At 72.2% G+C, this 55,511-nt stretch carries 55 protein-coding genes and 1 pseudogene (2 of these 56 running past the window's edge); 34 read left to right on the forward strand and 22 right to left on the reverse strand.

Annotation, left to right across the window (positions count from 1 at the left end):
• Window positions 1-785: the 3' portion of a LysR family transcriptional regulator gene (locus ABT127_RS08370; RefSeq protein ID WP_351445906.1), read on the forward strand. 169 nt of this gene lie to the left of the window's left edge; only the last 785 of its 954 coding nucleotides appear in the window; its start codon lies beyond the left edge, outside the window; it ends in the stop codon at window positions 783-785.
• Window positions 786-811: 26 nt separating this feature from the next.
• On the opposite strand, the gene ABT127_RS08375 is transcribed toward ABT127_RS08370, so the two are convergent.
• Both ABT127_RS08375 and ABT127_RS08380 read right to left on the reverse strand, forming a co-directional pair.
• Entirely contained in the window at window positions 812-1,510 is a 699-nt protein-coding gene (locus ABT127_RS08375) for a gamma-glutamyl-gamma-aminobutyrate hydrolase family protein (RefSeq protein ID WP_351445907.1), read from the reverse strand.
• Between the two features lie 144 nt (window positions 1,511-1,654).
• Window positions 1,655-2,380, reverse strand: a complete 726-nt coding sequence (locus ABT127_RS08380; RefSeq protein WP_351445909.1) for a FadR/GntR family transcriptional regulator — start codon at window positions 2,378-2,380, stop codon at window positions 1,655-1,657.
• Window positions 2,381-2,465: 85 nt separating this feature from the next.
• Here ABT127_RS08380 and ABT127_RS08385 point away from each other — a divergent pair, with 85 nt between their 5' ends.
• Genes ABT127_RS08385 through ABT127_RS08400 form a run of 4 tightly spaced genes read left to right on the forward strand, consistent with a single transcriptional unit; the run spans window position 2,466 to window position 7,295 of the window.
• Window positions 2,466-3,824, forward strand: a complete 1,359-nt coding sequence (locus ABT127_RS08385) for a glutamine synthetase family protein (RefSeq protein WP_351445911.1) — start codon at window positions 2,466-2,468, stop codon at window positions 3,822-3,824.
• A 10-nt stretch (window positions 3,825-3,834) separates the two neighbouring features.
• Window positions 3,835-5,202 (forward strand): aldehyde dehydrogenase family protein, encoded by a 1,368-nt coding sequence (locus ABT127_RS08390; RefSeq protein WP_351445913.1) that lies wholly within the window; start codon window positions 3,835-3,837, stop codon window positions 5,200-5,202.
• Window positions 5,199-5,981 carry a 3-oxoacyl-ACP reductase gene (locus ABT127_RS08395; RefSeq protein ID WP_351445915.1) on the forward strand — a complete coding sequence of 261 codons (783 nt, stop codon included), beginning with the start codon at window positions 5,199-5,201 and terminating at the stop codon, window positions 5,979-5,981. The genes ABT127_RS08390 and ABT127_RS08395 overlap by 4 nt, the downstream gene beginning before the upstream one ends.
• 33 nt (window positions 5,982-6,014) lie before the next feature.
• A complete protein-coding gene (locus tag ABT127_RS08400; RefSeq protein ID WP_351445917.1) occupies window positions 6,015-7,295 on the forward strand; it encodes a haloacid dehalogenase-like hydrolase in 1,281 nt (426 codons plus the stop codon).
• Between the two features lie 48 nt (window positions 7,296-7,343).
• Here ABT127_RS08400 and ABT127_RS08405 read toward each other — a convergent pair whose 3' ends face one another.
• Entirely contained in the window at window positions 7,344-8,546 is a 1,203-nt protein-coding gene (locus ABT127_RS08405; RefSeq protein WP_351445919.1) for an amino acid deaminase/aldolase, read from the reverse strand.
• A 487-nt stretch (window positions 8,547-9,033) separates the two neighbouring features.
• On the opposite strand from ABT127_RS08405, the gene ABT127_RS08410 reads away from it, so the two are divergent.
• Together ABT127_RS08410 and mycP are read left to right on the forward strand one after the other, a co-directional pair.
• Entirely contained in the window at window positions 9,034-9,942 is a 909-nt protein-coding gene (locus ABT127_RS08410) for a hypothetical protein (protein WP_351445921.1), read from the forward strand.
• Window positions 9,939-11,102 carry a type VII secretion-associated serine protease mycosin gene (mycP, locus tag ABT127_RS08415; RefSeq protein ID WP_351445923.1) on the forward strand — a complete coding sequence of 388 codons (1,164 nt, stop codon included), beginning with the start codon at window positions 9,939-9,941 and terminating at the stop codon, window positions 11,100-11,102. Before ABT127_RS08410 ends, mycP begins: the two co-directional genes overlap by 4 nt.
• Here the strand turns inward: mycP and ABT127_RS08420 are convergent.
• Complete coding sequence (locus ABT127_RS08420) at window positions 11,083-12,042, reverse strand: serine hydrolase (RefSeq protein WP_351445925.1); 960 nt, start codon at window positions 12,040-12,042, stop codon at window positions 11,083-11,085. The genes mycP and ABT127_RS08420 overlap by 20 nt on opposite strands.
• Window positions 12,043-12,138: 96 nt before the next feature.
• Here ABT127_RS08420 and ABT127_RS08425 point away from each other — a divergent pair, with 96 nt between their 5' ends.
• Window positions 12,139-12,870, forward strand: coding sequence for an SseB family protein (locus ABT127_RS08425; RefSeq protein ID WP_351445927.1), 732 nt, complete (start codon window positions 12,139-12,141; stop codon window positions 12,868-12,870).
• A 9-nt stretch (window positions 12,871-12,879) separates the two neighbouring features.
• Here the strand turns inward: ABT127_RS08425 and ABT127_RS08430 are convergent, their stop codons facing one another.
• Complete coding sequence (locus tag ABT127_RS08430) at window positions 12,880-13,269, reverse strand: DUF1844 domain-containing protein (protein WP_351445929.1); 390 nt, start codon at window positions 13,267-13,269, stop codon at window positions 12,880-12,882.
• A gap of 338 nt (window positions 13,270-13,607) precedes the next feature.
• Between ABT127_RS08430 and infC the strand changes: the two genes are divergently transcribed.
• The 10 genes from infC to ABT127_RS08480 all read left to right on the forward strand — a co-directional run bounded on the left by infC (window position 13,608) and on the right by ABT127_RS08480 (window position 24,623).
• Window positions 13,608-14,312 (forward strand): translation initiation factor IF-3, encoded by a 705-nt coding sequence (infC, locus tag ABT127_RS08435; RefSeq protein ID WP_351445931.1) that lies wholly within the window; start codon window positions 13,608-13,610, stop codon window positions 14,310-14,312.
• Window positions 14,313-14,436: 124 nt separating this feature from the next.
• On the forward strand, window positions 14,437-14,631 hold the full coding sequence (gene rpmI / locus ABT127_RS08440; RefSeq protein ID WP_003977225.1) for a 50S ribosomal protein L35: 195 nt from the start codon (window positions 14,437-14,439) through the stop codon (window positions 14,629-14,631).
• 96 nt (window positions 14,632-14,727) lie between these two features.
• The gene (gene rplT / locus ABT127_RS08445) at window positions 14,728-15,114 is read left to right on the forward strand and encodes a 50S ribosomal protein L20 (RefSeq protein WP_030493496.1); all 387 of its coding nucleotides are present in this window, start codon (window positions 14,728-14,730) and stop codon (window positions 15,112-15,114) included.
• A 173-nt stretch (window positions 15,115-15,287) separates the two neighbouring features.
• A complete protein-coding gene (locus ABT127_RS08450; protein WP_351445933.1) occupies window positions 15,288-16,130 on the forward strand; it encodes a TrmH family RNA methyltransferase in 843 nt (280 codons plus the stop codon).
• A gap of 57 nt (window positions 16,131-16,187) precedes the next feature.
• Window positions 16,188-17,324 (forward strand): sensor histidine kinase, encoded by a 1,137-nt coding sequence (locus ABT127_RS08455; RefSeq protein ID WP_351445935.1) that lies wholly within the window; start codon window positions 16,188-16,190, stop codon window positions 17,322-17,324.
• Between the two features lie 140 nt (window positions 17,325-17,464).
• Window positions 17,465-18,601 (forward strand): phenylalanine--tRNA ligase subunit alpha, encoded by a 1,137-nt coding sequence (gene pheS / locus ABT127_RS08460; RefSeq protein WP_351445937.1) that lies wholly within the window; start codon window positions 17,465-17,467, stop codon window positions 18,599-18,601.
• Window positions 18,601-21,114: a phenylalanine--tRNA ligase subunit beta gene (gene pheT, locus ABT127_RS08465; RefSeq protein ID WP_351445939.1), complete on the forward strand. Its 2,514-nt coding sequence runs from the start codon at window positions 18,601-18,603 to the stop codon at window positions 21,112-21,114. Before pheS ends, pheT begins: the two co-directional genes overlap by 1 nt.
• Window positions 21,115-21,288: 174 nt before the next feature.
• A complete protein-coding gene (locus tag ABT127_RS08470; RefSeq protein ID WP_351445941.1) occupies window positions 21,289-22,419 on the forward strand; it encodes a PP2C family protein-serine/threonine phosphatase in 1,131 nt (376 codons plus the stop codon).
• A 260-nt stretch (window positions 22,420-22,679) separates the two neighbouring features.
• Entirely contained in the window at window positions 22,680-24,020 is a 1,341-nt protein-coding gene (locus ABT127_RS08475) for an NsdA family TPR-like regulatory protein (protein WP_351445943.1), read from the forward strand.
• Between the two features lie 72 nt (window positions 24,021-24,092).
• Entirely contained in the window at window positions 24,093-24,623 is a 531-nt protein-coding gene (locus ABT127_RS08480; RefSeq protein WP_351445945.1) for an NUDIX hydrolase, read from the forward strand.
• A gap of 31 nt (window positions 24,624-24,654) precedes the next feature.
• On the opposite strand, the gene ABT127_RS08485 is transcribed toward ABT127_RS08480, so the two are convergent.
• A complete protein-coding gene (locus ABT127_RS08485; RefSeq protein WP_351445947.1) occupies window positions 24,655-24,912 on the reverse strand; it encodes a hypothetical protein in 258 nt (85 codons plus the stop codon).
• A 198-nt stretch (window positions 24,913-25,110) separates the two neighbouring features.
• On the reverse strand, window positions 25,111-25,971 hold the full coding sequence (locus ABT127_RS08490; protein ID WP_351445949.1) for a 3-hydroxybutyryl-CoA dehydrogenase: 861 nt from the start codon (window positions 25,969-25,971) through the stop codon (window positions 25,111-25,113).
• 198 nt (window positions 25,972-26,169) lie between these two features.
• Here ABT127_RS08490 and ABT127_RS08495 point away from each other — a divergent pair, with 198 nt between their 5' ends.
• Window positions 26,170-27,399 carry a glycoside hydrolase family 10-like protein gene (locus ABT127_RS08495; RefSeq protein ID WP_351445951.1) on the forward strand — a complete coding sequence of 410 codons (1,230 nt, stop codon included), beginning with the start codon at window positions 26,170-26,172 and terminating at the stop codon, window positions 27,397-27,399.
• Here ABT127_RS08495 and ABT127_RS08500 read toward each other — a convergent pair.
• The gene (locus ABT127_RS08500) at window positions 27,383-27,580 is read right to left on the reverse strand and encodes a DUF1918 domain-containing protein (protein ID WP_351445953.1); all 198 of its coding nucleotides are present in this window, start codon (window positions 27,578-27,580) and stop codon (window positions 27,383-27,385) included. The two genes, ABT127_RS08495 and ABT127_RS08500, sit on opposite strands and share 17 nt — an antisense overlap.
• Window positions 27,581-27,771: 191 nt before the next feature.
• On the opposite strand from ABT127_RS08500, the gene ABT127_RS08505 reads away from it, so the two are divergent.
• Window positions 27,772-28,236 (forward strand): GNAT family N-acetyltransferase, encoded by a 465-nt coding sequence (locus ABT127_RS08505; protein WP_351445955.1) that lies wholly within the window; start codon window positions 27,772-27,774, stop codon window positions 28,234-28,236.
• A gap of 65 nt (window positions 28,237-28,301) precedes the next feature.
• Window positions 28,302-28,883, forward strand: a complete 582-nt coding sequence (locus tag ABT127_RS08510) for a histidine phosphatase family protein (RefSeq protein WP_351445957.1) — start codon at window positions 28,302-28,304, stop codon at window positions 28,881-28,883.
• On the opposite strand, the gene ABT127_RS08515 is transcribed toward ABT127_RS08510, so the two are convergent.
• Together ABT127_RS08515 and ABT127_RS08520 are read right to left on the reverse strand one after the other, a co-directional pair.
• Window positions 28,828-29,367: a DUF6314 family protein gene (locus ABT127_RS08515; RefSeq protein WP_502971659.1), complete on the reverse strand. Its 540-nt coding sequence runs from the start codon at window positions 29,365-29,367 to the stop codon at window positions 28,828-28,830. The genes ABT127_RS08510 and ABT127_RS08515 overlap by 56 nt on opposite strands.
• A complete protein-coding gene (locus ABT127_RS08520) occupies window positions 29,310-30,155 on the reverse strand; it encodes a hypothetical protein (RefSeq protein ID WP_351445961.1) in 846 nt (281 codons plus the stop codon). The genes ABT127_RS08515 and ABT127_RS08520 overlap by 58 nt, the downstream gene beginning before the upstream one ends.
• Before the next feature lie 383 nt (window positions 30,156-30,538).
• Between ABT127_RS08520 and ABT127_RS08525 the strand changes: the two genes are divergently transcribed.
• Entirely contained in the window at window positions 30,539-31,732 is a 1,194-nt protein-coding gene (locus ABT127_RS08525) for an alanine--tRNA ligase-related protein (RefSeq protein ID WP_351445963.1), read from the forward strand.
• Between the two features lie 26 nt (window positions 31,733-31,758).
• Here ABT127_RS08525 and ABT127_RS08530 read toward each other — a convergent pair whose 3' ends face one another.
• A complete protein-coding gene (locus ABT127_RS08530; RefSeq protein WP_351445965.1) occupies window positions 31,759-32,166 on the reverse strand; it encodes a VOC family protein in 408 nt (135 codons plus the stop codon).
• A 54-nt stretch (window positions 32,167-32,220) separates the two neighbouring features.
• Window positions 32,221-33,396: an epoxide hydrolase family protein gene (locus ABT127_RS08535; protein ID WP_351445967.1), complete on the reverse strand. Its 1,176-nt coding sequence runs from the start codon at window positions 33,394-33,396 to the stop codon at window positions 32,221-32,223.
• A gap of 103 nt (window positions 33,397-33,499) precedes the next feature.
• Here ABT127_RS08535 and ABT127_RS08540 point away from each other — a divergent pair, with 103 nt between their 5' ends.
• The 6 genes from ABT127_RS08540 to ABT127_RS08565 all read left to right on the forward strand — a co-directional run bounded on the left by ABT127_RS08540 (window position 33,500) and on the right by ABT127_RS08565 (window position 39,074).
• Window positions 33,500-34,075, forward strand: coding sequence for a CGNR zinc finger domain-containing protein (locus ABT127_RS08540; protein ID WP_351445969.1), 576 nt, complete (start codon window positions 33,500-33,502; stop codon window positions 34,073-34,075).
• 93 nt (window positions 34,076-34,168) lie between these two features.
• Window positions 34,169-35,197 (forward strand): N-acetyl-gamma-glutamyl-phosphate reductase, encoded by a 1,029-nt coding sequence (gene argC / locus ABT127_RS08545; protein WP_351445971.1) that lies wholly within the window; start codon window positions 34,169-34,171, stop codon window positions 35,195-35,197.
• The gene (argJ, locus tag ABT127_RS08550; RefSeq protein WP_351445973.1) at window positions 35,194-36,345 is read left to right on the forward strand and encodes a bifunctional glutamate N-acetyltransferase/amino-acid acetyltransferase ArgJ; all 1,152 of its coding nucleotides are present in this window, start codon (window positions 35,194-35,196) and stop codon (window positions 36,343-36,345) included. The genes argC and argJ overlap by 4 nt, the downstream gene beginning before the upstream one ends.
• Window positions 36,342-37,271: an acetylglutamate kinase gene (gene argB, locus ABT127_RS08555; RefSeq protein WP_351445975.1), complete on the forward strand. Its 930-nt coding sequence runs from the start codon at window positions 36,342-36,344 to the stop codon at window positions 37,269-37,271. Before argJ ends, argB begins: the two co-directional genes overlap by 4 nt.
• Entirely contained in the window at window positions 37,268-38,467 is a 1,200-nt protein-coding gene (locus ABT127_RS08560) for an acetylornithine transaminase (protein ID WP_351445977.1), read from the forward strand. Before argB ends, ABT127_RS08560 begins: the two co-directional genes overlap by 4 nt.
• A 16-nt stretch (window positions 38,468-38,483) precedes the next feature.
• Window positions 38,484-39,074, forward strand: a complete 591-nt coding sequence (locus ABT127_RS08565; protein WP_351445979.1) for an arginine repressor — start codon at window positions 38,484-38,486, stop codon at window positions 39,072-39,074.
• Between the two features lie 30 nt (window positions 39,075-39,104).
• Here ABT127_RS08565 and ABT127_RS08570 read toward each other — a convergent pair whose 3' ends face one another.
• The 6 genes and pseudogenes from ABT127_RS08570 to ABT127_RS08595 form a co-directional block, all read right to left on the reverse strand.
• A complete protein-coding gene (locus tag ABT127_RS08570) occupies window positions 39,105-40,079 on the reverse strand; it encodes a bile acid:sodium symporter family protein (RefSeq protein WP_351445981.1) in 975 nt (324 codons plus the stop codon).
• Between the two features lie 91 nt (window positions 40,080-40,170).
• The gene (locus ABT127_RS08575; protein WP_351445983.1) at window positions 40,171-40,779 is read right to left on the reverse strand and encodes a hypothetical protein; all 609 of its coding nucleotides are present in this window, start codon (window positions 40,777-40,779) and stop codon (window positions 40,171-40,173) included.
• Window positions 40,776-41,147 (reverse strand): hypothetical protein, encoded by a 372-nt coding sequence (locus ABT127_RS08580; RefSeq protein ID WP_351445985.1) that lies wholly within the window; start codon window positions 41,145-41,147, stop codon window positions 40,776-40,778. Before ABT127_RS08580 ends, ABT127_RS08575 begins: the two co-directional genes overlap by 4 nt.
• Entirely contained in the window at window positions 41,140-46,056 is a 4,917-nt protein-coding gene (locus tag ABT127_RS08585) for an HD domain-containing protein (RefSeq protein ID WP_351445986.1), read from the reverse strand. The genes ABT127_RS08580 and ABT127_RS08585 overlap by 8 nt, the downstream gene beginning before the upstream one ends.
• A gap of 48 nt (window positions 46,057-46,104) precedes the next feature.
• On the reverse strand, window positions 46,105-46,815 hold the full coding sequence (locus tag ABT127_RS08590) for a L,D-transpeptidase family protein (RefSeq protein ID WP_351445988.1): 711 nt from the start codon (window positions 46,813-46,815) through the stop codon (window positions 46,105-46,107).
• Between the two features lie 2 nt (window positions 46,816-46,817).
• A pseudogene (locus ABT127_RS08595) lies at window positions 46,818-47,406 on the reverse strand (pyridoxamine 5'-phosphate oxidase family protein).
• A gap of 145 nt (window positions 47,407-47,551) precedes the next feature.
• Between ABT127_RS08595 and argH the strand changes: the two are divergent.
• Window positions 47,552-48,979, forward strand: coding sequence for an argininosuccinate lyase (argH, locus tag ABT127_RS08600; RefSeq protein WP_351445990.1), 1,428 nt, complete (start codon window positions 47,552-47,554; stop codon window positions 48,977-48,979).
• An 84-nt stretch (window positions 48,980-49,063) separates the two neighbouring features.
• Here argH and ABT127_RS08605 read toward each other — a convergent pair whose 3' ends face one another.
• Window positions 49,064-49,333 carry a hypothetical protein gene (locus ABT127_RS08605; RefSeq protein ID WP_351445992.1) on the reverse strand — a complete coding sequence of 90 codons (270 nt, stop codon included), beginning with the start codon at window positions 49,331-49,333 and terminating at the stop codon, window positions 49,064-49,066.
• A gap of 135 nt (window positions 49,334-49,468) precedes the next feature.
• On the opposite strand from ABT127_RS08605, the gene ABT127_RS08610 reads away from it, so the two are divergent.
• Both ABT127_RS08610 and ABT127_RS08615 read left to right on the forward strand, forming a co-directional pair.
• Window positions 49,469-50,020, forward strand: a complete 552-nt coding sequence (locus tag ABT127_RS08610; RefSeq protein ID WP_351445994.1) for a TetR/AcrR family transcriptional regulator — start codon at window positions 49,469-49,471, stop codon at window positions 50,018-50,020.
• Window positions 50,017-51,546, forward strand: coding sequence for an MFS transporter (locus ABT127_RS08615; RefSeq protein ID WP_351445996.1), 1,530 nt, complete (start codon window positions 50,017-50,019; stop codon window positions 51,544-51,546). The genes ABT127_RS08610 and ABT127_RS08615 overlap by 4 nt, the downstream gene beginning before the upstream one ends.
• A 130-nt stretch (window positions 51,547-51,676) precedes the next feature.
• On the opposite strand, the gene ABT127_RS08620 is transcribed toward ABT127_RS08615, so the two are convergent.
• On the reverse strand, window positions 51,677-52,462 hold the full coding sequence (locus ABT127_RS08620) for a lysophospholipid acyltransferase family protein (protein ID WP_351446242.1): 786 nt from the start codon (window positions 52,460-52,462) through the stop codon (window positions 51,677-51,679).
• 187 nt (window positions 52,463-52,649) lie between these two features.
• Here ABT127_RS08620 and ABT127_RS08625 point away from each other — a divergent pair, with 187 nt between their 5' ends.
• From ABT127_RS08625 to ABT127_RS08635, 3 genes are all read left to right on the forward strand, one after another.
• Window positions 52,650-53,843 (forward strand): glycerophosphodiester phosphodiesterase, encoded by a 1,194-nt coding sequence (locus tag ABT127_RS08625; RefSeq protein ID WP_351445998.1) that lies wholly within the window; start codon window positions 52,650-52,652, stop codon window positions 53,841-53,843.
• Window positions 53,844-53,917: 74 nt separating this feature from the next.
• On the forward strand, window positions 53,918-54,445 hold the full coding sequence (locus tag ABT127_RS08630; protein WP_351446000.1) for a sigma-70 family RNA polymerase sigma factor: 528 nt from the start codon (window positions 53,918-53,920) through the stop codon (window positions 54,443-54,445).
• A 39-nt stretch (window positions 54,446-54,484) separates the two neighbouring features.
• Window positions 54,485-54,985, forward strand: coding sequence for a GNAT family N-acetyltransferase (locus tag ABT127_RS08635; RefSeq protein WP_351446002.1), 501 nt, complete (start codon window positions 54,485-54,487; stop codon window positions 54,983-54,985).
• Between the two features lie 43 nt (window positions 54,986-55,028).
• Here ABT127_RS08635 and ABT127_RS08640 read toward each other — a convergent pair whose 3' ends face one another.
• Both ABT127_RS08640 and ABT127_RS08645 read right to left on the reverse strand, forming a co-directional pair.
• Window positions 55,029-55,502 carry a hypothetical protein gene (locus ABT127_RS08640; RefSeq protein WP_351446004.1) on the reverse strand — a complete coding sequence of 158 codons (474 nt, stop codon included), beginning with the start codon at window positions 55,500-55,502 and terminating at the stop codon, window positions 55,029-55,031.
• Window positions 55,483-55,511 carry the 3' end of a hypothetical protein gene (locus ABT127_RS08645; RefSeq protein ID WP_111665730.1) on the reverse strand. Its footprint extends 331 nt past the window's final position, so only the last 29 of its 360 coding nucleotides appear in the window; its start codon lies beyond the right edge, outside the window — the gene reads right to left on this strand; the stop codon is at window positions 55,483-55,485. Before ABT127_RS08645 ends, ABT127_RS08640 begins: the two co-directional genes overlap by 20 nt.

The raw sequence follows: 55,511 nt of genomic DNA on the forward strand, positions 1-55,511 counted from the left end.
CCGCGGCCAGCAGCCGGATCCGCTCCATGGAGCGCCAGCTCGGCCTGGCCCTGGTCGACCGTTCCCCGCGCGGCTCCCGGCTGACCGGCACCGGCGCACTGGTCACGGACTGGGCGCGGCGGATCGTGGCGGCGGCGGAGGAGTTCGACGCGGGCGCGCAGGCGCTGCGGGACCGCCGGGACTCGCGTCTCACCGTGGCGGCGAGCATGACGATCGCCGAGTACCTGCTGCCGCGCTGGCTCCTCGCGCTGCGGGCCGCACGGCCCGACACGGCGGTCTCGCTGCTGGCCGGGAACTCGGCGGTGGTCGCGGAGCGGCTGCTGGCCGGCGAGGCGGACCTGGGGTTCGTCGAGGGCCTCACCGTCCCGGCGGGCCTGGACTCGACGGTGATCGCCCACGACCGGCTGATCGTGGTGACCGCCCCCAGCCATCCCTGGTCGCGTCGCCGCAAGCCGCTGACGCCGAACGAGCTGGCCGCGACCGCGCTCATCCTCCGCGAGGAGGGCTCGGGCACCCGGCAGGTCCTCGACGCCGCCCTGGGCGGCCTGGCCCGCCCGCTGATCGAACTCTCCTCGACGACGGCGGTGAAGGCCGCGGCGGTGAGCGGCGCGGGCCCCTCGGTCCTCAGCGAACTGGCGGTCGGCGAGGAGCTGACCGCCCGCCGCCTGGTCGAGATCCCGCTGGACGCCGCCCCGCTGACCCGTGCCCTGCGCGCCGTCTGGCCCACCGGCCACCGGCCGACGGGACCGGCCCGGGACCTGCTGGGACTGACCCGGACGGGCTGACGGCCTGTCGTCTTCTCCGGCAGGACTCAGAAGCCGTGCGGGGTGCCCGCGGCGCGCACCAGACCCTCCGTGACGCGCTTGTCCTCACCCATCTCGGGGTGCCACTGCACCCCGATCACCCAGGACATGCCGGGCAGCTCGACGGCCTCGACGGTGCCGTCCGCCGCGTGCGCGGAGGCGACGAGGCCCCGGCCCAGACGGTCCACCGCCTGATGGTGATAGGTCGGCACGTCGGACGGCTCCGGCACCAGATCCCCGTACCGCGTGCCCGGCACCGGCGTCACCGTGTGCCGGCCGAAGACACCGGTCTCCTCGACGTGGCCGTCGATGTGCTGGGTGAGCGTGCCTCCGAGCGCGACGTTCAGCAACTGCATCCCGCGGCAGACGCCGAGGAGCGGCGTCCCCGAGGTCAACGCGGCGCGGATCAGGGCGAGTTCCCAGGTGTCGCGCTCCTCGGCGGACGGGCCGGTGCGCGGATCGCGCTCGGCCTTGTACCGCTCCGGGGCCACGTCGGGGCCGCCCGCGATGATCAGCCCGTCCAGCCGGGCCACCACCGAGGGCGCGTGCTTCGCGTCGTCCGGCGGCACCGTCGCGGCGAGCCCGCCGGAGGACTGCACCAGCTGCGGGTAACCGGCGGGCAGGAGGGTCGCGGGCATCTCCCACACCCCCCAACTGGCCTTCTTCTCCAGGTAGGTGCTGATGCCGATCAGCGGCCTGCTCACCATGGTGCTGCGCTCCCGACCTCTGTTGTGCGACAGGGACACCAGAGATTACGAGATCGCCGCGCCGCACACCGGGACGTTCAGTATGCGGTCACCGGGGCCGGTTCCAATGGAATGGATCCGGACCTTTCGGGGTCGCGGGCCCGTTCAGGCCAGGAAGCCGCGCAGCAGCGCCGCCGTGCCCGCGCAGTGCTCGCGCATCGCCGCCCGCGCGCCGTCCGCGTCCCCGTCGAGCACGGCCTCCACGACGGCCGTGTGCTGACGCTGGGAGTGCTCCAGGTTCCGCACCAGCAGCGGGATGCAGTCGAGCAGGTCGTTCACGCTCGCGCGCACCGCCGCGTAACTCCCCGCCAGTGTCGGCGAACCGGACAGCTCGGCGAGGGTGAGATGCAGCAGCGTGTCCTGGCGGCGGTAGTCCGCGAGCGGCGCGTCACGGGTGTGCGCGAGCGCGGCGCGCAGCCGCCGGGCACGGGCGTCGTCGAGTCCGTGGTCCGCGCACAGGCCGGCCGCCCCGACCTCCAGGACCTCGCGGAAGCGCAGCACGTCCTCGATGTCCACGTCCCGGATCCGGCGCCGCAGCTCGTCCTCGCCGCCCGCCTCGGGGCGCGGCAGTACGAACGTGCCGCCGTACCGGCCGCGCCGCGCCGCCACGAGCCCCTGGTCCTGGAGGACCTTCAGCACCTCGCGCAGCGTCACCCGGCTGATCGCGAGACGCTCCGCCAACTCCCGCTCCGACGGCAGCCGTTCACCGGCCGGCACCAGACCGAGCCGGACCACCTGGAGGATCTGCTCCAGGGCCTCCTCGAAGCCGTTGCCCGCCCGCACCGGGCGCAGCACCGTCGCCAGCCCCCCGTCCGTATCCGTGCGCGACATGAGCCCTGGTCCCCTTCCCAACCAATGGTTTCACCCCATACCTTATGGCGCATCGGCTCATGGCGGACCCGAGGAGGCCTTTCCCGTGGCAGACCGCACACCACCGCTCTCCGTCGAGGGACTGCGCGCCCTCGTCGCGAGCGGAGAGATCGACACCGTCGTCCTGGCCTTCCCCGACATGCAGGGACGGCTCCAGGGCAAGCGGTTCGCCGCCCCCTTCTTCCTCGACGAGGTCCTGGAGCACGGCACGGAGGGCTGCAACTACCTCCTCGCGGTCGACGCCGAGATGAACACCGTCGACGGCTACGCGATGTCGTCCTGGGAGCGCGGCTACGGCGACTTCGCCATGCACCCCGACCTCGCCACCCTGCGCCGCGTCCCCTGGAACGCGGGGACGGCGATGCTCGTCGCCGACCTCGCCTGGGACGACGGCACCCCCGTCGTCGCCGCGCCCCGCCAGATCCTGCGCCGCCAGCTGGACCGGCTCGCCGCGCTCGGACTCACCGCCCAGACGGGCACCGAGCTGGAGTTCATCGTCTTCAAGGACACCTACGAGCAGGCCTGGGACGCGAACTACCGGGGCCTGACCCCGGCCAACCAGTACAACATCGACTACTCGGTCCTCGGCACCGGCCGCGTCGAGCCCCTGCTGCGCCGGATCCGCAACGAGATGGCGGGCGCGGGCCTCACCGTCGAGTCCGCCAAGGGGGAGTGCAACCCCGGCCAGCACGAGATCGCCTTCCGCTACGACGAGGCCCTCGTCACCTGCGACCAGCACGCGATCTACAAGACGGGCGCCAAGGAGATCGCCGCCCAGGAGGGTGTCTCGCTCACCTTCATGGCCAAGTACAACGAGCGCGAGGGCAACTCCTGCCACATCCACCTCTCCCTCGCCGACGCGGACGGCGCCAACGCCATGGCCGACGGCCGCGAGATGTCGCCGCTCATGCGCCGCTTCCTCGCCGGACAGCTCGCCGCGCTGCGCGACTTCTCCCTGCTCTACGCGCCGCACATCAACTCCTACAAGCGGTTCCAGCCGGGCTCCTTCGCCCCGACCGCCGTCGCCTGGGGCCACGACAACCGCACCTGCGCCCTCCGCGTCGTCGGCCACGGCCGCTCGCTGAGGTTCGAGAACCGGCTGCCCGGCGGCGACGTCAACCCCTACCTCGCCGTCGCGGGCCTCGTCGCCGCGGGCCTCTACGGCGTCGAGCACGAGCTGGACCTCCCCGACGCCTGCGCGGGCAACGCCTACGCCGCCGACTACGCGCACGTCCCCACCACCCTGCGCGAGGCCGCCGAGCTGTGGGAGAACAGCCCGATCGCCAAGGCCGCGTTCGGCGACGAGGTCGTCGCCCACTACCGCAACATGGCGCGGGTCGAACTCGACGCGTTCGACGCCGCGGTGACCGACTGGGAGCTGCGCCGCTCCTTCGAACGCATGTGAGGAACCCCCTGTGCTCGAGGTACTGAACCCGGCGACGGAAGAGGTCGTCGCGACCGTGCCCGACGCCGACGCCGCCGACGTCGACCGTGCCGTCGCCCGCGCCGTCCTCGCCCAGCGCGCCTGGGCCGCGACCGCCCCCGCCGACCGCGCCCGCCTGCTGCGCCGCTTCGCCGACACCGTCGACCGGCACCTGGAGGAACTGGCGCGGCTGGAGGTCCGCGAGGCCGGACACCTCATCGGCAACGCCCGCTGGGAGGCGGGCAACGTACGGGACCTGCTCGATTACGCGGCCGGCGGCGCCGAGCGCCTCAACGGCGCGCAGATCCCGGCCCCCGGCGGCTGGAACGTCACCTTCCACGAACCGCTCGGCGTCGTCGGCGTCATCGCCCCCTGGAACTTCCCGATGCCGATCGCCGCCTGGGGCACGGCCCCCGCCCTCGCGGCCGGCAACGCGGTCGTCCTCAAACCCGCCGAGACCACCCCGCTCACCGCGCTGCGCCTGGCCGAGCTCGCCCTGGAGGCGGGCCTCCCCGAGGGCCTCCTCCAGGTCCTGCCGGGGCACGGGAACGTCGCGGGCCGCGCCCTCGTCGACCACCCGGACGTCGCGAAGATCGTCTTCACCGGGTCGACCCGCACCGGCCGCGAGATCATGGAGCGGTGCGCCGCCCTGGTCAAGCCGGTCACGCTCGAACTCGGCGGCAAGAGCCCCAACGTCGTCTTCGCGGACGCGGACCTGACGAAGGCCCTCGACCCCTTCTCGTTCCTCGACAACTCCGGCCAGGACTGCTGCGCCCGCACCCGCATCCTCGTCCAGGAGACGGTGTACGAGGAGGCCGCGGCGCTGCTCACCGACGCGCTCGGCGCCGTCGTCGTGGGCGACCCGCTCGACGAGAAGACACAGATGGGCCCGCTGATCTCCCGCGGGCAGCTCGACCGGGTCAGGGGCTTCGTGCCCGACTCCGCCCCCGGCATCCGGGGCACCGCGCCCACCGGGCCGGGCTTCTGGTTCCCGCCGACCGTGCTGACCGCGGAGGCCGCCGACGCGCCCGCGGCCGTGGAGGAGATCTTCGGGCCCGTCGCGGTCCTGCTGCCCTTCACCGACGAGGCGGACGCGCTCCGGCTCGCCAACGCCACCCCGTACGGCCTCGCCGGTTCGGTCTGGACCCGCGACCTGGGCCGCGCCCTGCGCGTGTCGGGCGCCGTCCGCGCCGGGAACCTGTCCGTCAACTCGCACTCCGCCGTGCGCTACTGGACCCCGTTCGGCGGCGTCAAGCAGTCCGGCCTCGGCCGCGAACTGGGCCCCGACGCCCTCACCGCCTTCACCGAGACCAAGAACGTCTTCATCAGCACCGAGAGCACGGAGGGCCCCGCACAGTGACCGAAGAGAACATCTGCCGCCGCCTGGTCGGCCGCACCGCCGTCATCACCGGCGCGGGCAGCGGCATCGGCCTCGCCACCGCCCACCGGCTCGCCTCCGAGGGCGCGCACGTCGTCTGCGGCGACATCGACGAGAACGCCGGCAAGAAGGCGGCACAGGCCGTCGGCGGGACCTTCGTCCAGGTCGACGTCACCGACGCCGAACAGGTCGAGGCCCTCTTCAGGACGGCGTTCGAGACCTACGGCTCCGTCGACGTCGCCTTCAACAACGCGGGCATCTCACCGCCCGACGACGACTCGATCCTCGACACGGGCCTGGAGGCGTGGAAGCGCGTCCAGGACGTCAACCTCACCTCCGTGTACCTGTGCTGCAAGGCCGCCCTCCCCTACATGCGGCGCCAGGGCAAGGGCTCCATCATCAACACCGCGTCGTTCGTGGCCCGGATGGGCGCGGCCACCTCCCAGATCTCCTACACCGCGTCCAAGGGCGGCGTCCTCGCCATGTCCCGCGAACTCGGCGTGCAGTTCGCCCGCGAGGGGATCCGGGTCAACGCCCTGTGCCCCGGCCCGGTCGACACCCCGCTGCTGCGGGAGCTGTTCGCGAAGGACCCGGAGCGCGCGGCCCGCCGCCTCGTGCACATCCCGGTCGGCCGGTTCGCCGCGGCCGAGGAGATCGCGGCCGCCGTCGCCTTCCTGGCCAGCGACGACGCCTCGTTCGTCAACGCCACCGACTTCCTGGTGGACGGCGGGATCGCGGGCGCCTACGTCACGCCTCTGTAGGGGACCCTCGGGGGAGGTGTACGGTCCCCAGGCATGCGTAACAGAAATGTTTCCGCGTGGACTTCGGCCGTGGTCACCGCTCTGGTGGCCACGGCTCTCGTCTCTCCTGCGGCCGCCGCCACGTCCGCCCCCACCACCGATCGCGCCTGCCCGCAGCTGTCGAAGAAGCTGCCCTGGTACGGCGACAACCGGGCGAAGCTCCAGCGCATGATCGACGAGCGCGGGAGCTGCGAGGGCCACCACGGCCCGCGCCCCGTCGCCGCGTTCGACTGGGACAACACCGTCGCCAAGAACGACGTCACCGACGCCACCATCGCCTGGTCCCTCAAGCACGACAAGATCCTGCGCCCCGCGAGCTGGAAGAAGACCAGCAAGTGGCTGACGGACGACGCCGACAAGGCGCTCACCGCCGCCTGCGGCACCGACGTCCCCGTGGGCGCCCCGCTGCCCACCTCCACCGACACCGACTGCACGGACGAGATCTTCAACATCCGCGAGTCCGGAAAGACCATGAGCGGCGCCGCGGCCTTCGCGGGCGACTGGAACCACCGCCGCACCGTGCCCCAGTACGCCTGGGTGCCGCAGCTGTTCGCCGGCCACACGGTGCCCGAGCTGGAGTCGTACGCGGCCGCCGCCCGCACGGAGGCCCTCGCCGCGCCCGTCGGCGCGACCCAGACGCTCGGCACCCACACCATCCCCGGCTACGTCCGCTACTACGCGCAGCAGCGCGACCTCATCCGCACGCTCCAGAGGGCCGGCTTCGACGTCTACATCGTGTCGGCCGGGTCCGAACCCGTCACCGAGGTGTGGTCACGGGGCGTCGGCATCGACCGCGACCACACCATCGCCATCCGCTCGGTGCTCGACCGCAAGGGCCGCATCACCACGTACAACGAGGGCTGCGGCGGCACCGGCCGCACCCGGGGCGAGGCCATCCCGTACATCGACGGCAAACGCTGCTGGATCAACCAGGACATCTACGGGATCAAGGGCAAGGCCGCCTGGCACCGGCAGAGCTGGAACGAGCGCATCGCCCTCGGCGGCGGTGACGCCGACACCGACGTGACCTTCGTCGGCGACGCCACCGGCGCCCACCTCGTGCTCAACCGGAACAAGAACGAGATCATGTGCCGCGCCTACGACGACGCCGACGGACGCTGGGTCGCCAATCCCATGTTCATCGAGCCGCTGCCGCAGAAGACCGGTACGTACCCGTGCTCGACGGCCGCGTACAACAAGCCGGAGGGCGGCTTCGGCCCGCTCCTGCGCGACGACGGCTCGGTCGTGCCGGACCAGGTGGACGCCGTCCACTGATCCCGGGACACCGGGGCCGCGGCGCACCCGCCGCGGCCCCGGCCCTCCTCACAGGAACGTGTAGCCCTCACCGCGGTACGTCGGCACCGTCTCCGTCACGGTGTCCCCGGACACCAGGTGCAGCACCTCGAACCGCTCGCACAGCTCCCCGGCCTTCGCGTGCCGGAACCACACCTTGTCGCCGATGAGCAGATCGTCGGCGACGGAGCCGAGCAGCGGCGTCTGCACCTCGCCCGGTCCCTCCTGCCCGTCGTAGCGCAGCCCCTCCGGCAGGTACGGCACCGGCAGCCGGTCCGGCCCCGCCGCGCCGGACGCCGGATAGCCGCCGCCGAGCACCGTGACCACACCGACGCCGGGCCTGCGCACCACCGGCTGCGCGAACAGCGCGGCCGGACGCCCGCTGAACGAGGTGTAGTTGTCGAAGAGCCGCGGCACGTAGAGCCCCGACCCGGCCGCGATCTCGGTGACGGCGTCCTCGGCGGCCGTGTGCTGCACACTGCCCGTGCCGCCGCCGTTGACGAACTCCAGGTCGGGCGCCACCGCCCGCACCGCGCGCACCACCGCGGCGCGCCGCGCCGCCAGCTCCCGGCGCGCGGCCCCCTGCATCAGCCGGATGGCCCGGGACCGTACCGGCCGCCCCGCCACCGCGTCGCCGACCCCGGCCACATGACCCTCGTACGCCATGATCCCCACCAGCCGGAACCCCGGCCGCCTGGCCACGACCCGTGCCAGGTCGGCGAGTTGGGACGGCGTGCGCAGCGGCGAGCGCAGCGCCCCCACCCGCACCCGGCCGCCCAGCGCCCGCAGCGACGTGTCGAGTTCGAGGCAGACCCGGATCTCCTCGCGGCCGCCGTCCCGGGCGTCGTCGATCAGCCGCAACTGCGCGGGATCGTCGATCATCACGGTCACCGCGGCGGCCAGCTTCGGATCGTGTGCCAGCTCCGCGAACCCGGCGCGGTCCGCCGACGGGTACGCGAGCAGCACGTCCTCGAACCCCGACCGCGCCAGCCACACCGACTCGGCCAGCGTGAACGACATGATGCCGGCGAACCCCTCGCGCGCCAGCACCCGTTCGAGCAGGGCGCGGCAGCGTACGGACTTGCTGGCCACCCGGATCGGCTTGCCCGCCGCGCGCCGCACCAGATCGGCGGCGTTCGCGTCGAAGGCGTCCAGGTCGACGATGGCCACGGGGGCGTCGAGGTGGGCGGTGGCCCGGTCGAAGCGGGCGCGATCGGCTGCACGGGGTGTCATGTCCGAAGCCTGCCAGACTCGATTACCGCAGGGTAGGGGGATGTTCCGGGCAGATCGGCCGGGTGTGCGGACTGCGTCCTGCCCTACCCGGTTCCGCCCGTTAGAGTGACGCGCACGCAGGCTGAGGAAACGGGGAGGCATGAGTACGGAAGCCGGTCGCGTTCCTCCGCGCCCCTCAGTGCCACCGCGCCCCCCGGTCCCGCCGCGCGCCGCGCAGCCCTCCGGACCCGAACTCCCGCCCGAGGTCCCCCCGTTGCCGCCGACTCCACCCCCACCACCTCCGTCGGCCCGCTTCCCCGACACCCCACCGCCGGGCGGGCCGGGCCCCGTCAGGGGCGCGGGGAACGGCGCGACCGGCCACAGTGCACCCGCACCCGGGCGCGCGCCCGCGCACCCCGGCCCCCTCCCCCCGGAGATCCCGGCCGCCCTGATCACCGAGACGACCACCCGCCTGCGCCCGGTCCCGCCCGCGCCGCCACGGCCCCCCGTGCCCCCGCAGGCGGCACCCCCGCGCAGACCCATCGGCACGGTCGACCTCACCCCCGTCCCGGGCACGGCCGGCAGACCCTTCGTACGGTTCGCGCCACCCGAGCACTACGACGACCGCACCACCAGGCTGCGCCCCATCGGCGCCCGCCTCGCCCCGCGCGTCGCCGCGGCCGCCGCCTGCCTGGTGCTCGGCCTCGGCCTCATCGGCGGCGCCGCCACCGGCTCCCTGCTCACCGGCGACGACGGCGACGGCACCGTCTCCGCGCACACCGCCTACACCCGCGCGGGGGAGCTGTGGCACAGCATCCCCGCCGACCAGCTCTTCCCGCGCACCCTCAAGGGCGAGGGCGCGGGCCCCGGCGGCGCCGACCGCACCTGGACCCGGATCGCCGTGGCCCCCGACACCACCTGCGCCAAGGCCTTCGACCCGCTCCTGCACAAGGCGCTGAGCTCCGTCGGCTGTCTGCGGCTGCTGCGCGCCACGTACACCGACGCCACCCAGAGCAACGTCACCACCGTCGGCCTGCTGTTCACCAGGGCCGACCAGGAGGCGACCCAGGCGCTGCGCACCCGCTTCACCGACCAGGGCCTCGACCGCCGCGCCGACCTCATGCCGCGCCCGTACCCCGCCAAGGGCACCGCCGCCGCGGATTTCGGCGACGCCCAGCGCGCGTCCTGGACCCTCAACGTGCTGACCGACGCCCCGGTCGTGGTCTACGCGGTCTCCGGCTTCGCCGACGGCCGGACCGTCTCCGATCCGCAGCCCGCCGCCGACGCCATGAAGTCCGGCGCCACCACGGCCCCCGCCCAGGCCGGCCTGGGCAACGAGGCGCAGGGCATCGCCGACCGGATAGAACGCGGCCTGCGCAAAGCGGTCCAGAAGCAGTCCACGGAGCAGCCGTCATGAACCGCCGCCGCACCCTCGCCGCCCTCACGACGGCGGCGGCCCTCGTCCTGGTCCCCGCCACCGCCGCGCACGCCGACTCGATCCGCGCCCAGCAGTGGGGCCTCGACGCCCTGCACACCCAGGAGGCGTGGCGCACCACGAAGGGCAAGGGCATCACCGTCGCGGTCCTGGACACCGGCGTCGACGACCGGCACCCGGACCTCAAGGGCAACGTCGCCGCCGGCAAGGACTTCATCGGCTTCGGCGCGCAGCGCGGCGACCGCCCCTGGGCCCGCCACGGCACCGCCATCGCCGGCGTCATCGCGGGACACGGCCACGGCAAGGACCACGGCGACGGGGTCATGGGCGTGGCACCCGAGGCGACGATCCTCCCGGTCCGCGTGATCCTGGAGGACGGCGACCCGGACCGCGCCAAGGCCCGCGAGAGCCGGGGCGACGCGCTGGCCGACGGCATCCGCTGGGCCGCCGACCACGGCGCCGACGTCATCAACCTCTCGCTCGGCGACGACTCGTCCACCGCCCACGCGGAGGCGAGCGAGGACAACGCCATCCAGTACGCGCTGAAGAAGGGCGTCTCCGTCGTCGCCTCCGCGGGCAACGGCGGTGAGAAGGGCGATCACATCTCCTACCCGGCCGCCTACCCCGGCGTCATCACCGCCACGGCCGTCGACTCGACCGGCTCGCGCGCCTCGTTCTCCACCCGCCGCTGGTACGCCACGGTCGCCGCGCCGGGCCGCGGCATCGTCACCCCCGACCCCGACCACAAGTACTACGCGGCCTGGGGCACCAGCGCCGCCTCCGCGTTCGCCTCCGGCGCCGTCGCGCTGATCCGCGCCGCGCACCCGGGGCTGAGCCCCGCCCAGATCAAGAAGCTCGTCGAGGACACCGCCCAGGACCCGCCCTCCGGCGGCCGCGACGACTCGCGCGGCTTCGGCATGATCGACCCGGCGGCGGCCATCACCGCGGCGCGCAAGCTGAAGCCCGAGGGCCTGAAGCCGGCCGCGTACGGCAAGCGGTACTTCGGTACCGGCCCGGCCGGCCCCGACGACACGGGCCAGGCCACCTGGGTCGGCCTGGTCGCCGGCGGCCTGGGCGTCGTCCTGCTGGGCACCGCCGTCTACCTGTGGCGCAGCCACCGCCTCACGCGTCGCCGCCGCTGAGCACCGGCACCGCTGCCTTCGCCACGGACTCCACGAGATCGATCCCGGCGTCCTTGGTGGCGTTCCCGGCGGAGACCACGGCGACGAGGTACCGCTTCCCGCCGACGGTCACCCGCCCGATGCTGTTGATGTCCCACAGCTCGGTGGTGCTCCGCCGCAGCCACCCGTTCTTCAGCGCGACCCCGTCCCGGCCGCGGCCGGCCGCCGCCGAGACGCCCCACCGCTGATCGGACTCGACGTTCTCCATCAGCCCCTGGACGTACGCGCGTGCGTCCGCTTCCAGGACGGGGGCGTCTCCGGTGCCGAACACCTGCTGGAGCAGCACGAGCTGATCGGCCGCCGTGGTCTGGGTCAGCCCCCACAGCGGTCCGTCGCCGCCCCTGGTCCCGGTCAGCCCGAGCCGTTCGTTGGCGGCGTCGAGTCCGTCCGCCCCGCCGATCGTCTCCCACAGCGCGGTGGTGGCGGAGTTGTCGCTGTTCTGGATCATCGCGACCGCGTAGGCCTTCTCCTGGGCGGTCAGCGAGCGGCCGTCGTCCTGCGCCCGGAGCATCAGGGCGGCCAGCACGTCCACCTTCACGATGCTCGCGGTGTCGTACGTCGCGCTGTCGTCGGTGGCGTACGCGGCCCGGGTGCCGGCCGACACGTCGAGGACGGCGACGGAGAAGGACCCGTCCAGCCCGTCCAGGGCCTCGGCGAGGCCGGCGTCCAAGTCCGCGGCGGGCGGGGGCGAGGACGAGGCGGAGGGTGACGACGGCACGGAGGAGCCCCCTTCTGCTGCGGACGTCTGCGACACCAGCGCGGTCGCGTCGTGCGCCTGCGCCTTCACGTAGACCGTAGTGGCGGCGGTGCCGCTCAGGAGCACCGTGGAGGCGACGGCCGCGTACAGCAGGGGCCTGCGGCGGGCCGCGGCCGACCGCCGGCGACGGGAACCGGGAGACATGCGGCCGATGGTCCGCCCCGGTCCTGTGGGGACCATGGGGCCGGGCCCAGGGTCCGCTGAGAATGCGGTGCCCCGTCCTCGGTAGGCTCGGTGAACGTGGCGAACAAGAACATTCCCGACCCCGGCTTCTCCGACGACGACGGCTCGGCGGACCCCCGCCTGACCGAGGCCCTGGCCGCCTGGTCGGCCGACCGCACGGCCCACGGCCCGGTCCTCGAGGCTCTGAAGGGCGCCCGGCTCCTGGTGCCGGTGGTCGCGGTTCTCGGCGAGGTCGAGGAGGACGAGAACGGTCTGCGCCGCGAGAAGACGTCCGACATGGCGGTGCCGACCCTGAAGGCCGGCCGGCGCACCGCGCTCCCCGCCTTCACGTCCACCGCGTCCCTGGCCCTGTGGGACCCCGAGGCCCGCCCGGTCGCCGTCCCCCTGCACCAGGCGCTCCAGGCCGCCGCCCACGAGAAGGCCGACACCGTCGTCCTCGACCTCGCGGGCCCGGTGGCCTACGAGCTGACGGGCCCGGCCCTGTACGCGCTGGCCGAGGGCCGCACCACGGCGGACCCGCTGGCCGATCCGGCGGTCCGGGACGCGGTGCGCGCGGCGGTCGCGGCGCAGCCGGCCGTGGCCCGCGCCCACCTGGGCCCGGGCCAGGCGGACGGCACGCTGGCCCTGGTCCTCGACGCGGATGCCGACGTGCAGAGCGCGGCGCGGGCGGTGGCCGCCGCCATCGCCGCCGACGAAACACTGAGGGCCCGCCTCACGAAGGGCCTCGACCTGGCACTGCTGCCGGCCGGGGCCGCTCTCGCGGGCGAGCCCTTGTACGTACGTGACTGAGCGGGCGGCCTAGCCGTAGACGGCGCCCGTGTACTTCTCGCCGGGGCCCTGACCGGGCTCGTCCGGCACGATCGACGCCTCGCGGAACGCCAGCTGGAGCGACTTCAGACCGTCCCGCAGCGGTGCCGCGTGGAAGGACGAGATCTCGGTCGCGCTGCCGTCGAGCAGCCCGGCGAGGGCGTGGATCAGCTTCCGCGCCTCGTCCAGGTCCTTGTGGGCGTCGCCCTCCTCGGTGAGGCCCAGCTTCACCGCGGCGGCGCTCATCAGGTTGACCGCCACCGTCACGATGACCTCGACGGCGGGCACCTCGGCGATGTCGCGGGTCAGCGCGTCGTAGTCGGGGGAGTCGGGGGACTCGGGGGAATCAGCCGAAGGGGCTGCGGGGATGGCGTCACTCATGGGCCCCACGATAAGCCGCCGCCCACTCGGTTGGGCGCACCCCCCAGGAGCTGCTAACCTTGTGTAACGACCGGCCGGACACCTGCGTGCTCCGGCCCACAAGTGGAGGCTCCGATCTCCCACCTGGCCGTCCGTACAGGACGGCGGGTCACCGGTCAGACGGTCCCCATCGTTCCGTACGGACGATGGAGCCGTCCGACAGCGCGCCCCGCGGTTCACCGTGGCGGTGCTCCGGTAGTTCTTGGAGCCCCCCATGTGTACCGTCCGGGGCATTTTTTGTGCTTCGACGCGGTTGGTACTTACGTAACAGACGTTACGCGGCGGTCCGCCAGGCCGTCGTGTGGTGCTACCGAGGAGGATCCATCAGCGCCGAGCCCCGCATCAACGACCGGATTCGCGTTCCCGAAGTGCGACTTGTCGGTCCCAGCGGCGAGCAGGTCGGGATTGTTCCGCTTGCCAAGGCCCTTGAGCTTGCTCAGGAGTACGACCTCGACCTGGTCGAGGTGGCGGCGAACGCCCGTCCGCCCGTCTGCAAGCTCATGGACTACGGGAAGTTCAAGTACGAGTCGGCCATGAAGGCCCGTGAGGCGCGCAAGAACCAGGCGCACACGGTCATCAAGGAGATGAAGCTCCGGCCGAAGATCGACCCGCACGACTATGACACCAAGAAGGGTCACGTCGTCCGGTTCCTCAAGCAGGGTGACAAGGTCAAGATCACGATCATGTTCCGTGGTCGTGAGCAGTCCCGGCCGGAGCTCGGCTACCGACTGCTGCAGCGCCTTGCGAACGACGTCGAGGACCTCGGTTTCGTCGAGTCGAACCCGAAGCAGGACGGCCGGAACATGATCATGGTTCTCGGTCCGCACAAGAAGAAGACCGAGGCCATGGCCGAGGCCCGCGAGGCGCAGGCCGCCCGCAAGGCCGACGCGAAGGCCAACCCGGGCAAGTCGCAGAACGCGGCCGAGAACGAGGCCGACGCCGAGGTCGAGGTCGAGGTCGAGGTCGAGGTCGAGACCCCCGCCGAGGCTCCGGCCGAGGCATGATCCGTCGGCACACCGCCTGTGTGCTCCGGATAACCAACTGACACAACTGACGTTCCCCCGCGGCCGGTTCGCGCCCATGGCACGGACCGGCCGGGAACGCCACTGACGAGGAGAGAACGGCGCTATGCCGAAGAACAAGTCGCACAGCGGTGCCAGCAAGCGCTTCAAGATCACCGGCTCCGGCAAGGTGCTCCGTGAGCGCGCCGGCAAGCGCCACCTGCTCGAGCACAAGTCGTCCCGTGTGACGCGTCGCCTCACCGGCAACGCGGAGATGGCCCCGGGCGACGCCGCGAAGATCAAGAAGCTTCTCGGCAAGTGATGCGGCGGCGCCAGCGCGCCACGCACAGCTAAACCGGGACTATTCGAATTCGGGTCGGGTGACGACAACCCCGGCCCCGCTACAAGGAGTTAAAAAGTGGCACGCGTCAAGCGCGCGGTAAACGCGCACAAGAAGCGTCGGGCGATCCTCGAGCAGGCCAGCGGCTACCGCGGTCAGCGTTCGCGTCTGTACCGCAAGGCCAAGGAGCAGGTCACCCACTCCCTGGTCTACAACTACAACGACCGCAAGAAGCGCAAGGGCGACTTCCGTCAGCTGTGGATCCAGCGCATCAACGCCGCTGCCCGCCAGAACGGCATGACGTACAACCGCCTCATCCAGGGTCTGAAGGCCGCCAACATCGAGGTGGACCGCAAGATCCTCGCCGAGCTGGCCGTCAACGACATCAACGCGTTCGCCGCGCTGGTCGAGGTTGCGCAGAAGGCCCTCCCGGCCGACGTCAACGCGCCGAAGGCTGCCGCCTGATCGCTCCGCTGAGCCGGACGTGACATTCGGACCCGCAAGCTTGCCGCTTGCGGGTCCGACTGCGTTCCGGTCTCGTCTGCCATCGTCTGTCGTGTGCCGTGTGCGGACCGGTCGTGACCGGTCGCGCAGTTCCCCGCGCCCCTTCGGGGCGCTTCCTCCCCAGGTGAGTTGTCATGGTTGCTGTTCCTGAGCTGATCTCTCCCAAGTCGTCCCGCGTCTCGGCCGCCCGGCGACTGGGCAAGCGGAACTTCCGGAGCAAGGAGCGGCTGTTCCTCGCCGAGGGGCCGCAGGCCGTGCGGGAGGCCGCCGCGCACGGCGGGCTCGTGGAGATGTTCGCGACCGTCGAGGCCGCGGAGCGCTACGCCGACATCGTGGGGGAGGCCCGGCAGGCCGGCGCCCGGGTGCACCTCGCGGACGAGGGCGTCATCGCCGACATCTCGACGACCGTGACCCCGCAGGGCCTGGTCGGTGTCTGCCGTTTCCTGGACACCCCCTTCGAGGAGATCCTCGCCGCGCGGCCCCAGCTGGTCGCCGTGCTGGCGCACGTCCGCGACCCCGGGAACGCCGGGACCGTCCTGCGCTGCGCCGACGCGGCGGGCGCCGAGGCGGTGGTCCTCACCGACGCCTCCGTGGACCTGTACAACCCCAAGGCCGTACGGGCCTCCGTGGGATCGCTGTTCCATCTGCCGGTCGCCGTGGGCGTCCCCGTCGAGCAGGCCGTCGCCGGGCTCAAGGGCGTCGGCGTGCGCATCCTCGCCGCCGACGGCGCGGGCGAGGACGACCTCGACGACGAGCTCGACCAGGGCACCATGGGCTCCCCGACCGCCTGGGTCTTCGGGAACGAGGCGTGGGGGCTGCCCGAGGAGACCCGCGCGCTCGCCGACGCCGTCGTACGCGTCCCCATCCACGGCAAGGCCGAGAGCCTCAACCTCGCGACGGCCGCCGCGGTGTGCCTGTACGCCTCCGCCCGTGCACAGCGTGCCTCCGGAGGGTGCCGTTCCGTCACGGCCAGCTAGTAGGGTGACCACCTCGGGCCTGCTCCTGGACGGGGACGAGAGGTGGGATACGGGGAGATGAGCGTCGTCGGCACGAGCGGCTCGCGAGGAGCGCGGGGACGGTGGGGACCCGCCGCGCCCCGAAGCGCCCGGGACGATTTCGTCGGCCTCGGTGGGCTCGACGTGGACCCCGACGATCTGCCCGACGGACTCGTCGTCGCCGACGAGAGCGGCCACGTCGTCTGCTTCAACACGGCGGCGGAGCGGATCACCGCCGTGCCCAGGGAGCGGGCCATCGGCTCGCCGCTGGAGCGCGCGCTGCCCCTGGAGGACCTGGAGGGCCGGCGCTGGTGGCAGCTGACCGACCCCTACGGCGGACTCGCCACCCGTATCGGCCAGCCCGAGCGCAATCTGCTGCTGCCCGGGGGCCGGGAGGTCCTGGTCACCGCCCGCTACGTGCGGGGCAGGCCCACCGGGCCCGTGCGCCGCGTCGTCGTCTCGATCCGCGACACCGAGGCCCGGCGCCGCACCGAGCGCAGCCACGCCGAGCTGATCGCCACCGTCGCGCACGAGCTGCGCTCGCCGCTCACCTCGGTCAAGGGGTTCACCGCCACCCTGCTCGCGAAGTGGGAGCGGTTCACCGACGAGCAGAAGCGGCTGATGCTGGAGACCGTCGACGCCGACGCCAACCGGGTGACACGGCTGATCGCCGAACTGCTCGACATCTCCCGGATCGACTCCGGACGGCTCGAACTGCGCCGCCAGCCCGTCGACATCGCCGCCGCCGTCTCCCGGCACATCCAGGCCCATGTCGCCGCCGGTCAGGCCGCCGACCGGTTCCTGCTGCGGGTCACCCGGCCGCTGCCCGATCTGTGGGCGGATCCGGACAAGGTCGACCAGGTGCTCAGCAACCTTCTGGAAAACGCCGTGCGGCACGGCGAGGGAACCGTCACGATGGACATCGAGCCCGCGCCAGCAGGCACCTCGGTCACCGTGAGCGACGAGGGCCCCGGCATCCCGGAGGAGTCCATGAACCGCGTCTTCACCCGCTTCTGGCGGGGCAGCAAGCGCGGTGGCACCGGTCTGGGGCTCTACATCGTCAAGGGCATCGTGGAAGCACACGGCGGCACGATCACGGTCGGGCGGGCGCCCGGCGGCGGAGCCGAGTTCCGATTTACGTTGCCCGTGGCGACGCCCGCGTATCTCACCAGCTGAGCGCAGGCCCACCACGGGCGCATCCGCACACGTCACCCCCGTTAGACTCGTCCTTTGGCACGTTTGCGTCTCCGCCACTCGACGGCCGTCGAACGCGTCTGCGGGACCTTCAGCCACGCCAATCGGAAGCACGGGAAGAGATGTCGGCACCGAACAAGTCGTACGACCCTGTCGAGGTCGAGGCACTGAAACCGGAAGAGATCGAGCGCGTCCGGGACGAGGCGCTCGCCGCCTTCGCCGCCGCGGACTCGCTCGAGGCGCTTCAGGAGGCCAAGGTCGCGCACACCGGCGGCACCTCGCCGCTGTCGCTCGCCAACCGCGAGATCGGCGCGCTGCCCCCGCAGGCCAAGGCCGCGGCCGGCAAGCTCGTCGGCCAGGCCCGCGCCGCCGTCGGCCGGGGCCTCGCCGCCCGCCAGGAGGAGCTGGAGGCCGAGCGCGACGCGCGCGTCCTGGTCGAGGAGGCCGTGGACGTCACGCTGCCCTACGACCGCACGCCCGCCGGTGCCCGGCACCCGCTGACCACCATGATGGAGCGGGTCGCGGACGTCTTCGTGTCCATGGGATACGAGATCGCCGAGGGCCCCGAGGTCGAGGCCGAGTGGTTCAACTTCGACGCCCTCAACTTCACGCCGGACCACCCGGCGCGGCAGATGCAGGACACCTTCTTCGTCGCCGGTCCCGAGGGCCGCGAGAAGACCGTCGGCGACGAGTCCGGCGTCGTGCTGCGCACCCACACCTCCCCGGTGCAGGCCCGCTCGCTGCTCGACCGGGAACCGCCCGTCTACGTCGTCTGCCCCGGCCGCGTCTACCGCACCGACGAGCTCGACGCCACGCACACCCCGGTCTTCCACCAGATCGAGCTGCTCGCCGTGGACGAGGGCCTCACCATGGCCGACCTCAAGGGCACCCTGGACCACATGGTCCAGGCGCTCTTCGGCGACGGCATGAAGACCCGGCTTCGGCCGAACTACTTCCCGTTCACCGAGCCGTCCGCCGAGATGGACATGGTCTGCTACGTGTGCCGCGGCGAGTCCGTCGGCAACCCGGACCGGCCGTGCCGCACCTGCGGCAGCGAGGGCTGGATCGAGCTGGGCGGCTGCGGCATGGTCAACCCGCGCGTGCTGACCGCGTGCGGCGTCGACCCCGAGAAGTACAGCGGATTCGCCTTCGGGTTCGGCATCGAGCGAATGCTGATGTTCCGCCACAACGTCGAAGACATGCGAGACATGGTCGAGGGTGACGTCCGGTTCACCCGGCCGTTCGGGATGGAGATCTGATGCGGGTCCCGCTTTCCTGGCTGCGGGAGTACGTCGATCTCCCCGCCACCGAGACCGGCCGTGACGTGCAGGCCAAGCTGGTCGGCGTCGGGCTCGAAGTCGAGACCGTCGAGCAGCTCGGCGCCGACCTCAAGGGCCCCCTCGTCGTCGGCCAGGTGCTGACCATCGAGGAGCTGGAGGGCTTCAAGAAGCCGATCCGCTTCTGCACCGTCGACGTCGGCACCGCCAACGGCACGGGCGAGCCGCAGGAGATCGTCTGCGGCGCCCGCAACTTCGCGGTCGGCGACAAGGTCGTCGTCGTGCTGCCCGGCGCCGAGCTGCCCGGCGGCTTCGCGATCGCCGCGCGCAAGACGTACGGCAAGACCTCGCACGGCATGATCTGCTCCACCGACGAGCTCGGCATGGGCGACGACGGCACGCACGGCATCATCGTGCTGCCGCCGGAGCACGAGGCCGGCACCGACGCCATCGCGCTCCTCGAGCTGGTGGACGAGGTCCTGGACATCGCCGTCACGCCCGACCGCGGCTACTGCCTGTCGCTGCGCGGCATCGCCCGCGAGACCGCCATCGCCTACGGCCTGCCGCTGCGCGATCCGGCCCTCCTGGACGTGCCCGCGCCGAACGCACACGGCTACCCGGTCAAGGTCGCCGACCCGATGGCGTGCGACCGCTTCACCGCGCGCACCGTCACGGGGCTGCGCCCCGAGGCCCGCTCGCCGATCTGGCTGCAGCGCCGCCTGCAGAAGGCCGGCATGCGGCCGATCTCGCTCGCCGTGGACGTCACGAACTACGTGATGCTGGAGCTGGGCCAGCCCCTGCACGCGTACGACCGTTCCCTCGTCCAGGGCACGATCGGCGTGCGCCGGGCGGAGCAGGGCGAGAAGCTCACCACCCTCGACGGCACCAAGCGCACCCTCGACGCCGAGGACCTGGTCATCGTCGACGACCGCGGCCCGATCGGCCTCGCCGGTGTCATGGGCGGGGCCGACACCGAGATCGGCGATCACGAGGAGGGCGCCGGGACCACCGACGTCGTCATCGAGGCCGCGCACTTCGACGCGATCACGATCGCCCGCGCCGCGCGCCGCCACAAGCTGTCCTCCGAGGCCGCCAAGCGCTTCGAGCGCGGCGTCGACCCGCAGGCCACGTCGGCCGCCGCCCAGCGCGTCGTCGACCTGCTGGTGCTGCTCGCGGGCGGCACCGCCGAGGAGGGCGTCACCGAGGTCATCGCCCCGGGCGCCCCCCGCACCCTCACCATCCCGGCCGACCACCCGGACAAGGTCGCGGGCGTGGCCTACGGCCGGGAGACCGTCGTGCGCCGCCTCCAGGAGGTCGGCTGCGACGTCTACGGGCAGGACGAGCTGGTCGTCTCGGTGCCGTCCTGGCGCCCCGACCTGACCGACCCGAACGACCTGGCCGAAGAGGTCATCCGGCTGGAGGGCTACGAGAACCTGCCCTCGACCCTGCCGAAGCCCCCGGCCGGCCGGGGGCTGACCGAGCGCCAGCGGACGCACCGCCGCGTCGGCCGCGCGCTCGCCGGTGCCGGTTACGTCGAGGCCCTGAACTACCCGTTCATCGGGCAGGCCGTCCTCGACCAGCTGGGCCTGGCCGCCGACGACCCGCGCCGGACCACCGTCGAGCTGGTCAACCCGCTCTCCGACGAGGAGCCCTCGCTCCGTACGACGCTGCTGCCGGGCCTGCTCGGCGCGCTGCGCCGCAACGACGGACGCGGCAGCCACGACCTGGCGCTCTTCGAGACCGGCCTGGTCTTCCGGCCGACCGGCGACGAGCACAAGGCCGTCCGGCTGCCCGTCGACCGGCGTCCCACGGAAGCGGAGATCGCCGAGCTGACCAGCGCGCTGCCGGCCCAGCCGCGCCGCGTCGCCGTCGTCCTCGCGGGCGCCCGCGAGCAGGCCGGCTGGTGGGGCAAGGGTCACCCGTCGACCTGGGCCGACGCCGTCGAGGCCGCGCGGATCGTCGCGCGGGAGGCCAATGTCCAGCTCGCCGTCGACCAGGACCAGCACGAGCCGTGGCACCCGGGCCGCTGCGCCGCGCTGTACGTGATCATCGACGGGGTGAAGACCCTCGCCGGTCACGCCGGTGAGCTGCACCCGCGCGTCGTCAAGGCGTTCGGACTGCCCGCCCGCACCAGCGCGATGGAGCTCGACCTGGACCTCCTGGAGCGGGCGAGCGACGGTTCCGTCGAGGCGCCGCGCATCTCCACGTTCCCGGTGGCCACCCAGGACGTCGCGCTCGTCGTCGACAAGGCCGTCCCGGCCGCCGCCGTGGAGCACTCCCTGCGCGTCGGCGCCGGCGAACTCCTGGAGGGCATCCGCCTGTTCGACGTGTACGAGAACGCGGAGCAGCTCGGCGAGGGCAAGAAGTCCCTCGCGTACGCGCTGCGCTTCCGCGCCGGCGACCGCACCCTGACGGTCGAGGAGGCCAGCGCCGCCCGCGACGCGGCGGTCGGCCAGGCCGCCGAGAGCACGGGCGCGGTGCTGCGCGGAGCGTAACGGCGCAGGCAGCACGCTCGTGAGGGGCGCACCCGGTTCACCGGGTGCGCCCCTCACTCGTTCGGGTGAGGTATCGCGGTGATCCCGCCCGGGCGCCACGGCAGGTCGCAAGAATCATTGCGGCCGCCGGGCCGACCGGTGAGCCCGCTGAACAGGGCCTAGGGGGCCGTCGGCATGATGCGTTCCGAGACCAGGGGGTCCACCCGAGTCTTCGCCACCACCCTGCGCAGACGGCTCGCCCGGGCCGTCCGCGCCCGCCCCCGACGGTTCCGGCGGGTGCTGATACTGGGGCTGCCCACCGTCTGGGGCGCCGTCGCCATCGCGTACAAGTTCGCCTGCCCGCTCGCCCAGCAGACCGGCCTGGGCGCGCGGATCGTCAGCAGCGCCGTCTTCTTCGTCGTGGGCACCGGGCTGATACTCCACGCACGCCACGGCCTGCTGCGGGAGCTCCGGGAGATGCGGGCGGTCGCGGGGGCCGCCCAGTCCGTGCTGCTGCGACCGCTGCCGCCGCGGCTCGACGGGCTCGCGCTCGCCGCGGGCCGGCTCTCCGCCGACCGGGGAGCCAGCGTCGGCGGCGACCTGTACGACGTCGCGGCCACCGAGCACGGTGTACGGATCGTCATGGGCGACGTCCGCGGACACGGCCTCGCCGCGCTCGCCACCGTCGGCGCCGTCCTCGGCAGCTTCCGCGAGGCCGCCCACGACGAGAGCGAACTCGGCGGTGTGCTGCGGCGGCTGGAGCGCGCCCACGCCCGGCATCTGCGCCAGCGCTCACGCGACGAACATCCCGCCGCCGGGGGCGCCGAGCCCGAGAACCCGCTCGCCGAGGAGTTCGTGACCGTCCTGCTCCTGGAGATCCGGCAGGACGGCGCCGTGCTCGCGCTCAACTGCGGTCATCCCTGGCCGTACCTGCTGCGCCCGGGTGCGGCGCGCCGCGTCGAGCAACTGAGCGCAGGCGATCCGATGCCGCCCCTCGGCCCGTTCCCGCTGCCGCCCGAGCTGGCGCCGGAGCGGTGCGGGCGGGTCCTGCCGGGGGAGGGCCTGCTGCTGCACACCGACGGCATCGAGGACGCCCGCGACGCGCGCGGCCGGTTCTTCCCGTTCCAGGACGCGCTCGGCGAGACCCTGCGGCACAGGACCGTCGTCCCGACCACCGTGGTGCACACCGTGTACGCCCGGCTGCTGCGGCACATCGGCGGCCCGCCCGGCGACGACGCGGCGATGCTGGTGCTGCGCAACGACCGCAGTCGGGTTCCGGTCCAGCACGGGGACCCCCTGGGGCGCACCGTGCACAAGGTTCCCTGACCCCACCGCCTCTCGGGGGTGCGCCGCCCGCCCGCCGTGGAGTGTCGGGCAGACGGGCGGGCGGACGGCGCGGATGCGGGCCGCCGCGCTGTTCGAGGGGGAGCCGGCGGCCCGGCCGGCCTCTTTGTGAGGCAGTTCAGTCAACCGGGTGGAAACCAGCCACAACAGAGCGCTTTCGTGGCGGAGTTGGGCATTCCGATCACACCCCGTGTGAAGCGCCCTCCATTACGCTGGCGGTACCGAGCCAACGGAGGGCATCCATGCAGCCCAACACCCTGCTCGACGCGATCCTCGACGAGGCCGGGGTCTCCCACGCGGGCCTCGCCGCTCATGTGAACCAGGCGGGAAAGGCCCGCGGGCTCGCCCTGAGATACGAACACACCGCCGTGGCGCGGTGGTTGAAGGGGCAGCGCCCGCGCGGCCAGGTGCCCGACCTGATCTGCGAAGTGCTGGCCGCCCGCCTCCAGCGGCACGTCACCCTCGACGACATCGGCCTCGGCATCCCCGGCGAGCCGGCGGTCCCGCACAACGGCACGCTCTCGGGGTTCGTGGAGCGGGCCACCGCGCTGTGGCGCTCGGACCAGCAGCAGCGCCGGCACATCCTGGACGCCCCGGCCGTCACCGGCACCCCGGCCGTGATGCCGGTGTGGGAGTGGGAGAACCCGCCGGAGGACACCGACGTCTCGCGCGGCGGCCGCCACCGGGTCAGCACCGCCGACCTGGAGCTGATGCGCTCGGCCCGCACGCACTACGAGCAGATGTACCGCAAGGCGGGCGGCATCGCGACCAGGGTCCGCATCGTCGGCTTCCTGAACACCGAGGCGGCGCCGCTGCTGCGCGGCAGCTACACCGACGAGACGGGACGCGACCTCCACCGGGCCACCGGCGGTCTGGTGGCCATCGCGGGCATCTGCGCCTACGACTCCGACGCGCACGGCCTGGCCCAGCGCTACTTCCACCAGGCCCTGCGTCTGGCCAAGGCCAGCGCGGACCGCGGGCTCGGCGCCTACGTCATCGCGCTGCTGGTCAACCAGTCGCTGCACATGCGCGAGTACCGGCAGGCGGTCGCCTTCGCGGAGGCCGCGCTGCGAGCGGCGGGCCGGCACATCACCCCCGCCCTGGCGTCCGACCTCTACGCGATGCAGGCCAAGGCGTACGCGCACCTGGGCGACGGCACCAGCGCCCTGGAGTGCATCCGGCGTGCCGAGTCCGCCGCCGACCGGATCCGGCGCCGTCACGAGCCGGACGAGACCGGATACGTCCAGCCGGGATTCGTCAACGTACAGGTGGCGGAAGCCCTGTTGAGCCTCGGCGACTACGCCGGCGCCAAGGAGCACGCCACCGAGGCCGTGCACACGCCCGCGCACGACCGCGGCCGTGTCCACCGGCTCGCCGTCCTCAGCCAGATCCAGCTCAGACAGGGGAACCCGGATCAGGCCGCCGAGACCGCCGTACAGATGGCCGAGGCCGCCCGGGGCATGGAGTCCCAGCGACTGCGCGACAGGCTCCGGGCGGTACGCGAACACCTGGTGCGCAGCGGCTGCGCCGGCACGGCGGAAGCCGCCGCACTCATCGACGGGGCGCTGCGCGTACCGCTCTGAGCCCTTTCGCGGGGCGCTCGATCACGCCACTGCTGCGATATTGCCATCAACTCGACGGAAGGTGGCAGAACCGTGCAGTGGACGAAACAGAACGAACAAACTGTGTATGAAAACAGGTGGTTCAGCGTCAATCTGGCCGACGTCGAACTTCCCGACGGCCGGCACCTCGACCACTTCCTGATCCGGCTGCGCCCGGTGGCGATCGCGACGGTGGTCAACGACGCGGACGAGGTGCTCCTGCTGTGGAGGCACCGCTTCATCACCGACAGCTGGGGCTGGGAGCTCGCGGCAGGAGTCGTCGAGGACGGCGAGGACATCGCGTACGCGGCCGCCCGAGAACTGGAGGAGGAGACCGGCTGGCGGCCGGGACCGCTGCGGCACCTGATGAGCGTCGAACCGTGCAACGGTCTGACGGACGCCCGGCACCACATCTACTGGACCGACGAGGCAACGTACATCGGCCACCCCCAGGACGATTTCGAGTCGGACCGCAGGGAATGGGTCCCGCTCAAACTCGTCCCCGACATGCTCGCCCGAGGTGAGGTCCCGGCCGCCAACATGGCGGCCGCGTTGTTGCTGCTCCACCAACTCAGGCTCGGCTGAGCTCTTCCCGCCGTGGCAGGCCGTGGTGCCCCTAGCGCCCGAGTGCCTGCCACACCGCGATGGCGAGGGCTCCGACCGCCGTCAGCGCGGCGACCGTGGGCAGGGGCCAGCGTGTGTGTTCCAACGCGGTGAGCCGCGCGTTGAGGTCGTCCTGATCCTTGACGTTCTGGTCGTCGCGGTGGGCCAGCAGGGCCAGTTCACCGTCGATGCGGGTCAGTCCGACCTCGAAGACGCGGCGTAACTCTGCGAATTCTTCCGAGACCACGGGATGCTCCGGGTCGGTGGTCACGAGTCCGCTCCTTTCTGTAGTCGTCACATCCCTGTTGTGCGCAACGAAAGTCAACTCGCCTGGTGGGCGCGGCGGGAGCGTGTGCGATGGGCATATGCGAGTAAGGCGCGCGCACCCCGTGCGAAACGAACGGGCCCGGTGTTCCGAAGAACACCGGGCCCGCTGTTCGAATACGCTGAGTGATCCCTGAACGCGGAGCTACACGTACGTGTAGAAGCCCGATCCGGACTTCCGGCCGAGCCGGCCCGCGTCGACCATCCGCTGCAGCAGCGGGGGAGCGGCGTACAGCGGCTCCTTGTACTCGGCGTACATCGAGTCGGCGATGGAGGCGATCGTGTCGAGGCCGATCAGGTCGGAGAGCTTGAGCGGGCCCATCGGGTGGGCGCAGCCCAGCTCCATGCCGTTGTCGATGTCCTCGCGGCTGGCGATGCCCGACTCGAACATGCGGATCGAGGAGAGGAGGTACGGCACCAAGAGCGCGTTCACGACGAAGCCCGAGCGGTCCTGGGCGCGGATCGCGTGCTTGCCGAGGACCTTCTCGACCAGCGCCTGGGCGCGGCTGATCGTGCCCTCGGACGTGGTCAGGGCCGGGATCAGCTCGACGAGCTTCTGCACCGGGGCCGGGTTGAAGAAGTGGATGCCGATGACGTGGTCCGGGCGGGACGTCGCCACCGCCAGCTTCACCAGCGGGATGGAGGAGGTGTTCGAGGCGAGAATCGCGTCGGGGCGGGTCACGACCTGGTCGAGGACCTGGAAGATCTCCGTCTTGACCTGCTCGTTCTCCACGACGGCCTCGATGGTGAGGTCGCGGTCGGCGAACTCGCCCAGATCCGTGGTGAAGGTCAGCCGGGCCTGCGTCTCCGCCAGCTCGGTCTCGCTGATCTTGCCGCGTGCGGCCGCCTTCGCGAGGGAGTTGAGCAGCCGGGTGCGGCCGATCTCCAGGGCTTCGCCGGTGGTCTCCGCGACCATCACGTCGAGGCCGCTGCGGGCGCAGACCTCCGCGATGCCGGCGCCCATCTGGCCACAGCCCACCACTCCGACGCGTGTGATGTCAGTCAAGGCGTCCGTCACCTCGTGCCTTTCGATGATTCGTCCGAGTTCGTCCGAGTTCGTCCGGGGGTGCCGGAGCAGTGATCCGGACACGTGTCCCGGGGATTGCGGATCTGCACGTTACCCCGTGGTCATGAGAGGGATGGAGTCCGGGTTAACGGCTGTTTATATAGGGACTCACAGTTGCACGGGAATTCGGGGGGATCCATGGGACGTATGTCACGCCGAGTCTTCACGCTGGGTGCCGCCCTCGCGCTCGCGGGGGTGACGGCCGGGGACGCGGTGGCCGGCGACCCCGTGCCCCGGCGCGGGCCCGCACTGCGGGGGATGTGGCTGGCCAGTGTCGCCAACCGGGACTGGCCGTCGAAGCCCGGCCTCACCGCCGCCGCCCAGCGGGCCGAACTCCTCGCCCACCTCGACACGGCCGTCGCCCGCCGGCTGAACGCGGTGGTCTTCCAGGTGCGCCCGGCCGCCGACGCGCTGTGGCCGTCCCCGTACGAGCCGTGGTCGGAGGTGCTCACCGGGGTCCAGGGCACGGATCCGGGCTGGGATCCGCTGGGCACGGCCGTGACGGAGGCGCACCGGCGCGGTCTCGAGCTCCACGCCTGGTTCAACCCGTACCGCGTGGCCAATCACACGGACCCCACCCGGCTCGTGCCCACGCATCCGGCCCGGCGCCACCCGGACTGGATCGTGCCGTACGGCGGGAAGCTGTACTACGACCCGGGCCTGCCCGAGGTCCGCGCGTTCGTGCAGGACGCAATGGTCGACGCGGTGAAGAAGTACGCCGTCGACGCCGTGCACTTCGACGACTACTTCTACCCCTACCCCGTGCCCGGCCAGACCTTCGACGACGACGCCACGTTCGCCGCGCACGGTGCCGGGTTCGCCGACAAGGCGGCCTGGCGGCGGGACAACATCGACCGGCTCGTACGGGAGATGTCGCGGCGCATCGAGAAGGCGCGGCCCGGGGTGCGGTTCGGGATCAGCCCGTTCGGGGTGTGGCGCAACCGGGCGACGGACCCGCGGGGCTCGGACACCGCGGCGGGCGTGCAGACCTACGACGACCTGCACGCCGACACCCTCCGGTGGGTCCGTGAGGGATGGATCTCCTACGTGGCGCCGCAGGTGTACTGGAACATCGGCTTCGCGGCCGCCGACTACGCGAGGCTCGTGCCCTGGTGGGCCGACGCGGTCCGGGGGACCGGGGTGCGGCTGTACATCGGCGAGGCGCTCTACAAGGCGGGCGATCCCGCGCAGGGCGCCGCCTGGCAGGACCCGGCCGAGCTGTCCCGGCACCTCACGTTCGCGGACAGCCACCGCGAGGTGAGCGGGCACATCTACTTCTCCGCCAAGGAGGTCGGGGAGGACCGGATCGGGGCGATGGCCCGGGTCGTCGCCGACCACTACACGCGCCGGGTCACTCCGGATTCCTGAGCGTGTGCCGCACGACCGCGTCCGGGCCCGGCGACATGATGGCCTCGTGGCCGTCCTCGAAGCGGACCCGGAACGGCGGCGCGCCGTTCGCCCCCAGTACTTCGACGATCTGGGCGATCCGGTCGTGCTGCCCCACGGTCCGGCCGTGCACCACGAGCTGGTCGCCTGCGGATGCGTACATCAGGAGTGCCCCCTCGCCCTGCCTGTGTTGGGGGCAAGTCTACGGCGGGACAGGCGAGTTGTCCCTTTTGGAGCGCACCCTGGCCGTGGGCCCGCCGGGTGCCGGCGATGCAGACCAGCACCGTCGCGGCGGCCCGGGGCGAGCGGAAACCTGATCGACCGGACCCGGTGTGACGTGCGACGATCCCGCCCATGTCAGCAACCCCCGTGCCGACGGCACCGCTTCCCGACGGGTACGAGATCTCCGTCGACCCCGCGCGCATCGACGCCGCCCGCGTCCACCACTGGCTCTCCACCGACGCGTACTGGGCCAAGGGCCGCTCACGCGAGACGCAGGACGGCGCGCGCGCAGGCTCCCTCGACTTCGGCGCGTACGACACCGCTTCGGGGGAGCAGGTGGCCTACGCGCGGGTCGTGACGGACTCGGCGACCTTCGCCTGGCTCTGCGACGTGTACGTGGACCGGTCCGCGCGCGGCAAGGGGCTCGGCAAGGCCCTCGTCGTGGCCGTCCGCGAACACCTGCGGCCGCTCGGCGTCCGCCGCATCCTGCTCGCCACCAGCGACGCGCACGGCGTGTACGAGCAGGTGGGCTTCCAGCCGCTGCCCGAGCCGGCCCAGTGGATGGTGCACTACTACGACCCGGCCGTACGCTCCTGAACGCGCAGCCTGTGAACCGCGAGTGAACCCTTGACCGGGGCTACCGGCCGGTTACACGATCAGGCATGCAGCTGAGCGTCACACTCCTCGCCGCCGCACGCAGCTCCTCCCTGCTCACCGAGCGCTTCGACGACGACCGGCCGCTCGACCACGCGGGCTGGTACGAGGTGCTGCGCGCGGCGCCCGGGCTCGGCCCGCTGGCCGCCGCCGAGCTGCGCTACTGCTCACCCACCCCGCGCAGCCGGGCCACCGGCGACGCGCTCGGGCTCGCCCCGCTGGTCCAGCCCGCCCTGCGCGACTGCGACATGGGCCGCTGGCGGGGCCGCACGCTGGCCGAGGTGACGGCCGTCGAACCGGCCGCCGTCGACCGCTGGCTGGCCGACCCCCGCGCGGCGCCGCACGGCGGCGAGCCGCTGCTCGCCTTCATCGCGCGGGTCGGCTCCTGGCTGGACACCCGGCCCGCCGACGACGGCACCCGGATCGTGGCGATCGCCGAACCGTCGGTGGTCCGCGCCGCGCTCGTCTACGCGCTGAAGGCGCCCCCGTCGACGTACTGGAACATCGATGTGCCGCCGCTGTCGGCGGCCACCGTCACCGGCCGGCCGGGCCGCTGGGGTCTGCGGCTCGGCGCCGGTAGTCCGTCGTGAGGACCAGGTCCTTCGCCGGGCCCCTCACCCGCCACACGGTCCGCCAGCGCCCGGAGTCGTACACCGTGAACTCGCCCCGGTAGAGATCCGCCGAGCACGGGTGGTCCGCCACGTGGTGGCCCGTGCGCAGGTCGAGGCCGTGGAAGAAGCGGCCGTCGGCGAAGCGCACGACGACGGTGCCGGGCTCCTCGCCCGGTCCGTAGAGCAGGGTCCGCTCGGCGGGGCGCGTCGTGCCCCGCCAGGTGAAGCCGCCCGACTCGACGTGCCGCAGCGTGCCCGCCTCCGCCGCCGTGGGGTCCGCCGTGAAGTCCGTGGTGCCGGTGAACGTGCCGGTGACGTCCGCGGCGAGATCCCGCACCGTCCGCTCCACCTGCCAGGTCCCGGCCAGGAACGCCAACGCGTCCGGCACCGGCCGGAGTTCACCCGTCACGTGCCTTCTCCTGTCTCTGTCTCCGCGCACCGTCCGCCCGCCGCCGCTTCCCATCCTGCCTGTGCGTCCTCGTGCGACGGCTCGCCGGGGTCGGCCGCCGCGATCCGGCGCCGGACGCGGTCCGTGCAGGCGGTGTCCCCGCACGCGCACGAGAAGTCGGCCTCGGCCGTGTCCCGTCCGTCCGGTGCCCAGGGCCGGGCGAAGAACCCGTCGTACTGGGCGACGACCGCCTCGTTCGCCTCGCGCAGCAGCGCCCGGCGCTCCTCCCGGCCGGCGGCGTGCGGCCCCGCGGCCAGGTGCCGGGCCCACCGGTCCTCGACCGCCCGCACGGTGTCCGTGCCGCCGTCGATCCTGAGGAAGGGCGCCCCCGACGCGCGTACCTCGGTCTCGACGACCTCGGCGAGGCGGCGGTACAGGGCCAGCGGGCCCGGGGCCAACTCCCTTTCGGACAGCCGCTCTTCGAGGAGTCCGGGGGTCGGCAGCAGCCACAGCGCGGCCCGGCCGGGGAGCGCGTCGACCAGGCGCGGGGTGATCACCGTGCCCTCGGCGATCGTGAGCGGCGCCGGGGGCAGGGCCCGTACGTCGTCCGCGACCATCGGGCCGCGCTCGTGGTGCAGCGCCATCGCGTACAGCTCGTCGACGGGCGCCGCCCAGCGGTCCGCGGGGGAGAGCCGCTCGAACCGCTCCGCGGCCGGGATCCCCGCGGCGAGCGCCCGGTCGCGGTGCGCCCAGGTGCGGGTGTCCGCGTGATAGCGGCGCAGCCCGTACCGGCGGGCCAGCCGCTCGGCGACAGTCGACTTCCCGGCGCCGGGCGGCCCGCCCAGCCACAGCACGTCCGTCATCGCGGCGGCCCTTCGCGGTGTGCGGGACGTCCGGTCACGTGCTGCCTCCGTGGATGCGCCGGGGATGCTGCCGGGGGTGCGGCCCCCGCCCCGACCGTAAGCCGGGGAGGGCGGTGCGCCGCAACCGCGGCCCCCTGCGCCGAAAAGCGGATGCGTGCGGGCGCCGCGCCGCGTTACCGTCGACGGCATGAACGTCACCGGCCGAACCACCACCGCGACCGCGCGAGCGACCAGCTCGCCGGTTGCCGCCGCCTGACGACTTCTCTCCCTCGGCGACCGGACACGGTCCGCCGACGACTCCCCAGGGCTCCTCGTCCCGCTCCCGGTGATCGCGCGCACCGTCCTCCGGCGCCGCCGCACGCACGCACCCCAAGGAGCCCCCCATGGACACCGAGACCGTCCTGCGCACCTTCGTCGAGTACTTCGAGGAGCGCGGCCACCGTCGCATCACCGGGTCCACGCTGCTGCCGCCGCCCGGCGATCCGGTCCTGTTCACGACATCGGGCATGCACCCCCTCACCCCGTACCTGGAGGGCCGCCCGCACCCCCTCGGCACCCGCCTCGTCAACGTCCAGCGCTGTCTGCGCACCACGGACCTGGACGAGGTGGGGGACCTCACCCACCTGACCGTCTTCGAGATGCTCGGCACCTGGTCGCTCGGCGACTACGGGCTGCCGCGCAGCCTGGAATGGGGACACGGACTGCTCACCGAGGGGTTCGGCATCGACCCGGGACGGCTGCACGCCACCGTGTTCGGCGGCGACGGGCGCAGCGGGCCCGACACCGAATCGCTGGAGACCTGGGAGCGGCTCGGCGTCCCGGTCGAGCCGACCGTCGACGACAACTGGTGGTCCGGCGGGCCGACCGGGCCGTGCGGCCCCGACTCGGAGATCTTCCTGTGGACGGGCGACACCCCGCCCCGCTCGACGCCCACCGGGGACGAGCGCTGGGTGGAGGTGTGGAACCACGTGATGATGCGGTACCGCGGGCTGCCCGACGGTTCCCTCGTGCCGCTGCCCCGCCCCAACGTCGACACCGGGCTCGGCCTGGAACGGCTGGCCACGCTGTTGCAGGGCCGCACCTCGGTCTTCGACTGCGACATCTTCACCCCGTGGCGGGAGCGGCTGCCCGGTCTGTGGGGCCCGCTCGGCGAGACGTCGACGCGGCTGGTCACCGACCACCTCCGCTCGGCCCTGGTGGTGCTCGGCGACGGTGTCCTGCCGGCCGCCACGGGACGCGGCTACGTCCTGCGCAGGCTCGTCCGCCGCGTCCTCACCACGCTGTGGCGCGACGACCCCGACCGGCACCTCGGCGATCTGCCGGCCGAGCTGATCGAGCACACCCGCGACCACTTCCGGCAGGACACCGACCCCGAGCGGGTGCGTCGTGTACTGCTCGACGAGGAGCGCCGCTTCCGCCGCCTCCTGGACACCGGACGCAAGGTGCTCGACCGGCCGCGCTTCCGCGGCCCGCTCACCGAGGAGGACCTGCACTATCTGCACGACACGCACGGCCTGCCGCGCGATCTCGTACGGGGGCTGCGCGGCGAGCCCGAGCCCGAGCCCGGGCCGAGGTAGCCGGGGGAGGCGGAGGCGGGCCCGGGTTACGGCGCCTCCGGTGCCTTCGGCTCCGTGGCGAGCTGGATCAGATTGCCGCAGGTGTCGTCGAGGACGGCGGTGGTCACCGGGCCCATCTCCACGGGCTCCTGGGTGAAGCGGACGCCCAGGGCCGTCAGCCGCTCGTACTCCGCCCGCACGTCGTCGACGGCGAACTGCGCCAGCGGGATGCCGTCCCCGACGAGCGCGTCACGGTACGGCTTGACGGCCGGGTGCCCGGCGGGTTCCAGGAGGAGTTCGGTCCCGCCCGGCTCCTCGGACGAGACGACGGTGAGCCAGCGGACCCCTTCGCCCAGCGGGACGTCGTGCTTCTTCCGGAAGCCGAGGATCTCGGTGTAGAAGTGCTCGGCCTTCGCCTGGTCGTCGACGAAGACGCTGGTCATGTGGATCTTCATGGGGTGCTCCTCAACGTGGGGCGGCCGGGAGGCCGCCTGCCCATTAACTCGCGGTCACCGACGAGCGGCCAGCACCGCCGCGACGCCCTCCCGCAGGTCGGCGACGAAGGGCCCGGGAACCTCGAGGGACGGGAAGTGGCCCCCGGCGCCGGGCGCGTTCCACCGGACGATGTTCCGGTACCGCTCCCGCGCCCAGGGGCGCGGGCACTTCTCGATGTCGCGGGGATACACGCTGAGGGCCGAGGGGACGTCGACCCGCAGATCCGGGTCGAGCGAGTCGTGGCTCTCGTAGTAGATGCGGGCCGCCGACGCTCCGGCCCGCGTCAGCCAGTACAGGGTGACGTTGTCGAGGACGCGGTCCCTGGACATCGTCTCGAACGGGCTGTCCTCGGTGTGCGACCACTCGGCGAACTTGTCGAGGATCCAGGCGAGCAGCCCGACCGGCGAGTCGACGAGCGAGTAGCCGATGGTCTGCGGCCGGGCCGCCTGCTGCTTGGCGTACGCCGCGCGGGGGCCGTCCCAGAAGGCGCGGGTCTCCTCGGTCCAGGCGCGCTCGGCCGCGGTCAGCCCGTCCGTCGGCAGTCCGGGCGGTGCCTGCGGGGTGAGGGTGTGGATGCCGAGCACGTGCGCCGGGAACCTGCCGCCGAGGACGGTGGTGATCACACCTCCCCAGTCCCCGCCGTGCGCGGCGAACCGGTCGTAACCGAGCCGTCCCATCAGCTCCACCCAGGCGGCCGCCATCCGCTCGATGCCCCATCCGGTGGTGGCCGGCTTGTCGCTGTACCCGAAGCCCGGCAGTGAGGGGACCACGACGTGGAACGCGGGCGCGTCCGCGTCCTGCGGGTCCGCCAGCTCGTCCACGACGTCGACGAACTCGGCGACGCTGCCCGGCCAGCCGTGCGTCAGCAGCAGCGGAACCGCGTCCGCGCGTGCCGAGCGGCGGTGCAGGAAGTGGATGCCCAGGCCGTCGACGGTCGTGCGGAACTGGCCGATCCGGTCGAGCCGCGCCTCGAACGCCCGCCAGTCGTACCCGGTGCGCCAGTACGCCACGAGGTCGGCGAGATCGGCGAGCGGTACGCCCTGCGCCCACCGGCGCGGGCCGGGCGCGGCACCCCGGACCGTCTCGGCCTCCGGCAGCCGCGCCGCGGCCAGCCGCGCGCGCAGATCGTCCAGGTCGGCGTCGGTCGCGCGGGCGTCGAATGCCCGTACGTCATGGGAGGGGCGAGGCATGAGAACTCCTGGCCGTCGGGGAACCGGATCCGATCTATCGTGAACCGGCATAGATGGTTCTCGCAACCCTCCAGGCCGCATTGGAACCGGCTAGGCTGGTTCCATGCGCTCCGGCTTCCCCGATTTCCGTCTCGGCCCCGTCCTCGCGACCAGCTTCACGGGCACGCTCTCGGAGCGTTTCGGGGATCCCGTGGAGCGCGTCCCCGTGCCGGATCGGTTCGTCGACTGGCTGGCGGTGAGCGGCCTCGCCGTGGACTCCTGCACCGAGGAGCAACTCACCCTCGCCCGTGAGCTGCGGGAATCGATCCATGCCGCCGCGTCCGCGGCGGCGGCAGGGGAGCCCCTCCCCGCGGCCGCCGTCCAGGTCATCAACGACTTCAGTGCCGCGGGGCGGGCCACGGCGCTCCTGACGCCCGGCGGGAAGCTGCGGTGGCGGCTCGGCCCGGCGTCCCGCGTGGAGGACGCCCTCGGTGTGATCGCCGCCGACGCGATCGGCGTCATCTCGGGTGAACGCGACGGGAAGCTGGCCCTGTGCGCCTCCCCGACCTGCCGGGCGGCCTTCTTCGACACCAGCCGGAGCCGCACCCGCCGCTGGTGCGACATGAACACCTGCGGAAACCGCCAGAAGAAGGCCCGCTTCCAGGCCGCGCACCGCAAGGACTCTGCCTCGGCGCAGTGATCTCCGCCCGTGCACGCACCGGGGCACCGCGCAAGGTCGATTGCATAAAAGTGCAGCGAAACGTATAGTCATGCCATCTAGAAGGAGGGTTCCATGGCGGTACGCGCAGCAGTGGCAGGGGCGAGTGGATACGCGGGCGGCGAAGTGCTGCGCCTGCTCCTCGCCCACCCCGAGGTCGAGATCGGCGCCCTGACGGGCAACTCGAACGCGGGACAGCGCCTCGGTGCCCTCCAGCCCCATCTCCTCCCGCTCGCCGACCGCGTGCTGACGGAGACCACCGCCGATGTGCTCGCCGGTCACGACGTCGTCTTCCTGGCGCTGCCGCACGGGCAGTCCGCCGCCGTCGCCGAGCAGCTCGGCCCGGACGTGCTCGTGGTGGACATGGGCGCCGACTTCCGGCTGAAGGACGCCGCCGACTGGGAGGCGTTCTACGGCAGCCCGCACGCGGGCACCTGGCCCTACGGTCTTCCCGAACTGCCGGGGGGCCGCGCCGCACTGGAAGGGTCCAAGCGCATCGCGGTGCCCGGTTGCTACCCGACGGCCGTCTCGCTCGCGCTCGTCCCCGCGTACGCGGCGGGGCTCGTCGAGCACGAGGCCGTGATCGTCGCCGCGTCCGGCACCTCCGGCGCCGGCAAGGCCGCCAAGCCCCATCTCCTCGGCAGCGAGGTCATGGGGAACATGTCGCCGTACGGCGTCGGCGGCGGCCACCGGCACACCCCCGAGATGATCCAGAACCTCAGCGCGGCGGCCGGTGGACGGGTCTCCGTGTCGTTCACGCCGACCCTCGCGCCGATGCCGCGCGGCATCCTCGCCACGTGCAGCGCCAAGGCCGCCCCGGGCGTGAACGCCGAGACCGTCCGCGCCGCCTACGAGAAGGCGTACGCCGACGAACCGTTCGTGCACCTGCTGTCCGAGGGCCAGTGGCCGCAGACGGCGGCCGTGTACGGGTCGAACGCCGTGCAGATCCAGGTCGCCCACGACGAGGCCGCCGGCCGGGTCATCGTCATCAGCGCGATCGACAACCTGACCAAGGGCACCGCGGGCGGCGCCATCCAGTCCATGAACATCGCCCTGGGTCTCGACGAGACCACAGGTCTTTCGACGATCGGAGTCGCGCCGTGAGTGTGACGGCAGCCAAGGGATTCCAGGCGGCGGGCATCACCGCCGGGATCAAGGAGAGCGGGAACCCGGACCTGGCCCTCGTGGTCAACCGCGGGCCCCGCCAGGCGGCCGCGGGTGTGTTCACCTCCAACCGCGTCAAGGCCGCCCCGGTCCTCTGGTCCGAGCAGGTCCTCAAGGGCGGGCTCGTCTCCGCGGTGGTCCTCAACTCCGGTGGCGCCAACGCCTGTACGGGTCCCAAGGGCTTCCAGGACACCCACGCCACCGCGGAGAAGGTCGCGGACGTCCTCGACCTGAACGCGGGCGAGGTCGCCGTGGCCTCCACCGGTCTCATCGGCGTACTGCTCCCCATGGACAAGCTGCTCCCGGGCGTCGAGACCGCCGCCGGACAGCTCTCCGAGCACGGCGGCGAGAAGGCCGCCATCGCCATCAAGACCACCGACACCGTGCACAAGACCGCGGTGTACGAGGGCGACGGCTGGACCGTCGGCGGCATGGCGAAGGGCGCCGGCATGCTGGCCCCCGGCCTCGCCACCATGCTCGTCGTCCTCACCACGGACGCCGACCTCGACAGCGACGTCCTCGACAAGGCCCTGCGCGACGCCACCCGCGTCACCTTCGACCGGGTCGACTCCGACGGCTGCATGTCGACCAACGACACCGTGCTGCTGCTCGCCTCCGGCGCCTCCGAAGTCGCCCCGGAGTACGCCGAGTTCGCCACCGCCGTACGGACCGTCTGCGACGACCTCGGCCGCCAGCTCATCGGCGACGCCGAGGGCGCCAGCAAGGACATCAAGGTCGAGGTGATCAACGCCGCGACCGAGGACGACGCCGTCGAGGTGGGCCGCTCCATCGCCCGCAACAACCTCCTCAAGTGCGCCATCCACGGTGAGGACCCCAACTGGGGCCGGGTGCTGTCCGCGATCGGCACGACGAAGGCCGCCTTCGAGCCCGATCAGCTGAACGTCGCCATCAACGGCGTCTGGGTCTGCAAGAACGGCGGCGTCGGCGAGGACCGCGACCAGGTCGACATGCGCTACCGGGAGGTCGTCGTCACCGCCGACCTCGCCGCGGGCACCGAGACGGCGACGATCTGGACGAACGACCTGACCGCCGACTACGTCCACGAGAACAGCGCGTACTCCTCATGAGCGAGACGAAAGAGACCCAGCCCACCGCGCGCAGGCACACCGCGCTCCCCAAGGCGCAGACCCTCATCGAGGCGCTGCCCTGGCTGACGCGCCACCACGGCAAGACCGTCGTCATCAAGTTCGGCGGCAACGCCATGGTCGACGAGGATCTGAAGGCCGCCTTCGCCCAGGACGTCGTCTTCCTGCACCACGCGGGGCTGAAGCCCGTCGTCGTGCACGGCGGCGGCCCGCAGATCAGCAGGGCGCTCGACCGGCACGGCATCGTCAGCGAGTTCAAGGCGGGCCTGCGCGTCACCACCGAGGACGCCATGGACGTCGTACGGATGGTGCTCGCCGGACAGGTCCAGCGCGAACTCGTCGGGCTGCTCAACCAGCACGGCCCGCTCGCCGTCGGCATCACCGGCGAGGACGCCCACACCATCACCGCCACCAAGCACCGGCCCCGCATCGAGGGCGAGCTGGTCGACATCGGCCGCGTCGGCGAGATCACCGAGATCGACACCGGCGCCATCGAGGCGCTGCTCGCCGACGGCCGGATCCCGGTCGTCTCCTCGATCGCCCGCTCCCAGGACGATCACCATGTCTACAACGTCAATGCTGATACGGCGGCTGCGGCACTCGCTGCTGCGCTGGACGCCGAGACGCTGATGGTGCTGACCGACGTCGAGGGCCTCTACGAGGACTGGCCCCACAGCGACGAGGTCATCAGCCGGCTCACCGCCGCCGAACTCGAAAAGCTGCTCCCCGACCTGGCGAGCGGCATGGTCCCGAAGATGGAGGGCTGCCTGCACGCCGTGCGCAACGGCGTGCACACCGCCCGCGTCATCGACGGCCGCGTCCAGCACTCGATCCTGCTGGAGATCTTCACCGACGAAGGCATCGGCACGATGGTCGTGGCCGATGCGGAAGGGGGCACCGACTCGTGAGCGGCAACGAAGAGCTGACGTCGCGCTGGCAGGGCGCGCTGATGAACAACTACGGCACCCCGCGGCTGCCCCTCGTCAAGGGCGCCGGCGCCACGTTGTGGGACGCCGACGGCAAGGAGTACACCGACTTCGTCGGCGGCATCGCCGTCAACGCCCTCGGCCACGCCCACCCCGCGATCATCGAGGCGGTCACCCGGCAGCTCGGTTCGCTCGGGCATGTCTCGAACCTGTTCATCGCCGAACCGCCGGTCGTCCTCGCCGAGCGGCTGCTCCAGCTGTTCGGCCGCGACGGCTCCGTCTACTTCTGCAACTCGGGCGCGGAGGCCAACGAGGCCGCCTTCAAGATCGGCCGGCTCACCGGCCGGCGCCACATGGTCGCCACCACCGGCGGTTTCCACGGCCGCACCATGGGCGCCCTCGCCCTGACCGGCCAGCCCGGCAAGCAGGACGGCTTCACCCCGCTCCCGGGTGACGTCACGCACGTCACGTACGGCGACGTGGACGCGCTCCGCGCCGCGGTCACCGAGGACACCGCGTTCGTCATCATCGAGCCGATCCAGGGTGAGAACGGCGTGGTCGTACCGCCCGCCGGCTATCTGAAGGCGGCCCGCGAGATCACCCGCGCCACCGGCACCCTGCTCGTCCTCGACGAGGTGCAGACCGGCATCGGCCGCACCGGCCACTGGTTCGCGTACCAGGCCGAGGAGGGCGTCGACCCGGACGTCGTCACCCTCGCGAAGGGCATCGGCGGCGGGCTGCCGCTCGGTGTGACCGTGGCGTTCGGCGAGACGGCGAAGCTGCTCAACCCCGGGCAGCACGGCACGACGTTCGGCGGCAACCCGGCGGTGTGCGCCGCCGGACTCGCGGTGCTGGACACCATCGCCGCCGAGGGCCTGCTGGACAACACCAAGCGGGTGGGCGAGCGCCTGACCGCCGGAATCGAGTCTCTGGGGCACCCGCTGGTCGGTCGTGTCAGGGGAGCCGGGCTTCTGCTGGGTATCGTGCTGAGCGGGCCGCGCGCACCCCAGGTGCAGCAGGCCGCCCAGGACGCGGGCTTCCTCGTGAACGCGCCCGCCCCCGATGTCGTCCGGCTGATGCCCCCGCTGAACCTGACCGACGCCGAGGCGGACGCGTTCCTCGCGGCGCTGCCCTCGGTCCTGGACGCCGCAGCGGCCGACGGGGAAGGACGATCCTGAGGATGGGACGACGACGATGAGCAGCCAAGCGGACTCCGCCGAGAGCGCGACCGGCGCCGCGCACGCGGCGAACACCGAGCGGGGTGTCAACGGCGTGCAGGGCCCGGCCGTCCCGCAGACGCGGACCGCGCGCCACCGCCGGATCGTGGACATCCTCAACCGGCAGCCGGTGCGCTCGCAGAGCCAGCTGGCGAAGCTGCTCTCCGACGACGGGCTGAGCGTCACGCAGGCCACGCTCTCCCGTGACCTCGACGAGCTGGGCGCGGTCAAGATCCGCAACACCAACGGTGAGCTGATCTACGCGGTGCCCAGCGAGGGCGGCTTCCGCACCCCGCAGGCCCCGCTCGGCGAGTCTGCGAAGGAGGAGCGCATGCGCCGCCTCGCCGGGGAACTGCTCATCTCAGCCGAGGCGTCGGCGAACCTGGTGGTGCTGCGCACCCCGCCGGGCGCCGCTCAGTTCCTGGCCTCGGCCATCGACCAGGCGGAGCTGCACGTCATCCTCGGCACGATCGCGGGCGACGACACGCTCATGCTGATCAGCCGGGACCCGGCGGGCGGCCAGGCGCTGGCCGAGCATCTGCTGCGGCTGGCGCAGAACGACCACTGAGAAGCCGTCCGTGCCCCGGCGCCCGCTCGTTCAGGCGGTGCGCCGGGACCGGTACGACATCCAGGCCGCCACGAGCGCGCCCGACACGTTGTGCCAGACCGAGAACACGGCGGCGGGCAGCGCGGCCAGCGGGCTGAAGTGGGCGGTCGCGAGGGAGGCGGCGAGCCCGGAGTTCTGCATGCCGACCTCGAAGGCCATCGCGCGTGACGCGGGCTTCCCGAGCCGGGCGGCCTTCCCCGCGCCGTAGCCGAGCGCGAGCCCGAGCCCGTTGTGCAGCACCACGGCGAGAAGGACCACCAGCGCGGCCGACTTGATCGCGGCGGCGCTGCCGGCCACGACCACCGCGACGATCACGGAGACGGTCAGCGCGGACAGCCAGGGCAGCGCGCTCAGCACCCGGTCCACGTACCGCCCGAACAGCAGGCGCACGACGAGGCCCGCGAGCACCGGCAGCAGCACGGTCTTGAGGATGTCCGTCACCATCGAGCCGGCGTCCACCGGCAGGTACTCCCCGGCCAGCAACAGCGTCAGCGGCGGGGTGACGAGCGGCGCGAGGACGGTGGAGACGGTCGCCACCGACACGGAGAGCGCGACGTCGCCGCGCGCGAGGTAGGTCACGACGTTCGACGCCGTGCCGCTGGGCGCGCAGCCGACGAGGATCACGCCCGCCGCGAGCTGCGGCGACAGATCGAGGAGGTTGGCGATGAGCCAGCCAAGCCCCGGCATGATCACGTAGTGCGCGACGAGCCCGATCCCGACCGCCCACGGCCGCTGGGCGACCCCCTTGAAGTCGCCGAGGCTCATGGTCAGGCCCATGCAGAACATGACCACGCCCAGCAGGTACGGCACATCGGTCGTGAAGTCGGCGAACGCGTCCGGCAGCAGGAGCCCCAGCGCGCCCGCGACGAGGACGAGCACCGGGAAGACGGTCACCGCGAGGCGGGCGGCGCGGTCGGTGGACGTACGGTTGGCCTGGTCGGACTCAGGTTCGGTATCGCTTCGCACCGGGCGATGCAATGTCTTCGTGGCATGTGCACGCAACTCTGTCTCGACATGCGATACACGCGTCTCGTAGGCGTACGACGCCGGGTGGGTCTCAGCCGCAGCGACCGACCGGCGAGATGGTCAGCACCGCCGTGTTGCGCAAGGTGACCCGCTCGGTCGAGCCCTTGCCCGCCTCGACCCGCAACCGCACCCCGGCCCGCCCCGACCCCAGGAACTCTCCGCAGCGCTCGCCGGTGGTCGTGGTCACCCGCACCAGGTTCTCGGGCGCCGACTCGGTGGTGAACCAGGCGACGGTCACCGCCGCGGCCGCGAGCACGATCCCGCCGGCACAGCACAGCGACGCCCAGCGAAGAGCGCGCGTCACACGGACGATCTCGCCCTCCGTCCAGCGCCGCAGGGCCACACCCGCCAGCAGGATTCGCTGCCCGGGACGTCCGTGGGCCGCCCGCACGGACAGCACCGAGCCCGCCACGAGCAGCACGAACGCGGTGCCGACGAGTCCGGAGGCGATGAATCGCGCCCGCTCGGGGAGCTGACCGAGATCGTCGCGCCCCTTGAGCGTCACGAGCACGGCGAGCAGTGCGGCGAGCCCCGCCAGCCCATTGCGCCAGCCCTCGGCCTGGCGGCGCAGCTCCGGCAACTGCTGGAACTCCTGCTCGCGCGCGAGCAGCGACCAGCGTCGCTCGGACCCCGCGCTCATGCCGTGTCCACGGCAGCCACTCGCCAACTCGCCCCGCAGCCGACGAAGACGGCGTCTGGCGGCATCAGCCGGTGCGGGTGACCGCACTCGCAGTAATGCCACTCCTCCAGCAGCGCCGCCGCGTCCCCGGCCGGGCCCGGCCCCGCCTGCTCCCCCTTGAGCCAGGACATCAGTCCCTTGGTGCCGGCCCCCGGCACCCCGCACCGGTACTCGGTCCGCGTCCGCCCCTGGCAGCCCGGGCAGACGCCTTCCAGGACGACCCCGCGCCCGTCCGGCGTGGGGCGCCCCGTGAAGCGGGTGGTCACGGTGCCGAGGTGCTGCTCCGCGTAGACGATGTCGAAGGCGTGCGGGGCGGTGGCGTCAGGCATCGGTGTCCTCGGTGATGTGCAGAGCGAACAGTTCGGCGTACACCCGCAGTCGCTGTGCGACCCAGGCCGGTGACTCGCCCACGGCGTCGGCGGCGCGGCGGAGCTCGGACGTCCCGACCGTGCCCTCGAGCGGCGGGTCCTGTCCGTCGAGATGGCGGGTGAGGATGATCAGGTCCTGCCACACCGGGACGGTGTCGGGGGCCGCGCCGGACAGGTCCGGCGGTGGGTCCGGAAGGTGTGCGACCAGAGGCAGGTAGGGCGCGTAGCGGGCCGCCGTCTGGCGAGGGGTGTCGCCGATGCGGGCCGCTGTGCGGACGAGGGAGAGCGGTGTGACGGTGTGGGCGCCGTCCGTGCTGCTGGGCCAGAACGTGGCCAGTACGTGCAGGTCGTACGTGTCCGGTTCCTCCTCGCTCAGAGCGTCGAGGAGGATCTGATCCGCCTCGGGAACCAGGGCTCCCAAGGGGCGCAGGCGCATGAGCGAGGCCAGGGCGGAGCCGGCGTCGCCATGGCCGGCCCGACGTGCGAGCCGTGCGGGGGTCAGGGGAACCCATGCCGCCTCACCGGAGGTGGTGTCCCTCTCGCCGTACTCGTTCACATAGCCGAGGAGCGCGTCGCGCTCCGCCTCGCTGGGCTGGTGGCCCAGCAACTCCTCGGGCAGGTCCGGCAGGTGCAGTCCGAGAGCGCGGGTATCGGAGCGGACCAGGCCCGCGACGTTGCTCAGGGGCTCCTGGAGGAGACAGGCCGCGTTGAACAGCGTGGCCGTGCCGAACCGCTCCGCCGGAAAGTCTGAGTCCTCCGAGAGGGGGTATTCCTTACCGCCGAGAACGTAGCGAACGCGCAGGGGGAGCCCCGTCCACCGCTGGGCCACTCGATGAGCGGAGGGGATGCGGACGCCCATCAGGCGCAGCTGTGCCAGCGATTCCTGCCCCACGTGCATGAGGTTGTAGAGCGTCGGCTCGGTCGTCGTGTCGAAGAACGTGTCGGTGGCGAGGGCCCTCTCCAGGAAATCGGCGGTCTCGTCCGTCGGATGGATTCCCCGTGCCGGGTGGTCGGCGGAGGCGAAGGCCCGGCGATACGTCAGATCGACGGTCGTGGCGAGTGCCGCCAGGTGGTCCTCCGCCTCCCCGAGGGTGATGCCCGCCTCCACGGCCAGGGCCGTGGTCGCGTCCCACGAAAGAGTCGCTCGGTCCGTGTCACCGAATACGAGGTTCTTCCGGAGCAGGGTGAAGTCTTCGGCGTCGAGGTCCATCCACGCGAGCACCTCCTGGAGATCCGGTACGTCCCAGCCGAGCCATGAGTGGGCGGCGAGGACGGCAAGGATCTCGGACGGAGCGGCGCCGGTCTCCTCGCACACAAGCCGGACGTCGCATGCCCTATGAACGCTGTGACGCCCCCCGTGGCGTCGCGTGAAGAGGCGGTCGAGCTCCGCCACGTCGCAGACGTGCCGGCGCGCGTGCTCGGGCACTTCGGCCACGCACGGCAGTCCGAAGGGCTCGAACGGCGCGATCTGTGCGGCGAGTTCTCCCAGAGGCATGCCCAGTTTGGCCGATGCTTCGACGAGGTCCTGGAGGGTGCTGGGGATCGAGTACTTGTCGCCGTACACGAACTCCTGGCCCGGTCTGCTCGTGAGTCGATCGATGAAGTCCGCCTGGTCGGCGCTCGGAATCCAGTCCAAGGAACCGGCCTGCGCCGGGGCCTCGGCCGGCACCCAGCAGTCGGCCGCGATGCCGACGGCCCGACGGCGCCGCATCACCCACGACAGCGGCAGCACGTGATCCGCCGCGTATCGGACGAGGGTGGGCCACTCCTTCCGGGGGACGGGGCAGAGGTGCCCGTCGCCCGGCTGGGGCACCGGATGGCCGAGCAACTGCTGCGGGGCCGGGGGCCGGGCTGCCTTCCCCAAGGCCGTGCGACGCCACCCCTGGAACTCCACGCCGCTGACGCCGTACCCCGCGGTCAGGAGATGCTTGTCCGGGTAGAACCACCCCACGGCATCCAGATCGTGCACCGCCCCGGACTTTTCCCGCACCCTGAGCCCCTGCCCCCGCCACTCCTTCCCCAGCAACTGGGCCACCGTCGGATTCAGTTGATCCAGCTGCCAGATCCACTCCATGCTGAGCCACGGCCAGGCCGCCAGCGCCGGGGCGCCCGCACGCCACTGCCCGGCCGCCCACTCCAGGTCGTATTCTTGAAGCTCCTTGCGGCTCACGCTGAGCACCCCGGCGTGCTCCCCGGTCAGGTTGAGGACGCACCCGAAGGGCTTCTGGTCGGTGACGATCCCGTCGCAGAGCACGGCTCCCTCACCCGCCACCCACCACAGCACCCCGGGTACCGCCTCCAGGGACTCCTCGCCGGCGACGGGGGACGGCTGGAGCGCGCCGGCCTCCCAGGTGTGGGAACCCCCGTCCGCGTCGCGGGCCGTGAGCGTGAACTCGGAGATCCTGACCAGCCCCCGCAGGACCGACACACACGACGCGCTGCCCGCCAGCGTCCCCTCCCGCAGGTACAGCCGGATCCGCGTCCCCCCGTCGACGAGCCCGTCCGCCCCGCTGTGCCGCTGGATGCGGAAGAGACTTCCGCTGCCGGGGATGTCGACCCGCAGCGCGTGCTCCGCCGGGATGCCCTCCGAGTTGACCTCGCGGGTGACGATCGTCATCTCCTCGGCGAGCATGAAGTAGCTGAACACCCCGATGCCGAAACGGCTGTTGGGGTAGAGGCGCAGTGCCGGATCGTGCCGAAGCCAGCGCGCCTGCTCCCGGCGGAACGACTTCGAGCGCTCGAAGCGGCTGCCGGCCCGGGTAAAAGTGTGCTTGAGCTGCTCGGCGCTCATCCCCACGCCGTTGTCCCGGCATTCGACGTAGCGTCCCCGCTCGTCCTCGCCCTCGCTGAACGTGATCTCTCCCGCCCAACTGCCGGTGTCCGAGCCGCGAGAGCGCAGGTACTGGCAGCGCATCGCCCGGTACCGGCAGGCGTCCATCGCGTTCTGGTACAGCTCGCGCAGCGCCAGATTGGGCTCGCCGCCGTAGAGCTGCTCGCCCATCAGCAGCTCGCGCACCTCCGTCTGGGCCAGATGGAACCTGAGCAGCGGAAGGTCGTAGGCCGGTCGTCCTGCCGTCCTGCTCGGCCGCAGATCGCCGTCGGTCACTCGACGGGGCAGCCGCTCCAGCAGCGTCACCTCGGGTGCCGGCAGATCCGCCGTCAGGCCGGCGATCTCCTCGGTCAGCTCGTCGGCCAGCTCCACGACGGCCATCAGCGCGGCGTGCACCGCCTGGTGCGGGCACGGGGCGTCGAGGCGCAGCACGTCGCCTTCCCTGGCCCAGCCCAGCTCACGGGCGACGCCGATCACCTGCTCCGGCGTCACCGGGTCCGTCACTCCGAGATGTTCCGCCACCACGTCGGGGAATGTCCGTACGTCCACGGCGAGAACCGCCGCGAGCCGCAGCAGCCCCGTCAGCGGACGGACGCGCAGCACCCGGTGACCGCCGCGCAGCAGCACCTTCTCGGGCACCGCGGGCGCCCCCGTGTCCAGTGGGCCCTCCCGGTCGAGACCGGCGGCCATCGCGCACAGCGTCTCGGCCGGCTCCTGCGCGCGGTCCGGGCTCACGCCCATGGCCTCCAGCAGCCGCCGGGCGACGATCGGAGCGATGGGAGTGTCGTCGGTCTCTAAGCGGTCGGCGATCCAGCGGTGCACCAGCCACATCGTCACCGCCGCCGAGTCCGCCTCACGGCCGCGACGTCGGCACTCGACGACCCGGCGGGCGACCGACCGATACTGCTCGGTGGTCTGCTCGAAGTGTCTGCGGTACGCGTCCGCACCGGGCTTGCGTCCTGGGGCGGACGGGTCCACCTCGGCGGACTGGCTGAGCCGCTCGGCCCACGCCGCCTCGCGCAGGAAGACGACGGCCACCAAAGACGCGACCTCGATCGCCGACAACTCGGCCTGTTCGGGCAGCAGGTCGGGCAGGCGGCGGTGCAACAGGCGGACCACGAAGAGGTCGTCGGCCCAGCGGTCGTCGTACTCCAGCCGTTCCTGGGCGTGGTGCAGCGTACGGGCACAACTCTCGACGAACTCCGCGAGACACTGCCGGAAATGCGCGGCCTCCTCGTGCTGCTCCTGTGGGACGCGGTCCCACAGCGGCGTGTCGAGAGCCGCCGTCAGCCAGTCCTCCCTGAGCGAGCGCCCGGCGCAGATCTCCGTGCCCTGGGTGCGCGTGCGGTGGTTGGTGCCGAAGACGATCGAGGCGGTCTGTGCCACACCGCTGCCGCGTGCGGCCTTCGCCGTCGTCGCCCGCGCCGCTTCGAAGACCTCGGTCACGGTGCGCGCGGGGCTCAACGGACCGAGGGCGTCGGCCAGGCCCCGGGTGAAGAAGCTCCCTTCGGGGCCGTAGCCGCTGCGCTCGCCGCTGGAACAGCCGGTCAGCACGGCGTACCCGCCATCGGCCGGTCCGGCGTCGACGGTGTTGCCGAAGGGAGTCTGGTCGTCCGCCCGGTCCGTGCGGCAGGCGTCGATCACCCAGAGCACGGTCCCGGCCTTGCAGTCCTTGAGGAGGGGGCCGATCGCGGCGGGCAGCAGCGAATCGGTGTACACCTCCTGCCAGACCCCGTCACCGGGCCAGGCGGCGTCGGCCGGGACGAGGAAGTCCCGGCCGCCGATCCTGATGCCGTGCCCCGTGAAGTAGAGCAGCAGGGTGCCGTCGGCCGGCATGCCGCGCGCGCATTCGTAGACGCGCCGCTTGAGCTGACTCAGGTGGGGATCGAGCAGGGTCTCCACGATGTAACCGGCTGACCCGAGAGCCGATTCCATCAGCCGCAGGTCGGCGTCGACCACGGCGTCCAGGGGCTCCAGCCCCTCGGCCTGGTCCGGTACCCGGCCGACCCCCACGAGCAGTGCCCTGCGTACGTCGTTCATGTTCCTCCCACCCTGAGGAACATGATGACACCGGGGGCCGACAGGGCCCTAGTAACGGGTGATCGCGGTGCTCCCGCCCGCCGTCCCGATCGCGATGTGCGGAGCCCGCCCGGGCCGCACCCACGTCATGATCCGCCGCATGGCGTCCTTCGGCACGGACACGCAACCGGCCGTCGCGGCCCGCCCGTTGACGTGCAGGAAGATCCCGGCGCCGCGCCCGCGCACCGGGCGGTGGTAGTTGAAGCCGATCACGAGGGCGTGCGCGTACTGCGTGCCGTAGTCGGCCAGGTGCTCGGACTCCGACGCGCGGCAGTCCGCCGGACGGGGCTGCGTCCAGCGGTTGTAGGAGCGGGACTTGTTGTCCTGGCACCACCAGGAGGAGTCGCGCACCGTCCGGTACGCGATCGAGGTGCCGCCCGGCGCCGCCTTCGTGCCGAAGGCGAAGGGCAGGTCGTATAGCCCGGCCGGGGTGGTGTTCGTGCCCTGTTCCCGGCCGCTGCCCGCCACGAGCCCGTTCGCCCCGAACCGGGCGGGGGCCGAACCGGCCCTCACCCAGCGGCCGTCGGCGCGCCGGTCCCACCAGGTGACGGTGCCGGACGTCGAGGACGCGCGGGGCGCCTCGGCGGTGATCAGCTGGCTGCCGCCGCCGGTGTCCGCCATCCGGGCGGGCAGCGGAGCGGCGGCGCTCGCGGAGGGAGCGCTGCCGAGCGCGGCGCAGAGGACGACAGTTGCGGCGATACCTGCTCGTAAAGGACGCATGGTCAGAAGCTAGCGGGCGGCAGCGGCAACGGCAGCCCCGGAAGTCCGTCCAGGCTGCTTCCGATGTACTCCTTCTTCTGGAAGTACGCGTCGAGTTCGGCGTCGTCCTTGCGTGCGAAGAAGTCCCCGTGCAGCGTGCGTTCCTCGTCGTACGTCATGAAGGGGGACGGCGTAACCGCAGGTGTCCCGGACGAGTTCGGCCCGTACGAGGATGATCGCGCGCAGTCCGTTGCGCGTCGGGTCGATGGCGTCGAAGTGCCCGAGGAGGTCGTCGAAGCGCGGGTCGTCGCGGAAGACGGGTTCACCGCGGCCGTGCACCCGGACGATGGTCGGCGGCCCCTGGAAGGCGCACCACATGAGGGTGATCCGGCCGTTCTCCCGCAGGTGCGCGACGGTCTCGGCGTTGGAGCCCGCGAAGTCGAGGTAGGCGACCGTGTGGGGGTCGAGGACGGCGAACGATCCCTTGAGGCCCTTGGGGGAGAGGTTCACCGTGCCGTCGCCGGACAGCGGGGCCGTGGCGGTGAAGAAAAGCGGCTGGGACTCGATGAAGGTGCGCAGTCGTCCGTCGATGCTCTCGTAGCTTTTGCCCATGCGAGGAGTATGGCGAAGTGGATCACATGTCGGACAGATCCGTCCCGCATGGTGGGACATGCCATCTCTGACGGTCCCGATTGACGATTCATGCGTAACCTTGCATAATCATGCATGACAACCACCGGCTTGAGGAGCAGAGCACGTGAGCAGCAACACCGGCGATGTCCGCCTCTGGGGCGGCCGGTTCGCCGACGGCCCCGCCGAGGCCCTGGCGAAACTCTCCGCCTCCGTCCACTTCGACTGGCGCCTGGCGCCGTACGACATCGCGGGCTCCCGCGCCCACGCGCGCGTGCTCAACAAGGCGGGCCTGCTCACCGACGACGAGCTGACCCGCATGATCGCCGGGCTCGACCGGCTCGAAGGCGATGTCGCGGACGGCTCCTTCGTCGGCACCATCGCCGACGAGGACGTGCACACCGCCCTGGAGCGCGGCCTCCTGGAGCGCCTCGGCGCCGACCTCGGCGGCAAGCTGCGCGCCGGCCGCTCGCGCAACGACCAGGTGGCGACCCTCTTCCGGATGTACCTGCGCGACGAGGCCCGGATCATCGGCGGGCTCATCGCCGACCTCCAGGACGCCCTCGTCGGCCTCGCGGAGGCGCACCCCGACACCGCGATGCCCGGCCGCACCCACCTCCAGCACGCCCAGCCCGTGCTCTTCGCCCACCACGTCCTCGCGCATGTCCAGGCGCTCTCCCGGGACGCGGAGCGGCTGCGGCAGTGGGACGAGCGCACGGCGGTCTCGCCGTACGGATCGGGTGCCCTCGCCGGCTCCTCGCTCGGCCTCGACCCGGAGGCCGTCGCCCGCGACCTCGGCTTCGAGCACGGCTCGGCCGGCAACTCCATCGACGGCACGGCCTCGCGCGACTTCGTCGCCGAGTTCACCTTCATCACCGCGATGATCGGCGTGAACATCTCCCGGATCGCCGAGGAGATCATCCTGTGGAACACGAAGGAGTTCTCCTTCGTCACCCTCCACGACGCCTTCTCCACCGGCTCGTCGATCATGCCGCAGAAGAAGAACCCGGACATCGCCGAGCTGGCCCGGGGCAAGTCCGGCCGCCTCATCGGCAATCTGACCGGCCTGATGGCGACGCTCAAGGCGCTGCCCCTCGCCTACAACCGCGACCTCCAGGAGGACAAGGAGCCGGTCTTCGACTCCTGCGACCAGCTCCGCCTCCTGCTCCCGGCCTTCACCGGCATGATGGCCACGCTCACGGTCAACCGGGAGCGCATGGAGGAGCTGGCCCCGGCGGGCTTCTCGCTGGCCACCGACATCGCGGAGTGGCTGGTGAAGCAGGGCGTGCCGTTCCGCGTCGCCCACGAGGTCGCCGGCGAGTGCGTCAAGGTCGCCGAGTCCGAGGGCAAGGAGCTCGACGGGCTCACCGACGAGCAGTTCGCGAAGATCTCCGAGCACCTCACGCCCGAGGTCCGCACGGTCCTGAACGTGCCGGGCGCCCTCGCCTCCCGCGACGGCCGCGGCGGCACCGCCCCCAGCGCCGTCGCCGTCCAGCTCGCTGAGCTCAAGCAGGACCTGGGCGTCCAGCGCGCCTGGGCCGACGCAAAGAAGTAGCCCGCAGACCCGTCCCCACGGCCAAGGGCCCGGTTCGTCCGTACGAGGACGAACCGGGCCCTTGTCGTCGTGGGCGGCGGCGGGTCAGCGACGGGCCTTCGCCCCGCTGCCGTAGCTCGACAGGTCCATCAGCAGCCCGATCAGCACGACCAGCCAGCCGATGCCGCGCACCCCGGCCACGGGCGCGTACGCGAACACGTAGCCCAGCGTCGTCCAGGGCAGGAAGAGCAGGCCGAGCAGCGGCAGCAGCACCCCGGTGAACGCCCGGTCCACGAGGTTGGTGAAGAGCCACGTGATCACCAGGGCGACGCGCGGCCCGATCGCCGCCATCGCCGCGAAGATGCAGCACCCCATGCCCGTACCTCCCGAGAATCGCTCCGTTCCGTCAGTCGTAACACCGGGTGAGCGGACGGGCCACCGGAGTTGTCGCCCATCTTCGCGCGGCACGTTGATGAGACATTCATGTCTCATATGGCTTACTCTTGTCTCATGTCCGTCGATCTAGAACAGGTGCTGCGCAGCGCCGCCGCCCTCCTCACCCGCAAGTCCACCGCCACGATGGACGAGGTCGCCCGGGCCGCCGGCATCAGCCGCGCGACCCTGCACCGCCACTTCGCGGGCCGCGACGCCCTCGTCCGCGCCCTGGAGAGCCTCGGCATCCAGGAGTGCGAGACGGCGCTCGACCTGGCCCGGCTCGACGAGGGCCCGGCCGAGGACGCGCTGCGCCGCCTGATCCGGGAGATGGAGCCGGCGGCCCCGCTGCTCGCCTTCCTCACCACGGAGAACCAGCTCTTCGAGGGCGAGGGGCAGAACGCGGGCTGGGAGCGGCTCGACGGACGCATGGTGGCGCTGTTCCGGCGCGGCCAGGAGGCGGGCGAGTTCCGCATCGACCTGACACCGGCCTGGCTCTGCGAGGCGCTCTACGGCCTCATCGGCAGCGGCGCCTGGGCCGTACAGGACGGCCGCGTCGCGGCCAAGGACTTCTCATACATGATCGCCGAGCTGCTGCTCGGCGGCGCACGACGGAGCGTGGAACCATGACCAGCACACACCAGCGCACCCCCGCGGCGGAGGTGGTGTCGCGCCCCGGCCGGTGGCTCGCCCTCTGCGTCCTCGTGCTCGCCGTGCTGCTCGTCGCCGTCGACGCGACGGTCCTCGGCCTCGCGACCCCGTACATCAGTGAGGACCTCAAGCCGTCCGGCACCCAGCTGCTGTGGATCGGCGACGTCTACTCCTTCGTCATCGCCGGACTCCTGGTCTCCATGGGCAGCCTCGGCGACCGCATCGGCCGCAAGAAGCTGCTGCTGACCGGCGCCGTCGCGTTCGGCGCGGTCTCGGTGCTCAACGCGTACGCCACCACGCCCGAGCTGATGATCCTGGCGCGCGCCCTCCTGGGCGTCGCGGGTGCCACGCTCATGCCCTCGACCCTCGCCCTGATCCGGAACATCTTCCACGACCCGCGCGAGCGCTCGCTGGCCGTCGGCATCTGGGGCGCCATGGCCTCGGCCGGTGCCGCGGTCGGCCCGGTCGTCGGCGGTTTCCTGCTCGAGCACTTCTGGTGGGGCTCGGTCTTCCTCATCAACCTGCCCGTGATGGCGGTCCTGGTCGTCGTCGGCGCGAAGCTCATCCCCGAGTCGAAGAACCCGGTCCCGGGCCCCTGGGACCTGCCCAGCGTCGGCCTCTCCCTGATCGGCATGATCGGTGTCGTCTACGCGATCAAGGAGGCGGCGGCGCACGGCGTCGGCTGGGAGGCCGCGGCTGCGGCGGTCGTCGGTGTGGCGGCCCTGGTCACCTTCGTCCGCCGCCAGCTCACCCTCGCCTCACCCCTGCTGGACATGCGCCTGTTCCGCAACCGCGGCTTCTCCGGCGCCGTCCTCGCCGACCTGCTCACCATCCTGGGCCTCGCGGGCCTGATCTTCTTCCTGTCCCAGTTCCTGCAACTGGTCCAGGGCCGCAGGCCGTTCGAGGCGGGCCTGGCCGAACTCCCCGCCGCGGTGGGGGCGGTGGGCGCGGGCCTGATCGCCGGGTTCGTGGCGCGCCGCTTCTCGGTGCGCATCGTGGTGGCGGGCGGCCTCGCGGCGGTGGGCCTGGCCCTCGCCGCGCTCACGACGCTGAGCCGCTCGACGGGCTATCCGCTGCTCGGCACCGTCCTGCTGGTCGTCGGCGTCGGCGCGGGCTTCTCCTTCACCGTGACGGCCGACGTGATCCTCTCCAGCGTCCCCAAGGAGCAGGCGGGCGCCGCGTCCGCGGTCTCCGAGACGGCGTACGAGCTCGGCGCGGCTCTCGGCATCGCCCTGCTCGGCTCGATCGTCACGGGCGTCTACGCGAGCTTCACGGCGCCCGCGGGCACCCCGGCGGACGTGGCGTCGGCCTCCCACGAATCGCTGGGCGGCGCGTTCGAATCGGCCTCGGCACTTCCGCCGGCCCAGGCCCACGAACTGCTGACGTCGGCTCAGAACGCCTTCGTCGACGGTCTCCAGGTGGCGGCCGGGGTCGGCGCGGCGGTCCTCCTGGCGACATCGGTGGCGGCCTGGTTCATGCTCCGCGGCCAACACCTGGAGAACTGACCCCGCCGCCTCGGGCAATCTGCCGGCCCCCAGCGCCGGGCAGGCGCCTGGACGGGCCCGCGCCACGACTCCGCACAAAAAACCTGGGGCCCCCGGAGAACTCCGGGGGCCCCAGGCACGGATCAAAGCGCTACGCGGCCTTGGCCTTCGTGGCGTACATGTCCACGTACTCCTGCCCCGACAACCGCATGACCTCGGCCATCACCGAGTCGGTCACGGCCCGCAGCACGTACCGGTCACGCCCCATCCCGTCGTACCGCGAGAACTCCATGGGCTCCCCGAACCGCACGGTCACCCGCCCGGGCCGCGGCATCCCGGCCCCGCCGGGCTGCAGCTTGTCCGTGCCGATCATCGCGAACGGCACCACCGGCGCCCCGGTCATCAGCGTCAGCCGCGCGATGCCGGTACGGCCGCGGTACAGGCGGCCGTCGGGGGAGCGGGTCCCCTCCGGGTAGATGCCGAAGATCCGGCCCTCCTCCAGGATGCGGCGCCCGGTCATCAGCGCGGCCACCCCGCCGTTGGCACCGTCCCGGTCGACCGGGACCATGCCGACGCCGGTGAAGAACCAGGCCATGAGCCGCCCCTTGAGGGACTTCCCGGTGACGTACTCGTCCTTGCCGATGAAGCACACCTGCCGGTCGCAGACGAGCGGCAGGATCATCGAGTCGATGAACGTCAGGTGGTTGCCCGCCAGAATGACGGGACCGGTGCCCGGAATGTTCTCGGCGCCTTCCACACGGGTGCGGAACATCAGGCGGATGATCGGTCCGAGCACTGCCTTGATGAGCGCGAAGCGGGACAACGGGCCCTCCGATGTCGAGATGGACGAGATTTTCGGTCTGGTCACGACCTGGGATCGGTCGTGACGGTCTGTGCAGGTGAGGACGATACTCGCGCCTGCGGCCCGGCCGCACATCGGGTTCACCGACTGGATACGCAGAGTTGACCTGGCCGCGCGCACCCCTGGGGCGCGCACGACTCCCAGCAGTCACCTCACCACACCCTTCCGTTCCGCACGAGGTCTCCCGTTCGTCACTCCCGCCCACCTACGATCGGGACCGCTTTGACAGGTGCAAGGTAGGACCGGTCGGGAGGAGTGCTTCATGGGGAACGAGAAGTCACAGGCTGCGCGGGAGACCCGGGGAACCACGGGAGTGGGCCGCCGTTCGCTCCTCGGCGCGGCGGTGCTCGGCGCCGGCGCCGCCGCCCTCGCGGCGCCCACCGCGGCGAGCGCCGCGGCCGGCACGAGTGGCGGGAAACACAGCGGACAGGGCCTCAAGGGCCTGCCCGTGCCGACCGTCATCGGTCACCGCGGAGCCAGCGGCTACCGCCCCGAGCACACCCTGGGCTCGTACCAGCTGGCGCTCGACATGGGCGCGCACGTCATCGAGGCCGGTGACATCGTCCCGACCAAGGACGGCCACCTCGTATGCCGTCACGAGCCGGAAATCGGCGGCACCACGGACGTCTCGGCGCACCCCGAATTCGCCTCCCGCAGGACCACCAAGATCATCGACGGGGTCTCGACGACCGGCTGGTTCACCGAGGACTTCACCCTCGCCGAGCTGAAGACGCTCAGGGCCAAGGAGCGCATCCCGGGCAACCGCCAGCACAACACCCTCTACGACGGCCGCTGGGAGATCCCCACCTTCGAGGAGGTCCTCGCCTGGCGCGCCGAGCAGAGCAGGAAGCGCGGCCGCGAGGTCTGGATCTACCCCGAGACCAAGCACCCCACCTACTTCCGCAAGCTGGGCCTCGGCCTGGAGGAGCGGCTCGCCCGGATCCTGCGCGCCCACGGGCTGCACCGGAAGAACTCGCCGGTCATCCTCCAGTCCTTCGAGCCGACCAGCATCCAGCGCCTGAACAAGCTCGTCGACAACCCGCTGGCCGTCCTGCTCTCCACGGCGAACTCCCGCCCCGCCGACTTCGTCGACCTCGGCGACCCGCGCACCGTCGCCGACCTGATCACGCCCAAGGGACTCGCCGAGATCGCCGGGTACGCGAACGGCATCGGCCCCACCCTGGACCTGATCATCCCGAAGGACGCCTCGGGCAGGCTCCTCGCGCCGACCACCCTCGTGACGGACGCCCACGCGGCGGGTCTCGTCCTGCACCCCTACACGATGCGCAACGAGAACACCTTCCTCCCCGCCGACTTCAAGAAGGGGACGGACCCGAACGCGTACGGCGACGCGTTCGGCGCCTTCAAGGCGTACTACGCCACCGGGATCGACGGCATCTTCTCCGACAACTGCGACACCGCCCTCCTCGCCCGCGAGGACTTCGTCAACGGCTGACCCGCGAGCGCCGGTTGGAGTGATCACGGGCGGGCCCGGCAACCAGGAGCCGGACCCGCCCCGTCCCGTCGTACATGACGTACGACACCCGGGTGCTCGACGCCCTGCGCCCCCTGCTCGCCGCGGAGGCGCACGCCGAACTCCCCGCCGCGGCCGACCGCGACGATCTGGCCGACCTGGAGCAGGACGTCTGGCTGCGCCTGCTGGAACGGCTCGCCGCCCAGGACCCGCCGCCCGACCCGGCCGCCTGGCTCACCCGGACGGTCCACGCCGAGGCCCGCCGTCTGCGCCGCACCGGTCGGCGCGAACGGACCGGCGCCGCCGAGCCCGCCGCCGACCCCCGCGAGTCCGACCCGGAACGCCGCACGCTCGCCCGGGAGCGGGCGCGGACCCTGCACGCGGCCGTGCGCCGACTGCCCGGACGTTGCCCCCGCCTCATCGGCGCCCTGCTGTCCCCGCACGACCTCACGTACCGGGAGATCGCGGGCGAGTTGGGTATCTCACAGGGCAGCCTTGGGCCGGAACGTTCCAGATGTCTGGGTTGCCTGCGCAGAATCATGGCCGCCGAGGTTGCGCCGCGGGCCCGCAGGGGAAAAGGCTGAGGGACACACGGCGGACAGGTGAGCGGGAGGCATGCACACATGGGCATGAGCGTGACCATCTCTGCGGCGACCGAAGAGGATGCCGAACACATCCTCAAACTGCAGTACCTCTGCTACCAGAGCGAGGCACAGCTCTACGGCGACTACTCGATCGAACCGCTCACGCAGTCCCTGGAATCGCTCCGGGGCGAACTGGAGGGCGGCACGGTCCTGGTGGCCCGCCTCGGTGACGAAGTGGTGGCGTCCGTGCGCGGCACGACCGACGCGGACGGCACGGCGCACATCGGCAAGCTGATCGTCCACCCGCGGCTGCGGCGTCACGGTCTCGGCGGCCGGCTGCTCGCCGCCATCGAGTCCCAGCTGGCCACGGGGGGCACGGCCAAGCGCTTCGAACTCTTCACGGGCCACCGCAGCGACCACAACCTGCGCCTCTACCGCAGGCACGGCTACGCGCCGGTCACCACGGAGAAGGTCGACGAGCGCCTGACGCTGGTGACCCTGGCGAAGGAGACCGAGGCGCCGAGCCTCACCGGAGTCTGACCGGACGGCCGGGGCCCCGCCCCGGCCGCACCCGGCGACAGGATCAGGCCTGCGCGGCCGTGGACCCGTGCTGGAGCACGCCCTTGCGCAGCCAGTACATCGCGGTCAGCGGCAAGATCACGGGGATGAAGAGGTAGCCCATCCCGAAGTCCGACCACACGGTCGCGTCCGGGAACGCCGACGGCTCCACCAGCGTCCACACGCCGACGATCAGCACCCCCGCCAGCTCCAGCGCGCAGCAGGCGAACGCGGCCCGCCGCGCCCGGTCCCCGCCGCGCACCAGCGAGTACGTGATGAACCCGTACACGATCCCCGCCACCGCGGACAGCGTGTACGCGAGCGGCGCCCTGCCGAAGTCGGTGGAGATCTGCACGGCCGAGCGCGACACGGCCCCGACGACCATGACGCCGTAGAGCCACACGAGCAGCATGCCCGGACCGCTGATCAGCCGGCGCCGCTGCTTCGCGGACGCCTTCTCCGAAGAGGCCACAGCCACCTCATCCTCCCCAGATGTCATAGAGCCGCA

The organism is Streptomyces sp. NPDC001904 (genome assembly GCF_040297005.1).
Classification (GTDB): domain Bacteria; phylum Actinomycetota; class Actinomycetes; order Streptomycetales; family Streptomycetaceae; genus Streptomyces.

What these genes read in the sequence shown, in the direction of transcription:
- argC (WP_351445971.1), top strand. Translation starts at nt 34,169, where the DNA reads ATGGCGGTACGCGCAGCAGTGGCAGGGGCGAGTGGATACGCGGGCGGC.
- ABT127_RS08640 (WP_351446004.1), bottom strand. Translation starts at nt 55,502, where the DNA reads ATGACATCTGGGGAGGATGAGGTGGCTGTGGCCTCTTCGGAGAAGGCG.
- ABT127_RS08475 (WP_351445943.1), top strand. Translation starts at nt 22,680, where the DNA reads ATGCAGCCCAACACCCTGCTCGACGCGATCCTCGACGAGGCCGGGGTC.
- ABT127_RS08540 (WP_351445969.1), top strand. Translation starts at nt 33,500, where the DNA reads ATGCGCTCCGGCTTCCCCGATTTCCGTCTCGGCCCCGTCCTCGCGACC.
- ABT127_RS08575 (WP_351445983.1), bottom strand. Translation starts at nt 40,779, where the DNA reads ATGAGCGCGGGGTCCGAGCGACGCTGGTCGCTGCTCGCGCGCGAGCAG.
- ABT127_RS08380 (WP_351445909.1), bottom strand. Translation starts at nt 2,380, where the DNA reads ATGTCGCGCACGGATACGGACGGGGGGCTGGCGACGGTGCTGCGCCCG.
- ABT127_RS08535 (WP_351445967.1), bottom strand. Translation starts at nt 33,396, where the DNA reads ATGCCTCGCCCCTCCCATGACGTACGGGCATTCGACGCCCGCGCGACC.
- ABT127_RS08430 (WP_351445929.1), bottom strand. Translation starts at nt 13,269, where the DNA reads ATGAGTGACGCCATCCCCGCAGCCCCTTCGGCTGATTCCCCCGAGTCC.
- ABT127_RS08610 (WP_351445994.1), top strand. Translation starts at nt 49,469, where the DNA reads ATGTCCGTCGATCTAGAACAGGTGCTGCGCAGCGCCGCCGCCCTCCTC.
- rpmI (WP_003977225.1), top strand. Translation starts at nt 14,437, where the DNA reads ATGCCGAAGAACAAGTCGCACAGCGGTGCCAGCAAGCGCTTCAAGATC.
- ABT127_RS08515 (WP_502971659.1), bottom strand. Translation starts at nt 29,367, where the DNA reads ATGGGAAGCGGCGGCGGGCGGACGGTGCGCGGAGACAGAGACAGGAGA.
- pheT (WP_351445939.1), top strand. Translation starts at nt 18,601, where the DNA reads ATGCGGGTCCCGCTTTCCTGGCTGCGGGAGTACGTCGATCTCCCCGCC.
- ABT127_RS08450 (WP_351445933.1), top strand. Translation starts at nt 15,288, where the DNA reads ATGGTTGCTGTTCCTGAGCTGATCTCTCCCAAGTCGTCCCGCGTCTCG.
- ABT127_RS08500 (WP_351445953.1), bottom strand. Translation starts at nt 27,580, where the DNA reads ATGTACGCATCCGCAGGCGACCAGCTCGTGGTGCACGGCCGGACCGTG.
- ABT127_RS08585 (WP_351445986.1), bottom strand. Translation starts at nt 46,056, where the DNA reads ATGAACGACGTACGCAGGGCACTGCTCGTGGGGGTCGGCCGGGTACCG.
- ABT127_RS08420 (WP_351445925.1), bottom strand. Translation starts at nt 12,042, where the DNA reads ATGTCTCCCGGTTCCCGTCGCCGGCGGTCGGCCGCGGCCCGCCGCAGG.
- ABT127_RS08635 (WP_351446002.1), top strand. Translation starts at nt 54,485, where the DNA reads ATGGGCATGAGCGTGACCATCTCTGCGGCGACCGAAGAGGATGCCGAA.
- ABT127_RS08630 (WP_351446000.1), top strand. Translation starts at nt 53,918, where the DNA reads ATGACGTACGACACCCGGGTGCTCGACGCCCTGCGCCCCCTGCTCGCC.
- ABT127_RS08615 (WP_351445996.1), top strand. Translation starts at nt 50,017, where the DNA reads ATGACCAGCACACACCAGCGCACCCCCGCGGCGGAGGTGGTGTCGCGC.
- ABT127_RS08590 (WP_351445988.1), bottom strand. Translation starts at nt 46,815, where the DNA reads ATGCGTCCTTTACGAGCAGGTATCGCCGCAACTGTCGTCCTCTGCGCC.
- ABT127_RS08505 (WP_351445955.1), top strand. Translation starts at nt 27,772, where the DNA reads ATGTCAGCAACCCCCGTGCCGACGGCACCGCTTCCCGACGGGTACGAG.
- ABT127_RS08625 (WP_351445998.1), top strand. Translation starts at nt 52,650, where the DNA reads ATGGGGAACGAGAAGTCACAGGCTGCGCGGGAGACCCGGGGAACCACG.
- ABT127_RS08620 (WP_351446242.1), bottom strand. Translation starts at nt 52,462, where the DNA reads ATGTGCGGCCGGGCCGCAGGCGCGAGTATCGTCCTCACCTGCACAGAC.
- ABT127_RS08520 (WP_351445961.1), bottom strand. Translation starts at nt 30,155, where the DNA reads ATGACGGACGTGCTGTGGCTGGGCGGGCCGCCCGGCGCCGGGAAGTCG.
- ABT127_RS08510 (WP_351445957.1), top strand. Translation starts at nt 28,302, where the DNA reads ATGCAGCTGAGCGTCACACTCCTCGCCGCCGCACGCAGCTCCTCCCTG.
- ABT127_RS08525 (WP_351445963.1), top strand. Translation starts at nt 30,539, where the DNA reads ATGGACACCGAGACCGTCCTGCGCACCTTCGTCGAGTACTTCGAGGAG.
- ABT127_RS08405 (WP_351445919.1), bottom strand. Translation starts at nt 8,546, where the DNA reads ATGACACCCCGTGCAGCCGATCGCGCCCGCTTCGACCGGGCCACCGCC.
- ABT127_RS08400 (WP_351445917.1), top strand. Translation starts at nt 6,015, where the DNA reads ATGCGTAACAGAAATGTTTCCGCGTGGACTTCGGCCGTGGTCACCGCT.
- ABT127_RS08605 (WP_351445992.1), bottom strand. Translation starts at nt 49,333, where the DNA reads ATGGGGTGCTGCATCTTCGCGGCGATGGCGGCGATCGGGCCGCGCGTC.
- ABT127_RS08495 (WP_351445951.1), top strand. Translation starts at nt 26,170, where the DNA reads ATGGGACGTATGTCACGCCGAGTCTTCACGCTGGGTGCCGCCCTCGCG.
- ABT127_RS08565 (WP_351445979.1), top strand. Translation starts at nt 38,484, where the DNA reads ATGAGCAGCCAAGCGGACTCCGCCGAGAGCGCGACCGGCGCCGCGCAC.
- ABT127_RS08375 (WP_351445907.1), bottom strand. Translation starts at nt 1,510, where the DNA reads ATGGTGAGCAGGCCGCTGATCGGCATCAGCACCTACCTGGAGAAGAAG.
- ABT127_RS08470 (WP_351445941.1), top strand. Translation starts at nt 21,289, where the DNA reads ATGATGCGTTCCGAGACCAGGGGGTCCACCCGAGTCTTCGCCACCACC.
- mycP (WP_351445923.1), top strand. Translation starts at nt 9,939, where the DNA reads ATGAACCGCCGCCGCACCCTCGCCGCCCTCACGACGGCGGCGGCCCTC.
- ABT127_RS08580 (WP_351445985.1), bottom strand. Translation starts at nt 41,147, where the DNA reads ATGCCTGACGCCACCGCCCCGCACGCCTTCGACATCGTCTACGCGGAG.
- argB (WP_351445975.1), top strand. Translation starts at nt 36,342, where the DNA reads ATGAGCGAGACGAAAGAGACCCAGCCCACCGCGCGCAGGCACACCGCG.
- ABT127_RS08530 (WP_351445965.1), bottom strand. Translation starts at nt 32,166, where the DNA reads ATGAAGATCCACATGACCAGCGTCTTCGTCGACGACCAGGCGAAGGCC.
- ABT127_RS08455 (WP_351445935.1), top strand. Translation starts at nt 16,188, where the DNA reads ATGAGCGTCGTCGGCACGAGCGGCTCGCGAGGAGCGCGGGGACGGTGG.
- pheS (WP_351445937.1), top strand. Translation starts at nt 17,465, where the DNA reads ATGTCGGCACCGAACAAGTCGTACGACCCTGTCGAGGTCGAGGCACTG.